Annotated in this window: 53 protein-coding genes (1 of these 53 only partly in view); 27 read left to right on the forward strand and 26 right to left on the reverse strand. The window is 62.7% G+C overall.

The genetic code is table 11. The features are described 5' to 3' along the window. The first annotated feature begins 128 nt into the window (after positions 1–128). On the forward strand, positions 129–749 hold the full coding sequence (locus tag NKI70_RS20150) for a DUF1287 domain-containing protein (RefSeq protein WP_352594479.1): 621 nt from the start codon (positions 129–131) through the stop codon (positions 747–749). Between the two features lie 12 nt (positions 750–761). Here the strand turns inward: NKI70_RS20150 and NKI70_RS20155 are convergent, their stop codons facing one another. The 3 genes from NKI70_RS20155 to NKI70_RS20165 form a co-directional block, all read right to left on the reverse strand. Continuing rightward, positions 762–3,086, reverse strand: a complete 2,325-nt coding sequence (locus NKI70_RS20155) for an NADP-dependent malic enzyme (RefSeq protein ID WP_352697732.1) — start codon at positions 3,084–3,086, stop codon at positions 762–764. A gap of 226 nt (positions 3,087–3,312) precedes the next feature. Beyond that, positions 3,313–3,750 (reverse strand): hypothetical protein, encoded by a 438-nt coding sequence (locus NKI70_RS20160; protein WP_352636785.1) that lies wholly within the window; start codon positions 3,748–3,750, stop codon positions 3,313–3,315. A 164-nt stretch (positions 3,751–3,914) separates the two neighbouring features. Beyond that, positions 3,915–4,694: an SDR family oxidoreductase gene (locus tag NKI70_RS20165; RefSeq protein ID WP_352448726.1), complete on the reverse strand. Its 780-nt coding sequence runs from the start codon at positions 4,692–4,694 to the stop codon at positions 3,915–3,917. Between the two features lie 120 nt (positions 4,695–4,814). On the opposite strand from NKI70_RS20165, the gene NKI70_RS20170 reads away from it, so the two are divergent. Together NKI70_RS20170 and NKI70_RS20175 are read left to right on the forward strand one after the other, a co-directional pair. Next, positions 4,815–5,636 carry a UDP-2,3-diacylglucosamine diphosphatase gene (locus NKI70_RS20170; protein ID WP_352636784.1) on the forward strand — a complete coding sequence of 274 codons (822 nt, stop codon included), beginning with the start codon at positions 4,815–4,817 and terminating at the stop codon, positions 5,634–5,636. A gap of 127 nt (positions 5,637–5,763) precedes the next feature. Then, positions 5,764–6,981, forward strand: a complete 1,218-nt coding sequence (locus tag NKI70_RS20175) for an MFS transporter (RefSeq protein ID WP_352540619.1) — start codon at positions 5,764–5,766, stop codon at positions 6,979–6,981. Here NKI70_RS20175 and dgcA read toward each other — a convergent pair. After that, complete coding sequence (gene dgcA / locus NKI70_RS20180; protein ID WP_352636783.1) at positions 6,952–7,935, reverse strand: N-acetyl-D-Glu racemase DgcA; 984 nt, start codon at positions 7,933–7,935, stop codon at positions 6,952–6,954. The genes NKI70_RS20175 and dgcA overlap by 30 nt on opposite strands. A 78-nt stretch (positions 7,936–8,013) precedes the next feature. Between dgcA and NKI70_RS20185 the strand changes: the two genes are divergently transcribed. Genes NKI70_RS20185 through NKI70_RS20200 form a run of 4 tightly spaced genes read left to right on the forward strand, consistent with a single transcriptional unit; the run spans position 8,014 to position 12,096 of the window. Further along, entirely contained in the window at positions 8,014–9,198 is a 1,185-nt protein-coding gene (locus tag NKI70_RS20185; protein WP_352619836.1) for an ABC transporter permease, read from the forward strand. A gap of 1 nt (position 9,199) precedes the next feature. Further along, a complete protein-coding gene (locus NKI70_RS20190) occupies positions 9,200–10,018 on the forward strand; it encodes an ABC transporter ATP-binding protein (RefSeq protein WP_352574968.1) in 819 nt (272 codons plus the stop codon). A 13-nt stretch (positions 10,019–10,031) separates the two neighbouring features. Then, entirely contained in the window at positions 10,032–11,405 is a 1,374-nt protein-coding gene (locus NKI70_RS20195) for an MlaD family protein (RefSeq protein WP_352636782.1), read from the forward strand. 37 nt (positions 11,406–11,442) lie between these two features. Further along, positions 11,443–12,096, forward strand: a complete 654-nt coding sequence (locus tag NKI70_RS20200) for an ABC-type transport auxiliary lipoprotein family protein (protein ID WP_352502487.1) — start codon at positions 11,443–11,445, stop codon at positions 12,094–12,096. 104 nt (positions 12,097–12,200) lie between these two features. Here the strand turns inward: NKI70_RS20200 and NKI70_RS20205 are convergent, their stop codons facing one another. Then, entirely contained in the window at positions 12,201–18,587 is a 6,387-nt protein-coding gene (locus NKI70_RS20205) for an apolipoprotein A-IV repeat region-like domain-containing protein (RefSeq protein WP_352697730.1), read from the reverse strand. A gap of 285 nt (positions 18,588–18,872) precedes the next feature. On the opposite strand from NKI70_RS20205, the gene NKI70_RS20210 reads away from it, so the two are divergent. The 3 genes from NKI70_RS20210 (at position 18,873) to NKI70_RS20220 (ending at position 20,770) form a co-directional block, all read left to right on the forward strand. After that, positions 18,873–19,241 carry an Hpt domain-containing protein gene (locus NKI70_RS20210; protein ID WP_352593565.1) on the forward strand — a complete coding sequence of 123 codons (369 nt, stop codon included), beginning with the start codon at positions 18,873–18,875 and terminating at the stop codon, positions 19,239–19,241. Positions 19,242–19,338: 97 nt separating this feature from the next. Then, positions 19,339–19,659 (forward strand): 2Fe-2S iron-sulfur cluster-binding protein, encoded by a 321-nt coding sequence (locus NKI70_RS20215; protein ID WP_023674833.1) that lies wholly within the window; start codon positions 19,339–19,341, stop codon positions 19,657–19,659. 82 nt (positions 19,660–19,741) lie between these two features. Continuing rightward, entirely contained in the window at positions 19,742–20,770 is a 1,029-nt protein-coding gene (locus NKI70_RS20220; protein ID WP_352593543.1) for an NAD(P)/FAD-dependent oxidoreductase, read from the forward strand. A gap of 27 nt (positions 20,771–20,797) precedes the next feature. On the opposite strand, the gene NKI70_RS20225 is transcribed toward NKI70_RS20220, so the two are convergent. Beyond that, positions 20,798–22,279, reverse strand: coding sequence for an MDR family MFS transporter (locus NKI70_RS20225; RefSeq protein WP_352568757.1), 1,482 nt, complete (start codon positions 22,277–22,279; stop codon positions 20,798–20,800). A 202-nt stretch (positions 22,280–22,481) separates the two neighbouring features. Beyond that, positions 22,482–23,099 (reverse strand): DUF922 domain-containing Zn-dependent protease, encoded by a 618-nt coding sequence (locus NKI70_RS20230; protein WP_023674836.1) that lies wholly within the window; start codon positions 23,097–23,099, stop codon positions 22,482–22,484. Positions 23,100–23,195: 96 nt separating this feature from the next. On the opposite strand from NKI70_RS20230, the gene folP reads away from it, so the two are divergent. From folP to folK, 3 genes are read left to right on the forward strand one after another with little or no spacing between them, the layout of a single operon-like run. Continuing rightward, complete coding sequence (folP, locus tag NKI70_RS20235) at positions 23,196–24,041, forward strand: dihydropteroate synthase (RefSeq protein WP_352568756.1); 846 nt, start codon at positions 23,196–23,198, stop codon at positions 24,039–24,041. Between the two features lie 3 nt (positions 24,042–24,044). Continuing rightward, positions 24,045–24,404 (forward strand): dihydroneopterin aldolase, encoded by a 360-nt coding sequence (gene folB / locus NKI70_RS20240; RefSeq protein ID WP_352568755.1) that lies wholly within the window; start codon positions 24,045–24,047, stop codon positions 24,402–24,404. Then, a complete protein-coding gene (gene folK / locus NKI70_RS20245) occupies positions 24,388–24,912 on the forward strand; it encodes a 2-amino-4-hydroxy-6-hydroxymethyldihydropteridine diphosphokinase (protein WP_352568754.1) in 525 nt (174 codons plus the stop codon). The genes folB and folK overlap by 17 nt, the downstream gene beginning before the upstream one ends. A 24-nt stretch (positions 24,913–24,936) precedes the next feature. Here the strand turns inward: folK and NKI70_RS20250 are convergent, their stop codons facing one another. Beyond that, the gene (locus tag NKI70_RS20250; protein WP_502894566.1) at positions 24,937–25,488 is read right to left on the reverse strand and encodes a DUF924 family protein; all 552 of its coding nucleotides are present in this window, start codon (positions 25,486–25,488) and stop codon (positions 24,937–24,939) included. A 17-nt stretch (positions 25,489–25,505) separates the two neighbouring features. Beyond that, complete coding sequence (locus tag NKI70_RS20255) at positions 25,506–27,341, reverse strand: monovalent cation:proton antiporter-2 (CPA2) family protein (protein ID WP_352697728.1); 1,836 nt, start codon at positions 27,339–27,341, stop codon at positions 25,506–25,508. A gap of 229 nt (positions 27,342–27,570) precedes the next feature. Here NKI70_RS20255 and NKI70_RS20260 point away from each other — a divergent pair, with 229 nt between their 5' ends. Then, positions 27,571–27,837, forward strand: a complete 267-nt coding sequence (locus tag NKI70_RS20260) for a hypothetical protein (RefSeq protein WP_352697726.1) — start codon at positions 27,571–27,573, stop codon at positions 27,835–27,837. Positions 27,838–27,900: 63 nt separating this feature from the next. Here NKI70_RS20260 and NKI70_RS20265 read toward each other — a convergent pair whose 3' ends face one another. The 4 genes from NKI70_RS20265 to NKI70_RS20280 all read right to left on the reverse strand — a co-directional run bounded on the left by NKI70_RS20265 (position 27,901) and on the right by NKI70_RS20280 (position 31,678). Beyond that, complete coding sequence (locus tag NKI70_RS20265; protein ID WP_352697724.1) at positions 27,901–28,455, reverse strand: hypothetical protein; 555 nt, start codon at positions 28,453–28,455, stop codon at positions 27,901–27,903. A gap of 87 nt (positions 28,456–28,542) precedes the next feature. Continuing rightward, the gene (locus NKI70_RS20270; protein ID WP_352448741.1) at positions 28,543–29,637 is read right to left on the reverse strand and encodes a YcjF family protein; all 1,095 of its coding nucleotides are present in this window, start codon (positions 29,635–29,637) and stop codon (positions 28,543–28,545) included. Next, on the reverse strand, positions 29,634–31,112 hold the full coding sequence (locus NKI70_RS20275; protein WP_352697722.1) for a YcjX family GTP-binding protein: 1,479 nt from the start codon (positions 31,110–31,112) through the stop codon (positions 29,634–29,636). The genes NKI70_RS20270 and NKI70_RS20275 overlap by 4 nt, the downstream gene beginning before the upstream one ends. Before the next feature lie 62 nt (positions 31,113–31,174). Further along, positions 31,175–31,678 carry a SixA phosphatase family protein gene (locus NKI70_RS20280; RefSeq protein WP_352697720.1) on the reverse strand — a complete coding sequence of 168 codons (504 nt, stop codon included), beginning with the start codon at positions 31,676–31,678 and terminating at the stop codon, positions 31,175–31,177. A 260-nt stretch (positions 31,679–31,938) separates the two neighbouring features. On the opposite strand from NKI70_RS20280, the gene dksA reads away from it, so the two are divergent. Continuing rightward, entirely contained in the window at positions 31,939–32,355 is a 417-nt protein-coding gene (gene dksA, locus NKI70_RS20285) for an RNA polymerase-binding protein DksA (protein WP_023674847.1), read from the forward strand. Positions 32,356–32,436: 81 nt separating this feature from the next. On the opposite strand, the gene NKI70_RS20290 is transcribed toward dksA, so the two are convergent. Then, positions 32,437–33,189 carry a hypothetical protein gene (locus tag NKI70_RS20290; RefSeq protein ID WP_352697718.1) on the reverse strand — a complete coding sequence of 251 codons (753 nt, stop codon included), beginning with the start codon at positions 33,187–33,189 and terminating at the stop codon, positions 32,437–32,439. Between the two features lie 203 nt (positions 33,190–33,392). Between NKI70_RS20290 and cckA the strand changes: the two genes are divergently transcribed. Both cckA and NKI70_RS20300 read left to right on the forward strand, forming a co-directional pair. Further along, positions 33,393–35,966 carry a cell cycle histidine kinase CckA gene (cckA, locus tag NKI70_RS20295; RefSeq protein WP_023674849.1) on the forward strand — a complete coding sequence of 858 codons (2,574 nt, stop codon included), beginning with the start codon at positions 33,393–33,395 and terminating at the stop codon, positions 35,964–35,966. Between the two features lie 82 nt (positions 35,967–36,048). Continuing rightward, positions 36,049–36,759, forward strand: a complete 711-nt coding sequence (locus NKI70_RS20300) for a purine-nucleoside phosphorylase (protein ID WP_023674850.1) — start codon at positions 36,049–36,051, stop codon at positions 36,757–36,759. 46 nt (positions 36,760–36,805) lie between these two features. Here NKI70_RS20300 and NKI70_RS20305 read toward each other — a convergent pair whose 3' ends face one another. Continuing rightward, positions 36,806–37,201 carry a hypothetical protein gene (locus NKI70_RS20305; protein ID WP_023674851.1) on the reverse strand — a complete coding sequence of 132 codons (396 nt, stop codon included), beginning with the start codon at positions 37,199–37,201 and terminating at the stop codon, positions 36,806–36,808. Positions 37,202–37,502: 301 nt separating this feature from the next. Between NKI70_RS20305 and urtA the strand changes: the two genes are divergently transcribed. From urtA to NKI70_RS20335, 6 genes are all read left to right on the forward strand, one after another. Beyond that, on the forward strand, positions 37,503–38,813 hold the full coding sequence (gene urtA, locus NKI70_RS20310; protein WP_023674852.1) for an urea ABC transporter substrate-binding protein: 1,311 nt from the start codon (positions 37,503–37,505) through the stop codon (positions 38,811–38,813). A gap of 100 nt (positions 38,814–38,913) precedes the next feature. Continuing rightward, the gene (gene urtB / locus NKI70_RS20315; protein ID WP_352697716.1) at positions 38,914–40,530 is read left to right on the forward strand and encodes an urea ABC transporter permease subunit UrtB; all 1,617 of its coding nucleotides are present in this window, start codon (positions 38,914–38,916) and stop codon (positions 40,528–40,530) included. After that, positions 40,527–41,759 (forward strand): urea ABC transporter permease subunit UrtC, encoded by a 1,233-nt coding sequence (gene urtC / locus NKI70_RS20320; RefSeq protein ID WP_023674854.1) that lies wholly within the window; start codon positions 40,527–40,529, stop codon positions 41,757–41,759. Before urtB ends, urtC begins: the two co-directional genes overlap by 4 nt. A 7-nt stretch (positions 41,760–41,766) precedes the next feature. Then, the gene (urtD, locus tag NKI70_RS20325; protein ID WP_023674855.1) at positions 41,767–42,513 is read left to right on the forward strand and encodes an urea ABC transporter ATP-binding protein UrtD; all 747 of its coding nucleotides are present in this window, start codon (positions 41,767–41,769) and stop codon (positions 42,511–42,513) included. Between the two features lie 70 nt (positions 42,514–42,583). Further along, positions 42,584–43,279 (forward strand): urea ABC transporter ATP-binding subunit UrtE, encoded by a 696-nt coding sequence (gene urtE / locus NKI70_RS20330; RefSeq protein WP_023674856.1) that lies wholly within the window; start codon positions 42,584–42,586, stop codon positions 43,277–43,279. Positions 43,280–43,496: 217 nt separating this feature from the next. Continuing rightward, positions 43,497–43,697: a hypothetical protein gene (locus tag NKI70_RS20335; protein ID WP_023674857.1), complete on the forward strand. Its 201-nt coding sequence runs from the start codon at positions 43,497–43,499 to the stop codon at positions 43,695–43,697. Between the two features lie 46 nt (positions 43,698–43,743). On the opposite strand, the gene NKI70_RS20340 is transcribed toward NKI70_RS20335, so the two are convergent. The 9 genes from NKI70_RS20340 to NKI70_RS20380 all read right to left on the reverse strand — a co-directional run bounded on the left by NKI70_RS20340 (position 43,744) and on the right by NKI70_RS20380 (position 51,408). After that, positions 43,744–44,550 (reverse strand): DUF72 domain-containing protein, encoded by an 807-nt coding sequence (locus tag NKI70_RS20340; protein ID WP_023674858.1) that lies wholly within the window; start codon positions 44,548–44,550, stop codon positions 43,744–43,746. A 28-nt stretch (positions 44,551–44,578) separates the two neighbouring features. Next, on the reverse strand, positions 44,579–45,049 hold the full coding sequence (locus NKI70_RS20345; protein ID WP_023674859.1) for a GNAT family N-acetyltransferase: 471 nt from the start codon (positions 45,047–45,049) through the stop codon (positions 44,579–44,581). Continuing rightward, complete coding sequence (locus tag NKI70_RS20350; RefSeq protein ID WP_023674860.1) at positions 45,046–45,456, reverse strand: DUF302 domain-containing protein; 411 nt, start codon at positions 45,454–45,456, stop codon at positions 45,046–45,048. The genes NKI70_RS20345 and NKI70_RS20350 overlap by 4 nt, the downstream gene beginning before the upstream one ends. Next, positions 45,456–48,377, reverse strand: coding sequence for an excinuclease ABC subunit UvrA (uvrA, locus tag NKI70_RS20355; protein ID WP_352697713.1), 2,922 nt, complete (start codon positions 48,375–48,377; stop codon positions 45,456–45,458). The genes NKI70_RS20350 and uvrA overlap by 1 nt, the downstream gene beginning before the upstream one ends. A 696-nt stretch (positions 48,378–49,073) precedes the next feature. Continuing rightward, entirely contained in the window at positions 49,074–49,472 is a 399-nt protein-coding gene (locus tag NKI70_RS20360) for a hypothetical protein (RefSeq protein WP_352697711.1), read from the reverse strand. Next, positions 49,469–50,074 carry an ATP-dependent Clp protease proteolytic subunit gene (locus tag NKI70_RS20365; protein ID WP_352502501.1) on the reverse strand — a complete coding sequence of 202 codons (606 nt, stop codon included), beginning with the start codon at positions 50,072–50,074 and terminating at the stop codon, positions 49,469–49,471. The genes NKI70_RS20360 and NKI70_RS20365 overlap by 4 nt, the downstream gene beginning before the upstream one ends. Positions 50,075–50,100: 26 nt before the next feature. Next, positions 50,101–50,595: an SRPBCC family protein gene (locus NKI70_RS20370; RefSeq protein WP_352646467.1), complete on the reverse strand. Its 495-nt coding sequence runs from the start codon at positions 50,593–50,595 to the stop codon at positions 50,101–50,103. Positions 50,596–50,621: 26 nt separating this feature from the next. Further along, entirely contained in the window at positions 50,622–50,936 is a 315-nt protein-coding gene (locus NKI70_RS20375) for an ArsR/SmtB family transcription factor (protein ID WP_352448759.1), read from the reverse strand. An 82-nt stretch (positions 50,937–51,018) separates the two neighbouring features. Continuing rightward, positions 51,019–51,408 (reverse strand): cupin domain-containing protein, encoded by a 390-nt coding sequence (locus tag NKI70_RS20380; RefSeq protein ID WP_352646470.1) that lies wholly within the window; start codon positions 51,406–51,408, stop codon positions 51,019–51,021. A gap of 208 nt (positions 51,409–51,616) precedes the next feature. Here NKI70_RS20380 and NKI70_RS20385 point away from each other — a divergent pair, with 208 nt between their 5' ends. Continuing rightward, positions 51,617–52,129: a single-stranded DNA-binding protein gene (locus NKI70_RS20385; protein ID WP_023674867.1), complete on the forward strand. Its 513-nt coding sequence runs from the start codon at positions 51,617–51,619 to the stop codon at positions 52,127–52,129. A gap of 123 nt (positions 52,130–52,252) precedes the next feature. Then, on the forward strand, positions 52,253–52,678 hold the full coding sequence (locus tag NKI70_RS20390) for an OsmC family protein (protein WP_352646472.1): 426 nt from the start codon (positions 52,253–52,255) through the stop codon (positions 52,676–52,678). Between the two features lie 8 nt (positions 52,679–52,686). Here NKI70_RS20390 and NKI70_RS20395 read toward each other — a convergent pair whose 3' ends face one another. Both NKI70_RS20395 and NKI70_RS20400 read right to left on the reverse strand, forming a co-directional pair. Next, on the reverse strand, positions 52,687–53,316 hold the full coding sequence (locus NKI70_RS20395) for a MarC family protein (protein WP_352697707.1): 630 nt from the start codon (positions 53,314–53,316) through the stop codon (positions 52,687–52,689). A gap of 74 nt (positions 53,317–53,390) precedes the next feature. Next, positions 53,391–53,921 (reverse strand): hypothetical protein, encoded by a 531-nt coding sequence (locus NKI70_RS20400; RefSeq protein WP_352646474.1) that lies wholly within the window; start codon positions 53,919–53,921, stop codon positions 53,391–53,393. 86 nt (positions 53,922–54,007) lie between these two features. On the opposite strand from NKI70_RS20400, the gene NKI70_RS20405 reads away from it, so the two are divergent. After that, entirely contained in the window at positions 54,008–54,835 is an 828-nt protein-coding gene (locus NKI70_RS20405; RefSeq protein ID WP_352593499.1) for a helix-turn-helix transcriptional regulator, read from the forward strand. Between the two features lie 148 nt (positions 54,836–54,983). Next, positions 54,984–56,792 carry the 5' portion of a DNA gyrase subunit A gene (gene gyrA / locus NKI70_RS20410; RefSeq protein ID WP_023674872.1) on the forward strand. It continues 1,002 nt past the right edge of the window, so 1,809 of the gene's 2,811 nt are visible here — the first part of the coding sequence; the start codon lies at positions 54,984–54,986; the stop codon falls past the right edge of the window.

Below are 56,792 nucleotides of genomic sequence, written 5' to 3' on the forward strand. Positions count from 1 at the left end.
TGCTGGCATGTCGACCACGCCACACGACGTATTCGGACAGAGCCAGAACCGCGACATCCTGGCGCTGCACGAAAAAGGCGTATTCGCCCAGAAGAATGCCCGGATCCAGCAATGCCCGGAGGCTTGGCATGACCGCGATTACCCGTCGAGCCGCACTGCAATTTGGTCTTTTGTGCCTGGCGATGCCGGTTGCCATGGCGCAGGAAAAGCCCATCACGCCGGATTGGGGTACCAAATTGGTCGAAGCTGCCCGTGAGCAGATCGGCGTCACCACACTCTACGATCCGACCTATACACGCCTGGCCTATCCGGGCGGGGACGTTGAGCCCGAGCGGGGTGTGTGCACGGATGTCGTGATCCGTGCCTATCGCCGCGCCTTCGATCTCGATCTGCAAGAATTGGTGCATGAGGATATGCGGGCCAATTTTGCCGCCTATCCGAAGGCTTGGGGCCTGAAAGCGCCGGACCGCAACATCGACCACCGCCGTGTGCCCAATCTTGCGGTCTATTTCGAGCGGCGCGGTGCCGCCTTGCCCGTCAGCCAAGACCCGGCCGACTATCGGCCTGGGGATCTTGTCGCCCAGATGCTGCCGGGCAATCTGCCGCATATTGCCATCGTGTCGTCCAATCGCTCCACTGTGGTGCCGACAAGAAGGCTGGTTATTCACAATATCGGCGGCGGCGCCAAAGAAGAGGACACTTTGTTTGCCTTCAGGCAGACAGGACATTTCCGGTTCAGGCCAATCTGAGAAAGCCCGCGGCTACCCCAGATCGACGATGGCTTGCGCCTTGTGCGCGGCTTCCACCACGGCCAGTGCCGTCATGTTGACGACGCCGCGCGACGTGACGGACGGGGTCAATATGTGCGCCGGGCTATCGGTGCCGAGCAGGATCGGGCCGACATGCAGCGCGTCCATCATCGTGCGCAGTGCCGTCAGCGTGATGTTCGCCGAATCGAGATTGGGAAACACCAGCAGATTGGCTTCGCCCTTCAGCCGCGAATGCGGATAGACGCGTTGGCGCAGCTGCTCCGACAGTGCCGAGTCGGCATGCATCTCGCCGTCGCATTGCAGGTCGGGCGCGATGCGCGCCAGGATTGCCGCTGCCTGCCGCATCTTCATGGCGCTTGGCGAATCGCGGGAGCCGAAATCAGAATGCGACAGTAGCGCTGCCTTGGGCTCGATGCCGAAACGCTGAATTTCCTCGGCCGCCAAAACGGTCATTTCCGCAATCTCCTCGGCGGTCGGGTCGACCGAGACATGGGTATCGGTGAGAAAGATGATGCCGCGCTGCGAGATCAGCATGGAAAGCGTCGACAGGTCGCGATCCCTAATGCCGGCGCGTGGCCCGATGATCAGCGTGACGTTTCGCAAATGGCGCTCGAAACGGCCTTCGAGGCCGCAGACCATGGCGTCGGCGTCGCCGCGCTTCAGGGCAAGGGCGGCGATCACCGTATTGTCGGTGCGCACCATGGTGCGCGCCGCTTCCGTAGTCACCCCACGCCGGCCGGCAAGCTCGATCAAAAGGTCGACATAGTGGCGGTAACGCGGATCGTCTTCCGGGTTGATCAAGCCGAAATCGACGCCCGGCTTGATGCGCAGCCCGTAGCGCTTCAGCCGCACCTCGATGACATGCGGGCGGCCGATCAGGATCGGTTCGGCAATGCCTTCCTCGAGCACGACCTGGGCGGCGCGAAGCACGCGCTCGTCCTCGCCGTCGGCATAAATGACGCGTTTGGCGCTCGACATCTTGGCCATCGAGAACACCGGCTTCATGACCAGGCCGGAGCGGAAGACGAAGCGGTTCAGCTTGTCGATATAGGCGGCGAAATCGGTGATCGGCCGGGTCGCGACGCCGGTCTCGCAGGCTGCCTTAGCGACGGCAGGGGCAATGCGCAGGATCAGCCGCGGATCGAAAGGCGACGGGATCAGGAACTCCGGACCAAAGATCGGCGTCTCGCCGGAATAGGCACGTGCGGCAACGTCGGACGGCTCTTCGCGGGCAAGCGCTGCAATCGCTCGCACGGCAGCCATTTTCATCTCTTCGTTGATGGCGCTTGCGCCGCAATCCAGCGCGCCACGGAAGATGTAAGGAAAACAGAGTACGTTGTTGACTTGGTTGGGGAAATCGGAGCGGCCCGTGCAGATCATCGCGTCGGGCCGCGCTGCCCGCGCCGCTTCCGGCATGATCTCGGGATTGGGATTGGCCAGCGCCAGGATCAGCGGCTTGGGCGCCATGTGGTGGAGCAATTCCGGCTTCAGCACGCCGGCGGCAGACAGGCCGAGAAACACGTCGGCGCCGGGCAGAACGTCGGCCAGCGTACGCGCCTCGGTATCCTTCACATACGGGTCTTTCCAGCGGTCCATCTCCTCGACACGGCCTTTATGGGCGACGCCGAACCGGTCGGTGACCCAGATGTTTTCGACCCGCGCGCCGAGCGAGACCAGAAGGTTGAGGCACGCAAGCGCCGCAGCGCCGGCGCCTGACGTGACTATCTTGATGTCCGAGATGGACTTGCCGGCGAATTCCAGCCCGTTGAGCACGGCGGCAGCGACGATGATGGCGGTGCCGTGCTGGTCGTCATGGAAGACCGGTATGCCCATGCGGGCTTTCAACTGCTCCTCGACCTCGAAGCATTCGGGCGCCTTGATGTCTTCCAGGTTGATGCCGCCGAAGGTTGGTTCCAGCGCCGAGATCGTCTCGACCATGCGCTCGATGCCCGGTGCGTCGATCTCGATGTCGAAGACATCGATGCCGGCGAACTTCTTGAACAGCACCGCTTTGCCCTCCATCACCGGCTTGGAGGCGAGCGGACCGATATTGCCGAGGCCGAGCACCGCCGAACCGTTAGTGACAACGCCGACCAGATTGGCGCGGGCTGTATAGTCGGCAGCGGTTGCCGGATCGTCGCGGATTTCAAGGCAGGGGGCGGCGACACCCGGCGAATAGGCAAGCGCCAGGTCCCGCTGGTTGCCGAGCGGCTTCGTCGCCTGGATTTCAAGCTTTCCGGGACGGGGGTGCTTATGGAAATAGAGCGCTGCTTCGTCGAGGTCGGATCGGGCCGCCTTCTTGCTTTCGCCTGTCATGACGGCCGCCTCCTCAGTTCAGTCCGTTTGGTGTTTTGAGTCTCTTAGCATGCAGCCGAGCCTTTTCGAGGGGTGATATGTCGCAAGCGCGAGCTTATGGCTTCGCATCGCCCGCCGGCCTGTACGGTCTGCCATTGAAATGTTGGGGCGATAGGCGCGTTGCTGGAGCGAGCTGCGAGCCGAATGTCTGCTTCAGGTGGTTTGCGGACGATTAGGTATTCTTTCGCTAGTTCGCTGTGGGGCTGTTGCTCCTATAAAGTGCACGAAAGAAACTCTTGGAATAGCGATCGTACCAAGCGGCAGCCCACTCGCCGACAAGTCGCTCTGTCGACGACACCCTACGCCGGTAGTCGACTGTTCGGCGGATACCTCCTTCTTCCTCAAGCTCGATGTCCAGGTGAGTAAACTTTGGGGCCGCATCCGAAAACCTGAGATACATGTATGCAAACACCGCGATATGACGTTTACCCATTGATAAGCAACGATTTTCTATCGCCACCACCGCAGACTGGACTGTAGCGAAATCCTCTAGCCTAACCGCTCGTTCTAGACGAACGAAGTCAAGGAACAATCTCCTGTCGGCAATTGCAAGGTTGCCGTCGGCCGTGTCTCGAACCCCGTGCGACAGCAGTTTTTGCGCAACAAAGCGATAAATAGACGCCATTCGCCGGTCTCATTTTCATGTGCGAGGCAGGACATAACATGCGGACTAACCCTAGTCCTTGTGAACTGGGCGCCGTTTTGAGCATAATGTTGCCCTGTTTCGGCTTGCCTGAGGGCGCCTGTTGCCCGCCGTTTCCAGCGGGTATCAAGCCTTGGATTCTGCCACTAAAACGCGCTGACATAGAGGCCGCCGTCCACCGGTATGTTCTGTCCGGTCAGGTAGCCGGCATGGACCGAGCACAGAAAGGCGCAGATCTGGCCGAATTCCTCCGGCGTGCCGAGTCGCTTGGCCGGAACATTGGCCGCTGCTTGCGCTTTGCGCGCGGCGGCGGCGGCCGGATCTTCGGGCGTGCCGGCCTCGTGCGGGCCGCGCAGCCGGTCGGTATCGAGTTTTCCCGGCAGCATGTTGTTGATCGTCACATTGCGGTCGATCACCGTGCGCGCGACGCCGGCGAGGAACGAAGTGAGGCCGGCGCGGGCGCCGGACGACAGGTCGAGGCCGGGGATAGGAACATAGACCGACAGCGATGTGATGTTGACGATGCGGCCGAAGCCGCGCGCCGCCATACCGTCGATCACCGCCTGAACCAGTTCGACTGGGGTCACCATGTTCTGGGTGACGCCTTCGAGGATCTTTTCGCGGTCGAGCGCGCGGAAATCGCGAAATGGCGGACCGCCATTGTTGTTGACGAGGATGTCGGGATCGGGGCAGGCGGCAAGCAGCGCCTTCTGGACATCGGGCTTGGATACGTCGCCGACGATTTCGGTCACCTTGACGCCGAATTTCTCGCGCAGTTCAGCGGCGGTTTTGGCCAGCACGTCGGCGTTGCGGCCATTGACCACCAGATCGCAACCTGCCTCTGCCAGTGCCATGGCGCAGCCGCGTCCCAAGCCTTTGCTCGAAGCGCAGACGATGGCCTTCTTGCCGCGAATGCCGAGATCCATAGTGGTTTTCTCCTCTGATTGCCGCGGCAACCTACCCGTATGGCTGGACCAATCGCAACCGTCATACGCTTGTTGCATGAATCGGGGCATAGCCTCACGCGAAAGCAACGGTGACAAATGATGTCCGGCGCAGAGCCCCGCACTTTCCGCAGCATGTTCATCTCCGACGTCCATCTCGGATCGAAGGCGGCGAAGGCCGAGTTCCTGATCGATTTCCTGCGCCATCACGATGCCGATATCATCTATCTCGTCGGCGACATCGTCGACGGCTGGCGCTTGAGACGAAGCTGGCATTGGCCGCAGAGCCACAATGACGTCGTCCAGAAATTGCTGCGCAAGGCGCGCAAGGGCGCCAGCATCACCTACATCGCCGGCAATCACGACGAGTTCGCGCGCCAGTTCCAGGGCGTGCATTTCGGCGGCATTGTCGTCGCCGACCGCGCCATCCACGAGACCGCCGATGGCAAACGCCTTCTTGTCATTCATGGCGACCAGTTCGACACCGTCGTCCACAATGCGCGCTGGCTGGCCTATCTCGGCGACTACGCCTACGACGCGGCGATGCTGGTCAATCGCGTCATCACACGTCTGCGCCAGGTGCTCGGCCTGCCTTACTGGTCGTTCTCGTCCTGGGCCAAGGTCAAGGTCAAGAAGGCGGTGAATTTCATCGGCTCGTTCCAGACCGTGCTGACCGAGGAGGCGCGCCGCTCGCATGTCGACGGCGTGATCTGCGGGCACATCCACCATGCCGCGATCGAACGCTATGAGGACGTGCAATACATCAACACCGGCGATTGGGTGGAGAGCTGCACGGCGGTGGTCGAGCATTTTGACGGCCGGATTGAGATCCTGCACTGGGCGCATGTCCTGCCGGAGACTCCGGTCGGCAGCGAGGTGCTCGTGCCGATCGGCATCAAGGGCAGGGCAGTCCGGGCGGCTTGACCAAATCCGGCCGCATCTCGCTTCAATCGGTTAGTCCAGCGGTTTCATCGACTTTTTCGCCGTGTTAAGCAGCGGCAGGTGTGGCGGGCCGACCCGGCTGAATGCCGTGCCGACGGATCGCCTGTCAATGTCCTCGCTGCCGCCGCTTTCGCCCGAACAGCTCGTCAAGCCACGCCATTTCGAACTGCGCATGAGCTTGATCTTCTTTACGCTCTTCGTTCCGCTCGGGACGCATGTGCCGTATTTCCCGCTGTGGCTGCAGGCGAAGGGGTTCCATGCCGAACAGATAGCCGTGATCCTCGCCGCGCCGATGTTCCTGCGCGTGGCGACGACGCCTTTTCTTACTGCGCTGGCAGACAAAGCGAGCGACCGCGCCAATGTCTATGTTGCGCTCGTCGCCGCATCGCTGATCCTGTCCGCCGGCTACCTCCTGCCGCCGACCTACGCAACGGTACTTGCCGTGTCGTTGGCCCTGACGGTCGTCTGGACGCCGCATTCGCCGATTGCCGATTCGCTCGCCCTTTCAGGTGTTCGCCGCTTCGGCTCGAATTACGCAAGCATGCGCAAATGGGGCTCGATCTCCTATCTCTGCGCCAATCTCGCCGGCGGTTTCATCCTGTCGGCGAGCGGTGCCCAGGCTGTCCCGGTGATCATCTTCGCGGCGCTGTGTGCCGCGCTAGCCGCCGGACTGATTGCGCCGCGCCTCGGCCGTCCACGCCGCGCCTCGCCGCTGTCGGCCGCCGATATCCAGCAATCGGCACCGAAACTCCTCAACCGGTACTTCCTCTATTTTTCGACAGGCGTCGGCGTCATCACCGCCAGCCACGCATTTCTCTACGGTTTCGTGTCGATCTACTGGAAGTCGATCGGCATCAGCGATTCGGTTGTCGGGCTTCTGTGGGGGTGGGGAGTCGTCGCCGAGATATGCATGTTCGTCGTTTTCACCCGCGCTTTCGCCTCCTTCTCGGTCGTCTCGATCATGCTGATTGCCGGGATTGGCGCGATCGTGCGCTGGTTCGCCTTTCCGCTGATCTGGCCGCTTGGGCTTGGCGTTGGCGGGTTTTTCGCGATCCAGACGCTGCACGCGGTTTCGGTGGCGCTGGTGCTGATCGGCCTGCAAAAGATGATCGGTGAGACGGTCGCGGAAGAACGCACCGGGGCGGCGCAAGGCATCGCCTACTTCTCCAATGGCTTCTTCATGGCGGCGGCGACGCTGATTTCCGGTCCTCTTTACGACCGCTTCGGCGCGAATGGCTTCTTTGCGATGATCCCGATCGCCCTGACGGGCCTGGCTCTGATCGGGCTTGCCGCGCGTTCAGCCCCACAGCGCCCGCTCGGGCGGTGACACCAGCGAACCTTGGTAGACGAGACCGGGAACGCGGTCGCGGGCCAGCAGCAGCGGACCGTCGAGATCGACGAAATCGGCATCCTGCGCCAACAGCACGGCCGGCGCCATCGCAAGCGATGTGCCGACCATACAGCCGACCATGACACCAAGACCCAGTTCGCGGGCGCGGTCGCGAAGCACGAGTGCAGCGGTCAGGCCACCCGATTTGTCGAGCTTGATGTTGACGGCGTCGTAAAGGCCGACAAGCGCTTCAAGGTCCTTCGCCTCGTGCACGCTTTCGTCGGCACAGATCGGTACCGGATGCGCGATGTGGCGAAGAATACCGTCATGTCCCGCCGGCAGCGGCTGTTCGATCAAGGCGATACCGTGCTCGGCGGCAAAGGCGAGGTTTGCGACGATATTGTCGTCATTCCAGCCCTCATTGGCGTCGAGAATGATTCGGCTGTCGGGTGCTGCCGCCGTCACTGCGCGGATGCGCGCGATGTCGTTGTCGCCGCCGATCTTGACCTTGAGTAGCGGGCGCTGGGCGTTAGCGCGGGCCTGCGCCGCCATAGCCTCCGGCTCGGCGAGCGACAATGTATACGCCGTCTCGAGCAGCCGTAACGGAACGGTTCGTATCGTATGCGCCACCGGTGTTCCGCTGATCTTCGCTTCCAGGTCCCAGAGCGCGCAATCGATGGCGTTGCGTGCCGCGCCGGCAGGCATGGCATCGAGCAGGGCGATGCGGCTGATGCCGCGCGCGATCTCGCTGCGCATCGCCTCGATCGCGTCGCGCACACCCTCCATGGTCTCGCCATAGCGCTTGTAAGGGACGCATTCGCCGCGTCCTGTACGGCCGTTTTCGGTGATGGCGCAGGAAATCACCTCCGCTTCGGTCTTCGAGCCGCGCGAAATGGTAAAGGTCCCGGCTATCGGAAAGCGCTCGGCCTCGACCGAAATGACACGCGCCATATTTTTCTGCTCCAGCTGTGCGACAAGGAGGATATCGGCAAATCGACAGGTCGGCCCCGTCAGGCTAAACAGGATGCCATGTTGACCATCCGCAAACGCGACGCAAGCGGCCCTGCCAAGGAGCCCGACCACCAGCCGCGCATCGCGATCGGCGAGGAGGGCGACGTTCTCGGCTGCGCTTTCTCGGGAACCTGGACGACACGTACCGTTGCCCTGGTCGATGCCGAGATGCGCAAGATCGAGAAGCGCGGCGGCTTCAAGACGCTGGCGCTCGACCTTTCACAAATCGAGAAGATGGACACTGCCGGGGCGTGGCTGATCGACCGCCTGGTCAGCAGCTTCGAAAAGAAGGGCGTCGAGATCACGATGCAGGGGCAAAGCGAGATTGCCTCCATCCTGCTCGGCGCCGTCGGTGATGCGGTCCGACGCGAGGCCGAATCAGGTCCGGCAAAGCCGCCCAACTTCATCATTCGCGGGCTCGAGGCGGTTGGCCGGCGCGTTTATGAGATGCGCGACGATTTCCTGGCCGCAATGAATATCCTCGGCGCCACGATACGCGGCTCTCAGATGAAGCTTGGCCGTGGCCATGGCGTCAACATGGCGGCGATCTTCAATCAAATCGATCGCATGGGTGTCGGCGCCATACCGGTAGTCGTGCTGATGTCGGCCATCGTCGGTGCGATCGTTGCCCAGCAAGGCGCTTATCAGCTCAGCTATTTCGGCGCCGACATCTTCGTCGTCGACCTGGTCGGGGTGCTGATCCTGCGCGAGCTCGGCGTGCTGATGACGGCGATCATGATCGCCGGCCGCTCCGGCAGCGCGATCACCGCCGAGATCGGCTCGATGAAGATGCGCGAGGAGGTCGATGCGCTGAAGGTGATCGGTCTTAATCCAATCGGCGTGCTGGTGTTTCCGCGGCTGGTCGCGCTGGTCGTCGCGCTGCCTTGCCTGACGATCATCGCCAACTTTGCCGCGCTGGGCGGCGGCATTTTGGCTGCATGGCTCTACTCCGATATTGCACCGGCAGCGTTCATCGACCGGCTGCGTGTCGCAATCGACCTCAGCACCATTTTTGCCGGCCTGATCAAGGCGCCCTTCATGGCCATGATCATCGGCATAATTGCCTCGGTCGAGGGCATGAAGGTTGGCGGCAGCGCCGAATCGCTTGGCCAGCATGTGACCGCCTCAGTGGTGAAGTCGATCTTCGTGGTTATTATCCTCGACGGGCTTTTCGCCATGTTCTATGCAGCGATCGAGTTCTGACATGGCGCTGCCGGGCACAAACACGACCAAGGTGGCGGCGAAAGCCAAAGAAGACGAGATCGTGCTGTCGGCGCACGATATCACGGTGTCGTTCGCCGACCAGGTTGTTCTCGACAAATTGTCGCTCGATATCTGGCGCGGGGAGATTCTCGGCTTCGTCGGTGCCTCCGGTGCCGGCAAATCTGTTCTCTTGCGCACCATCCTTGGCTTGACGCGCAAGCAATCGGGAACAATCAAACTGTTCGGCGTTGACGTCGAGAAGGCAACCGAAAGGGAGCGCCTTCGCATCGACATGCGGCTTGGCGTGCTGTTCCAGCATGGTGCGCTTTTTTCGGCGCTGACGGTCCTCGAAAACGTCCAGGTGCCGATGCGCGAATATCTCGATTTGCCGAAGAAGCTGATGGACGAACTTGCCATGCTCAAGGTCGAGCTGGTCGGATTGCCGCCGGATGCGGCGCAGAAATTCCCCTCCGAGCTCTCCGGCGGCATGATCAAGCGTGCTGCGCTGGCGCGCGCTCTGGCGCTCGACCCGGATATCGTCTTCCTCGACGAACCGACGTCCGGGCTCGATCCGATCAGCGCGGCTGAGTTCGACGAATTGGTCGTCAAGCTGCGCGATACGATGGATTTGACCGTGTATATGGTCACGCACGATCTCGACACGCTGTTTACGGCGTGCGACCGCGTGGCGGTGCTCGGCAACAAGAAAGTGCTGGTCGAGGGCACGATCGACGACATGCTCAGGAGCGAGGAACCCTGGGTAAAATCCTATTTCCGCGGAAAACGCGCCCGGCAACTTGATCTTGCGGCGCGCGCATAGCCATAAGTGAGCAATGGAAACCAGGGCCAACTACGTCATTGTCGGCATTTTCACGCTGGCCGCGATCCTCGCGGCTTTCGCTTTCGTCTATTGGACGGCGGCAATCGGCGAAAAGGGTGAGACGACGGTGCTGCGCGTGCGCATTCCAGGCTCCGCTTCGGGGCTCGGCCGTGGCAGCTTCGTGCTGTTCAATGGCGTCAAAGTCGGCGACGTGCGCCGTGTCTATATCGACGTCGACAATCCGACCGCTGCTATCGCCGACACCGAAATAGACCGGAATACGCCTATCACCAAGTCGACGCAGGCCGATATCGGGCTTGCCGGCCTCACCGGCCAGGCCAACATCGAGCTCAAGGGCGCCGACCCCAAAGAGCCAAAACTTCTCGACGAGGCGGAAAAGGAAGGCCGTGTCGCCGAGATCGTTGCCAACCCGTCGGCGGTCACCAACCTGCTGCAGACGGCGCAGAACATCTTCACCCGCGCCGACAAGGTCCTTTCGGAGCTCGAAGGCTTCACCAAGGATGTTCGCGGGCCGCTGACGCAGACCGTCAACAATGTCCAGACCTTCTCCGATGCACTGGCCAGGAATGCGGACGGCGTCGACAAGTTCCTGGCCAGCGTCAGCTCGCTGGCGGACGAACTGAAGGGTGTTTCGGGCAAGCTCGACGGCACCCTGAAGGCGGCGGAAGGGCTACTCAACGCCGTCGACAAGGACCAGATCAAGAGCATCGTCGCCAATGTCGACACGGTCACTTCCAACCTCAAGGAAACCAGCAAGCAGTTCGACGCGGTCATCAAGAACGTGGACACCGCGGTAGGCTCGATCAACGAGTTCGCCCAGAAGACGCAAGGCACGCTGGCCAAGGTCGACGGCGTTCTCGACGGCATCGATCCGGCTGAAGTTCGCACCGCGCTGGCCAATATCCAGAAGGCCAGCGAAAACGCCAATGAAGCTGCCGCCGACATCGCCAAGGTGACCAACAAGTTCGCCAACCGGGCCGACGACATCGACGAAACCATCAAAGACGCGCACCAGCTCGCAGGACGCCTCAACGATGCCTCGGTGCGAGTCGACGGTATCCTTGCCAAGGTCGACAAACTGCTCGGCTCCGGTCAGGCCGACGGCGTCATGGCCGATGCCAGGGCGACGCTCAAATCGTTCAAGCAGGTCGCCGACACGCTGAACGCCCGCCTCGGCACCATCACCGACAATCTGGCGCGGTTCTCGGGACAGGGGCTGCAAAACGTCGAATCGCTGGTCCAGGACAGCCGTCGTTCGATCAACCGCATCGAAGAGGCGGTGACCGACCTCAGCCGCAATCCACAGCGGATCCTGTCCGGCGGCGAGGGTGAGGTCCGGCAGTTCGACGGCAGGGTGCGCCGTTGACTTCGGCCTGCGCCCACCGCAAGAACATAGCTTGCGGATGCGCGTTGTTTCCACGATCCGGGGGGGATCGCGTTTGAAGTCGATCAGTTCAGGCAGCGTCAGATCGAGTGGGTTCAAGACCGGAGCGGCACTGCTGGCGCTTTCGCTCGCCGGCTGCGCGGCGCTGGGCGGCAAGCCGGCGCCGCTGGATACGTTTGAGCTTTCGGCGCCGTCGCTGGAAGCGCGTGCCCACAGCCGTCGCCAGATACTCATCGCTCAGCCATCGGCGCTCAAGGCGCTGGACAGCCAGAACATCGTCATTAAGCCATCGCCGCGATCGATCCAGTATCTCAAGGGCGCGCAATGGGCCGACCGGCTGCCGATGATCGTACAGGCGCGGCTGGCAGAGACGTTCCAGCGCTCGGGCAGCTTCACCGGCGTCGGCAAGCCAGGCGAGGGGCTGGCGATCGACTATCAGGTGATCGTCGAGATCCGCTCGTTCGAGGTGCGTGTCGACGGTGGCGAACATGCCGAGGTCGAGCTGTTTGTGCGCCTGTTGAACGATCGCAACGGTGAAGTGCGCGCTTCGAAGACGTTTAGCGCAATCGCGCCCGTTTCGGGCAATGGCAACCAGGCCTATGTCGGCGCGCTCGATGCCGCGTTCGGCGATGCGGCAGGGCAAATCGTCCGCTGGACGGACACCGTGATCTGACACAGCCGGAACTGCCGGCACGGCACTCTACAGCGCCAATGGAATTCAGTACGGCATGAAAAAGGCGGGAAATCCCGCCTTTTCGTTTGTTCTCTGTCGCCCGCTTAGTGCAGGCGGCCGCTGGCGTGGGCCAGCATGGTGTAGACCTTGCCGGTGTCCGACGTCAGGTAGGTCTGCGCCATGATGTTGTCGCGGTCGTTGCGCGACACGTCCTTGAGCAGCTTTTCGAAATCGTCGCAGTAACGATCGACAGCAGCGCGGAACTCCGCCTCTGACTGATATTTGCGGCGGATCTCGTCGAACGTCTGCTGGCCCTTCAGCGTGTAAAGTCGGCGTGTGAAGACGTCACGCTCGCCACGCCGGTAGCGGTTCCACAACTCGATCGACGCATCGTGATCGATGGCGCGTGCGATATCGACCGAGAGCGAGTTCAGCGATTCCACGACATGAAGCGGCGAACGCGCAGCGGGAGCCGGGCGCGGCGCTTCGGCAGGCGCTGCCGGCTTGGCGTCGTCTTCGCGTGATGCACCGGTCAGGAGGTCACGCACCCAACCGCCCTGCGGCGTGCGGCCGTTGGGGTCGCGCTGGCGCGGCGCTTGGTCTGCGGGACGTTCGAGGTCGAGCGTGCCGCGCAGCGCCGTCTCGCCCGAAGGCGCCTGCGGTGCACGGCGCTGTTCGGGAGCCGGAGCCGGGCGACGTGGCGGTTCGGCGGGGCGTGCGGCAGGCGCTTGCGGCGCCGGACGCAGGTTGCGCTGTTCCGAACTGTCGGCGCTGCGGCCAGATTTCGCAACGATTTCAGAAAGTTCCTTCAGCGCGTTGATCTGCTCTGAAACGGCACGGCGGATAGCCGTGGTTGATTCCTTTGCCTCTTCCGGCATCTCGATGACGCCTTTCTTAAGCTCGGCCCGGGTGAGGTCGAGCTCGCTCTTGATCGAGCCGGCGGTACGCCGCATCTCCTCGGTCGCATCGGCAAAGCGCTTGGTTGCCGAATCGACCACTTCGGAAATCGCGGTACGGATCTTGTCGGCGGATTCCAGCGTCTTGCCTTCGGCGTTCTGCAGCGTCTGGCCGACCAGATTCTCGAACGAGCGCATGACCCTTTCGAGATCTTCCGACTTCTTGACAAGGCCGACGGCAAGGTCCTCCAGCGACGATTGCCTTTCGAGTGTGTGCTCAAGATTGCTCTGGGCCGAGCTCAACAGGTCCGAGGCACTGGAAAGCAACCGGCTGTGCTCGTCGAACTTGGTGGCGATTGAAGCAACCTCGCGCAAGGTCGACGACGACAGCTCGGTGAGCCGCGTCGTGTTCGAATCGACCAGGCGCGCCGAGCTGGCGAAGGTCTGCGCGGTCTTTTCGGTAGTCGCTGCGAAGCTTTGCGTGCTGCCGGTCAGGCGTTCGTCGACCTGGCCGAGATTGGCCGCCGCCTGCTCGATCAACTGACCGAGCTGCGAGCTGGAGGTGGTCATGCGGCCGATGAGGTCGGCAACGCTGTCGGCAAGCGTCGAGCGCGCGCCTTCGACGGCCGACAGCGTTTCGGCCGTGCGGCTGGCGAGGGCGTCGACGAGGGCGGCGTTTTGAGTGCGCAGCTTCTCGGTCGCACGTTCGGTGACCTCTTCCATGCTCTTTTGCAGCTCGGAGCCGCCCTGGGCGAAGCGCTCGACCAGAGGCCGTGCCGTCTCGTCCAGGATTTTCGATATTTCGGCCGAACGTGCCGCAAGCATCGTATTGAGCTCGCGAGTATTGGCACCGATGGACTTTGCAGCGTCATTGGTGCTCTGGCCGATATGCTGGCCGACCGCGGTGAAGGTTTCGGCGATCGAGTTGGCGCGCGAGACCAACTGCGCCTCGGCATTCGAGACCTGTTCATTGAGCTTTTGGCCCATTGTCTCGGCGGAGTAGGCGAGGCGGTTCTCGACGCTGGCGACCTGCTCCTCGACGCGGGCCGCAGTGGCAGCAGCACTCGATGCCAGGCGTTCGTCGGCACCGGCAAGCAGTTGCTCGATTTCACGGGCATGGACGGCGAGTTCCTGGCCAGTCTGCCTGGCGCGTTCGGCAACCCGCTGCTCGGTGCTGGTGAAGGCACCGACAATGGTGTCGGCATGTTCGCCGATTGCGGTGCTGCTGTCGGCAATGCGGGACACCAGACGATGATCCGCCTCCTCGAAGATGCGGCCGATCTCGGACGCACGGGCCGAAAGTGCTTCGGAGCCTTCGGCAATGCGCGAAATAAGTTGCTGGTCGGCGGCATCGAAAATGCGGCCGAGATCCGACGCACGTGCCGCGAGAGCTTCGGCGGATTCGCCGATGCGCACGCCCAGCCGCTCGTCGGCTGTTTCGAAATTGCGCAGGATGTCGCCGGCACGTGCAGCCAGCGACTGGGCCGTTTCGATGGCGCGAGAGACCAGCCTGTGGTCCGCCACGTCGAAGGTGCCGGCAATCTCACTTGCTCTGGCTGCCAGCTGATCGGCCGTCTCCTGGGCACGCGCGAACAAGGTGTTCGACGTGTCGTCGGCGCGGGCAATCAGTGCGCTCGACGTATCCTCGGCGCGGGCGGCGAGGCGACGATCCGCCTCTTCAAAGGTGCGGGCGATGTCCTCCGCCCTGGCGAGCAGGGCGGCCGAGGTCTGCTCGGCGCGCTCGGCGATCTTGCGGTCGGCATCGCTGAATGCCGCGCCCGCCTGCTCATGCAGCGCGCTGGTAACTTCCATGACCTTCTCGCGCAGCGCGCCGGCGACGAAGACCGCGCTTCTTTCGAGCACACTGCGCACGTTGTCGACACCCGTCGACAGCGCCCGCTCCATTGTGCTGGCGCGCTCTTCAATGATGCCTGTCTGCCGGCTGAACGCCTGCTCGATCTTTTCTACGTCCGCAGCGATCGCATCGGAGATGTCGGTGCTCCTGGCGGCGATCTGGTCGATATGGCCGGACAGCGAACGGTCGACATCCTTGCGCGTTTCGGCGAGCCTGGAGAGATCGTCCTGCAATGCGCGGGTCAGCATGTCGCGGCCCTCGCTCAGCTTGCCGACATGACCGGCGACGATCTCGTCGACTTCGCTGCGGCTCATTGCAAGCCTCTCCAGATCGGCTTCCAACGCGCGCCTGAGGATGTCGCGGCCTTCCGCCAGTTTCTCAACCTGGCCGGCAACCAGCCCATCGATGCTCGAGCGGCTTTCCGCCAGCTTGGCGAGATCGTCCTCGAGCGCCTTCGACAGGGTCGAGCGGTCCTGGACGAGCTTCTCTGCGTGGGTTGCGACAAGGCTGTTCACGTTGCCGAGATCGGCTTCCAGCGCACGCGAAAACTGCGCGCGATTATCGGTCAATAGCTGCGACTGATCGGCGATGGCGCCCCTGATCGTGCTGAGATCGGCCTCCAAGGCGCGCTTGAGGATGTCGCGACCTTCGGCCAGCTTCTCGACCTGGCCGGAAACCAGTCCGTCGATGCTCGAGCGGCTTTCGGCCAGCTTGGTAAGATCGTCTTCCAGCGCGCGCTTGAGGATGTCGCGACCCTCGGCCAGCTTCTCGACCTGGCCTGCGACCAGCCCGTCGATGCTCGACCGGCTCTCTGCCAGCCTGGCAAGATCGTCCTCGAGCGCCTTTGACAGGGCCGAACGGTCCTCGGCGAGCTTGTTCATATGTTCGGAGACGACGCCCCGCACGGTCTCGAGATCGGTCTCTAGTGCCCGCGACAGCTGACCACGATCCTCGGCCAGCTTCTCGGATTGGCCGGCGATGACATCCTTGACAGTGCTCAGATCGGCTTCGAGCGCACGCTTGAGGATGTCGCGGCCCTCTGCAAGCTTTTCGACCTGGCCGGCAACCATCACATCGATGCTCGAGCGGCTTTCGGCCAACTTGACGAGATCGTCTTCGAGCGCCTTCGAAAGGGTCGAACGGTCTTCGGCGAGCTTGTCCATGTGATCGGAGACAACGCCCCGCACAGCCTCCAGGTCGCTCTCCAGTGCCCGCGACAACTGGCCACGGTCTTCCGCCAGCTTTTCAGACTGGCTGGCGATGACGCCCTTGATCGCGTTCAGGTCCGATTCAAGCGCGCGCTTGAGGATGTCGCGGCCTTCGGCCAGCTTCTCGACCTGGCCGGCAACCAGCCCATCGATGCTCGACCGGCTTTCGGCCAGCTTGGCAAGATCGTCTTCAAGCGTCTTCGAAAGCAGGCTGCGGTCATCGGCGAGCCTGCCAGAATGATCGGCGATCAGGCTCCTGATGTCGGACAGGTCGTTATCGAGTGACTGGGAAAGCCCGCTGCGGTCTTGCGCCAATTTCGCCGAATGAGCCTCGATGAGGCCATTGATGCCGGCGATGTCGGCTTCCAACGCACTGGCGAGTATGGCGCGACCCTCGGCGATCTTTTCGACTTGACCGGCGACGAGGCCGTCTATGCCGGCGCGACTCTCTGCCAGCTTGCCGAGGTCGGCCTCGAGCGCGCGCGAAAGGATGCTGCGGCCTTCGGCGAGCTTGCCGACGTGCCCGGCAACCATTTCATCAATTATCGTGCGGGCTTGCACGAGTTTTCCAGAGTCTTCGTTCAAGGCCTGGGCAAGCCTGTTGCGACCCTCTTCAAGGCTTTCGAGATGGCTGCCCAGCGAAGCGTCGATCGCTGCGCGCGATTCGTTGACCTTGCGCAGATCCTCTTCAAGGGCGCGCGAGATCAGGCCGCGGCCTTCGGCTAGCTTCTGCACCTGGTTAGCCACCGCTGCGTCGATTTCGGCGCGACCTTCGGCGAACTTCGCCAGATCGGCCTGCATTGCCGCCGCCATCCGGTCGCGGCTTTCGGAAAGCTTGCGGCTGTGGTTCTCGACGGCTTCCTCGATGCCGGCGCGAGCATCGGCAAGCCGCTCGATGTCCGTATCGAACGAACGCGATACGACATGGCGCGCCGCTTCCATGCGCCCGGCGAAATCGCCGGCGCGGGCTTCAAGCATGGTCGAGGTCGATGAAATGATGTCGGCCATGTCGGCGCCGATCTGGGTCTTGCCCTGATCGATCATCGCCGACAGCGTATCCTTGCTATCCTGGAATGTGTGGGCGATTTCGCGGGCGCGCTCGACCAGCGTCTCGTTGATTTGGCGTGCGCGAGCCTCCAGCGCGGCGTTGAGCTTCTGCGTGCCGGTGTCGAGCGCCTCGGCGCGGGTCTGGAACTCGCTGATCAGCGCCTGGCCACGTTCAGCAAGCGTCCGCTCGATGCCGTTGAGGCTGGCTTCGAATTCCGAATTGAGTGTGCGGGCGGCACCGCCGAGCAGCGACACCATGCCGCTCGTGCGGTCGTCGAGCAGGTCGGTCAGTGACCGCGTCAGGCCATCGGTGGTGTCCGTCAGCTTGGCGATCCGGGTGTCGAGCAGGCTGGCGAAGGCCTCGCCCGACGTCGACAGCCGATCGGTGATCGATTCGAGCCGGCCTTCCACCGAATCGAAGATCGACAACGAGCTTCCGTTGATCCTGTCGATCAGCGTATCGCCGGATTCGTTGATCGTCATCGACAGCTTGGTCGAGGCGTTGAGAATGCTGTCGCGAATGATATCGCTGGCGGCGTTGATCTCGTCTTTCAGTGTCTCGTGGGCGCCGGTGATCGAGGCGCGCACGCGCTCGGCATGGGTGACGACCGCTTCGCGCTCGCTGCCCAGCCCGTCGACCAGCGAGCGGATGCGGGACTCGTTCTCTGAATAGGAGCGCTCGATCTGGTTCACCTCGCTGTGGACCAGCGTTTCGAGCTCGACGGCACGCGCAAGCGTGCGTTCGATGCCTTCGCCCATGGCTGCCACCTCCCGGCGAACCGCTTGGCCGATCATCATGACGCGATCCTGGGCAAGATTTTCCGGCTCGGCCAGACGGAAGGCCACCTCGGTCATCGACTGCGCGGCAAGGCGCATCTCCTGAGCGCGGCGAATCATCACTGCGAATGCCCAGAACAGGATGACGGGCACGATTGCCGCGACCGCCAGGCCGATCAGCTCCGGACGGGCGAAAAACTGATCGAAGGTGCGGATGTTCCAGATGCCAGGTCCGAACAACAGGTTCGCAAGGCCGCCAGCGCCGGCGATCCAGGCCAGCGAAACGAAAGCCACGACCCAGTAGATCGTGTTCGAGGCGCGCCGATTGAGGGTGTGCAGGAGCGTCTTATAGTCTTTTTGACGATCGTCGTTGGCCGGCGAGAAAGCTGCCGGCTGCGAGCCATTGCGCGTTACGACAGGACGCAACTCAGCCGGCTTGGCCTTTGGCGCGGGTTTTGCGATCTGGCTTTGATTGGCGGCAGGTGCCGCGTTCTGGGTCTGGTCCGGGGCAGGCGCTTCGTTCTGGCTGCGACCTTCGCGCGCCAACTCGTCGGCGGCTTGCGATATTTGCGCTTCGAGATCTTCCATGGATGCAGCCATGTCGAAGTCGCCGCCGGCATCGCCGCTCAGATCGATATCAAGTGCCTTTTCAAGTTCCCTGGCTACGTCGCTGTCGAGCGTTCTTGTCGTCGTTGGTTTCTTCGCCATGCCTTCGCTACCCTGTACAAGCTGCCGCGGGACTTATGGTTCTGCTTATTGATTCTGCCTAGCGTGTCCCGCGCAGGAGGCTGAAAATGGACCTGTCGTATCGTAATGACACAGCCGGGTAAAGAAAACATGCATTCCGCCCGATACGTAAAACTTTAAATATAAGGTTAACACAGCCGTGATTCCGGCGCCGTTATCGCGACATTTTTCCGGGCCAATCATTAACCCGTTGTCCACCGGATACGCCTAGTTTTTGCGGCGGTCGAAGAACGGAGTCTCAAAGTGATACGTGGCGAAAACGGCATTGCCTTCTCGATGCCCGGCGGCGACGTGTCGGGGACAGCCGGGGCGCGGCCGATCGACCTGGCGCATCTTGCGCGCCAGACGATGGGCGATCGGAGCCTCGAGCAGGAGGTGCTGGCTCTGTTCGTGCAGCAGGCGCTGTCGGTGCGCGACAAGATCGTCGAAGCGGATGTCAGGCAGCGGCTGCTATTGGCACACGGGCTCAAAGGCTCGGCGCGCGGGGTCGGCGCCTTCGCCATTGCCGATTGCGCCAGCGCGATCGAATGCCGGCCCGAAGACGCCAGCACGCTGAAGCGGCTTGGCTCGCTGATCGAAGAAGTGCGCGACTTCGTCGCCGCCATCAGCCGATAGGACTTATCCCAAAGACGCCACGCACGGGCGCTTTCGCGCCGCAGTTGACTTGTCCGGCAGAGTGATTATGTCGGCTCAGACTCCCTTCAGGTGACAAATGACCAAGCTGACCTTCATCGCCCATGACGGCACGCATTTTGACGTGGATGCCGAAAACGGCTCGACCGTCATGGAAAATGCGATCCGCAATGCGGTGCCGGGAATAGAAGCGGAATGCGGCGGCGCCTGCGCCTGCGCGACCTGCCATGTTTATGTCGACGAAGCCTGGACGGCGGAGGTCGGCGAGCCGGAAGCCATGGAAGAGGACATGCTGGATTTCGCCTACGAGGTCCAGCCGAACTCGCGGCTGTCATGCCAGATCAAGGTGCGCGACGCCCTCGACGGGCTGGTCGTGCGCGTGCCGGCCCGCCAGGGCTGAAGCCGATTTTTGCGGCTGCCGCTTGGCAGCGGACCAATGGTCATGCAGTGTCGCGCCGTTTTCCCATAAAGGCGCATGCTTCATGACCGCTATCACCAAGACGGACGTACTCATTGTCGGGGCAGGGCCTGTCGGCCTGTTTGCCGTATTCGAGCTCGGCCTCTTCGACATGAAGTGCCATCTGATCGACATCCTCGACCGGCCCGGCGGGCAATGCGCCGAACTCTACCCGGAAAAGCCGATCTACGACATTCCGGCTTGGCCCTCGATCTCGGCGCAAGGCCTGGTCGACAAGCTGCTTGAGCAGATCGCGCCGTTCAAGCCCGAATTCACCTATAGCCGCATGGTTTCGAGCCTGGAAAGATTGGAGGACGGCAGCTTCCGCGTCATTACCGACGAAAACGAGGTGTTCGAAGCCAAAATTGTGGTGATTGCCGCCGGCGGCGGTTCGTTCCAGCCGAAGCGCCCGCCGATTCCAGGCATCGAACCCTATGAAGGCAAGAGCGTGTTCTACTCGGTGCGCCGGATGGAGGACTTTCGCGGCCACGACCTCGTCATCGTCGGCGGCGGCGATTCGGCGCTCGACTGGACGCTGAACCTGCAGCCGGTTGCCAAGAGCGTGACGCTGGTGCACCGGCGGCCCGAATTCCGTGCAGCGCCCGACAGCGTCAACAAGATGTATGCCATGCAGGAGATGAAGCAGCTGGAATTCCAGGTCGGACAGGTGACTGGCCTGACCGGCGCCGACGGCCAGCTCGCCTCCGCCACCATCAAGGGGCCGGAGGGCGATATCGAAGTGCCGTGTACGCGGATGCTGCCGTTCTTCGGCCTGACGATGAAGCTCGGCCCAATCGCCGAATGGGGCCTCAACCTCCACGAGAACCTGATCCCGGTCGACACCGAAAAATTCCAGACGTCGGTGCCCGGCATCTTCGCCGTCGGCGACATCAACTGGTACCCCGGCAAGCTGAAGCTGATCCTGTCGGGCTTCCACGAGGTCGCCTTGATGGCGCAAGCGGCCAAGCGCATCGTCAGCCCCGGCGAGCGCATCGTTTTTCAGTATACGACCTCGTCAACCAGTCTGCAGAAGAAGCTCGGCGTGATCGACTGAGCCTCGCCATATTTTCGTCGGGCCGGTCTACTCCGCCAGGGCTGGAGCCACAGCCTCGGCATGGCCGCGAAGCGTTTTCTCCGGCATCAGCCAGAGCGTGATGAGCGACAACAGCAAGATCGCGGCCGCGGCAAGAAAGATCATCACGAACGGCATGGCCGAGGCGATATGGCCGGCCGGCTGCGTGCCTTCGCTGGCCAGCGGCAGCCCGTAACCAAGGGCGACGGCACCGAGCATAGCGACGCCAAGCGCGCTGCCCAGCGAGCGCAGGAAGGTGAGAACGCCGGTCGCTACGCCAAGGTGCATGCGATCGACGGCGTTCTGGACCGAGACGGTGGCAACCGGAAAGGTCGTGCCTGTACCCAGGCCTACGCAGGTCGTCAACACCTCGACGAGCAAAAGTGAGGCATGCCCGGCGACCAGGCTGAGCACGCCGAGGCACAGGATCGAGAAAACAGTTCCGATCATGGCAATGCGCTTATAGTGGAAAAAGCGCGGGATCATTCGCGCGCTGAATGTCGCACCGGCCACCGTGCCGAGCATCAGCCCAAGCAACGCGGTGCCCGATTGACTGACCGACAGGCCGACGACCGATTGCAGGTAGACCGGCAGATAGACCGACAGGCCGACATTGGCGGCCTGCAGTAGGAACATCGACAATGTGCCGGCGAGAACGATCGGATTGCCGAGCACTTCGAGCGAGATCAGCGGTTCGGCCGCGCGCATGAGCCGCAGCGCGAACGCGCTCCAGAACACCGCCGAGCAGGCGAGCAGTCCAAGGATTTCAGGCGACAGCCACGGATACTCGCTGCCGCCCCAGTTCAAGGCAAGCAGCAGCAGCGAGGTGGCCGCGACCAGAAGCAGCGCGCCGAGGCCGTCGATGCGGTGATGTTTTGCGGCGATCGGCAGCTTCTTGAGCGGGTTGTTGATGATCGCCATGGCCAGCAGGCCGAGCGGAATGTTGATCCAGAAGATCAGCGACCAATGCAGATGTTCGGCGAAGGTGCCGCCGAGGAGCGGCCCCGCGATGCTGGCGACGGCCCATGTGCCCGAGATCCAGGCGGCGTATCGGGCCCGCTCGCGCGGCGGCACGAGGTCGCCGATCACGGTCTGCGTCAGGGCGAACAGGCCGCCGCCACCGGCGCCCTGGATCGCCCGGCCGACAACCAGGACCAGCATGTTAGGGGCCGTGGCGCTGACCAGCGAGCCGGCGAGAAAGATCAGGATTGCAGCATAGACGGTCGGCCGGCGACCATAAATATCGGAGATCTTGCCGTAGAGCGGCGCCACGGCGGTCGCGGTCAGAAGATAGCCGGTCACGATCCATGGCAGATATTCGGCATGCCCGAGCAGACGGGCCATCGTCGGCATCGCCGGCGCGACGATGGTCTGGTCGAGCGCCGCCAGCAGCATCGACAAAAGCACGCCGCCGATGATGGCGTTTTTCTCGGTTTCGGTCAGCGGCGCGCTGGTTTCCACCATCGTTTGCTTGTCGACAGCCTGGTCCATATCCGTTCATCCATTATGCCTGCGTGCACGTCCGCGACGGGCTGGGAAGCATCTAGGTACGCCGATTGGCGTTTGCCGGAGGCTGATCCCTGCGAACCTGGCATATGTCGTTCGCTATAGGCCGATTTCGACAGCGGCTCGAAAGTTTTCCGAAGCTGGCACTATGTTTCGGCAAAATTGGCTTTGTCCGACGACGCGGAGTTCAGCCGGGAGCGAGCCGGCCGTTCTCAATGCGCTCGATGCGATAGTGCAAAAGCCGCAGGATGCGGCTTTGGAAATTGGCGCTTTCGACGCGATCGAAGCGCATCTGGTCCTGGTCGTGTTTGGCAAGCATGGCCGCAGTGATTTTTGCGGCCTTGGCCTTTGCCAGTTCGCAGGTCTTTTCCGGGTAGCTCGCCTTCAAGGCGTCTTCTAGTTCGCGGCCGTGGTTCTTGGCAATCTCGACGTGGCGTTCCTCATGGCGCTTGATGTCGGCGGACAACGTATCCCAGAACAGCCTGACGCCGGCATCGGCTTTGCGCGGGCGGCGCCACTCAGGAAGGATGACCTTGACCTTGACGGTGACGACAGCGTCGGCAATCCAGCACGAGCCCGGCTTTTGCGCATAGCTGACGCGGGTGGTGAACGCCATCTGGGTAGCTCCCGGATGCCGCGACCCGGTGCTTTTCACCTGAGGCCCGAGTTTCGACAGCTGGGTCTCGATGTCGTCGAGCGTCCTGCCGCCGATCGGGAAATAACTATATGTCTTGACGAGAGTTGCAGCGCCGGCCGGGAATGCGGTCAGAGCGAGCATCAGGGCGCAGAGGAGGGATCGTTTCATCGTGTTGCCTCTTTCCCCACCTTGCTTTACCGCCGTCCTCGGCGCAACGGAATTGATCCCCCGCCACGCCGCGAGATCGAACATGGTTGATGGGCAATGATGACAGGGCGATGGCAATTGGCGCACGGACGCCATCTCGACCTTGGCGGCAAGGCCGTGGTCGTCGGCATCCTCAACATCACGCCGGACAGTTTTTCCGACGGCGGCCTGTTCGATGCGCCGGAAAAAGCAGTGGCTCAGGCGCGCCGCATGGTCGAGGAGGGGGCCTCCGTCATCGACATCGGCGGAGAATCGACACGTCCCGGGGCGTCTGCGGTCTCCGCAAAGGAAGAGCAGGCTCGCATATTGCCGGTCATCGAGGCGCTCGCGACGTCTGGCGGAACGCTGATCTCGGTCGATACCTATCGCGAGGATACGGCCCGGCTTGCCGTCCAAGCCGGCGCGCATATCGTCAATGACGTCTGGGGCCTGCAGCGCGAACCGGGCATTGCCCGGGTCGCGGCCGAAACCGGCGCTGGCCTTGTCGTCATGCACACTGGACGGGACCGGCAGAAACTGCCCGACGTGATTGCCGATCAGCTCTTCTTCCTCAGGAAGTCGCTGGAAATCGCGCGGCGGAGCGGTGTTGCCGACGACCATATCGTGCTCGATCCGGGCTTCGGCTTTGCCAAGGAGACGGCAGCGGAAAATCTTGACCTGATGGCACGGTTTTCCGAGCTTCATGCGCTGGGTTTTCCACTGATGGCCGGCACATCGCGAAAGCGCTTTATCGGCACCGTCACCGGCCGCGACGCAGCCGCAAGAGGCGCCGGGACCGCGGCCACCAGCGTTATCCTGAGGCTCAAAGGCGCGCATCTCTTTCGCGTCCACGATGTCGCAATCAACGTGGATGCGCTGGCCATCGCCGATGCTATGCTGGCACGTGAGATCGGGGAAAGCTGAGCCATGTATGTCATCCGCATGAAGAACTGCGCCTTCTTTGCCCGGCACGGTGTGCTGGACGAAGAAGAGACGCTCGGCCAGCGCTTTTATGTCGATGCGGCACTCACGGTGGATCCCGGGCAGGCGCTGGTCGAGGATTCCATCGAGGACACCGTCAATTACGGCATCGCCTTTGCGGTCATCGAGAAGATCATTACCGGCGAACGGCGCTTTCTGATCGAAGCGCTGGCGCTCGAAGTGGCGAGGGCGCTGACGGCGCGGTTTCCGCAGATCAAAAAGGCCGAAATCACCGTGCGCAAGCCGAACGCCCCGGTGCCGGGTGTGCTCGATCATGTCGAGGTGACCGTTGTCTGGCCAGAATAGTAACAACAACAACACCGTCTATCTCAGCCTTGGCGGCAATCTCGGCGATCCGGCGAAGTCGATGGCTGCGGCACTGGGCATTCTGGATGCCAACGAGAGAACGCGCGTCGTTGCCGTTTCGTCGCTCTACCGCACGCCCCCCTGGGGCAAGCTCGATCAGCCGGATTTCCTCAACGCGACGGCCGAAATCTCGACCGCGCTCGCGCCACGGGCTTTGCTCGACCTTTGCCTCGACGCCGAGCGAAAACTGAAGCGGGTGCGCGAGGAGCGCTGGGGTCCACGCCTGATCGATATCGACATTCTGGTGTTCGGCGACCGCATCATCCACGAGACCGGACTGGAGGTGCCGCATCCGCGCATGCTGGAGCGCGCCTTCGTGCTGGCGCCGCTGGCAGAAATTGCGCCGGAGCTTGTGGTCGACGGCAAGAGCGTATCGGAGCGGCTGGCCGCCGTCGACACATCGGGCATTGAACGGCTGCCGTCAGGCCGGGATTGGTGGAAAACCTGATGCTGCCGCCATCGGTGCCTGAAATCAGCCGGAGAACCCACCTCCGTCGAGGAACATTTGTTCGTCCGGTGTCGTCTCGCGGCCAAGCATCCTGTTTCGATGCGGAAAGCGGCCGAAGCGCTGGATGATGTCGCGATGCTCGATCGCATATTTCAGATAGATCGGGGCTTTGGCGGCGGTAAGCTCTGCCGATTTGAGCTGATCGGCGAGGTCCTCCGAATGCTCATAGGGCAGATAGAGAAAAACGCGGAGCTCTTCGTCGAGTGCCAGGTCATGGCCGGCAGCGATCGCTTTCCCGGCGAAATGCCGCGCCAGCGGGTCCGTGGCGTACATGTGGCCGGTGGCGCGAAAGCAGTTTCGCGGAAACTGGTCGAGCAGGATCATCAGTGCCAGCGACCCTTCGGCGTGTTCGGACCAGCCGTCGCATTCGCGGCGGGCGGCGGCAAAGTGCAGATCGAGAAACCGGGTGCGGAAGTCGGCATCAAAGGCGTCGTTCTTCTCGAACCACGCGTCCTCCCCGGCGTCGCGCCAGAATCTGGTGATGGAGACAGCGCGCTCGTCCAGTTCGTTCATCATTCGCGTCTTTCCAACGTTTAATCGGCCGGTTCGGATTTCTGCAGCACGCCGGCGGTCTCCTCGTTGAGCGCCTGGCCCACGCGCCGTGGCGTGCTGAGCGGCGTCGGGATGGGGGTGCCGATATTGCCTTTGAGGAAACGCCGCCCGGCGCGTATGCCTTCGGCCTGTTGAAGCTCGAAACGGGCAGCATCGCGGCGGCGGACGTCCTCGACTACCTCGGCGACCTCTTCCGGATCGACGCCGAGAGCTTCCAGTGTCGAGCCGCCGAAGACAAGCGCCGATTCGAACGTCTCGCGGAGCTGATAGTCGACGCCGGCACGAATGAGCTGCAACGCCGTGCCGCGGTCGAAAGCCCGCGCCAGCACCGTCAGCAACGGAAACTCCGCCTTGATGAGCTCGGCGATGCGCACGGCGGCATCGGGCTTGTCAACGCAGATCAGCACGGCGCGTGCGCGCCCGGCTCCCGCGGCACGCAGGATGTCCAGCCGCGTGCCGTCGCCGTAATAGACCTTGAAGCCGAAATCGGCCGCCGCCTGGATCATTTCGACCTCATTGTCGATGATCGATACGTCGATCCCGCGCAACAAAAGCGGCTGGCTGGCGATCTGGCCGAACCGGCCAAAGCCGATGATCAGCACGCTGCCGGTCAGGCCGTTGGCGACATCGACGCCTTCAAGCGACTGCTCGTCGCGCGGCGTCAGATACCGCAGGGCTATGATTGCCAACGGCGTCAGCACCATGGAAATGATGACGATGGCGGTTAGCATCGCATTGGCCTGGCTATCGATGATCCCGACTGCCGCTGCTGCGGAATAGAGGACGAAGGCGAATTCGCCGCCTTGCGCCATGAAGACCGCGCGCTCGAGCCCTTCCCGGTGGCCGGTTTTGAGAATGCGGGCGACGATATAGATGCCGATCGCCTTCATCATCATGTAGGCGACGACATAGATGGCAATGAGCTGCCAGTTGACGACGACCACATGCAGGTCGAGCGACATGCCGACGGCGAGGAAGAACAGTCCGAGCAGAATGCCGCGGAACGGTTCGATGTCGGCCTCCAGCTGGTGGCGGAAGGTCGATTCCGACAAAAGCACGCCGGCCAGGAAGGCGCCCATCGCCATCGACAGGCCGGAAAGCTGCATGGCGAGCGCCGATCCGAGAACGACCAGAAGGGCGGCTGCGGTCATCACCTCGCGGGCGCGCGCATCCGCCAGGATACGGAAGAACGGATTGAGCAGATAGCGTCCTGCAAGCACCAGCCCGACGATCGCGGCAAGGCCGATGCCGACCTCCGTCAACCGATCCGACAGGCTCATATCGGCGCCGCCCGGCGCGAGGAAGGCGATCAGCGCCAGCAGCGGCACGATGGCCAGGTCTTCCAAAAGCAGGACCGAAACGATGCGCTGGCCCTTGGGCGTGGCCAGTTCGCCGCGTTCTTCCAGCAATTGCATGACGATGGCCGTCGAGGTGAGCACGAAACCGGCGCCGGCGACGAAGGATTGCGCGATAGGAAAAGCTCCCGCCAGCCCGACGCCGGTCAGCAGGACCGCGCAGACGCCGACCTGCAGCGCGCCAAGCCCGAAAATCTCGCGGCGCATGCCCCATAGCCGTGACGGCTGCATCTCCAGCCCGATGATGAACAGAAACATGACGACGCCGAGTTCGGCGACATGAAGAATGGCTTCCGATTCGGAAAAGATGCGCAGCCCGAACGGACCGATCACGACGCCGGCCGTCAAATAGCCGAGGATGGAGCCAAGTCCGATGCGCCTGAAGATCGGCACCGCAACGACGCCGGCGGCGAGCAGCGCCACCACCTGGATCAGATCGCCGTTCGATGCCTCTGCCGCCATGCCTGCCGTTCCGCTCTCTTGCAACAAGCGGCCAAGATAGGGGCTTCGGGGCGGATCGAACAGTGCGAATCCGGCGTGTTGTGAAGGCGATATTGCAGGCGCACTGAACAGGATAATGGGCTCCCGCGCGTTGCTTGTTCCAGCAATCCGGCGCTAAGGACGCCCGGCTTCGGCCAGTGAAGGGCGAGCGACGATCAAGTCGCGGCCCTTTTTTGAGGAGATGACTGACATGAAGAAGTTCTTGCTGCTTGCCGTTGGCATCGCGGCACTTGCCGGTTCTGCCTGTTCGAAGGCGCCGGAGTGCACGACCGAGATGCTGACCAAGAAGGCCCAGGACATGACTGCGGCACTTCAGGCTGCGATTACCAAGAATCCGGCCAAGGCAGCCGACCTCGGGGCCAAGGTCCAGGCGGTCACAACCAAATATCAGAGCGGCACGACAGCGGCTGAGGCCTGCAAGGCCTATGACGAAGTGATTGCCGCGATCAAGGACTGAGCGCCCATTTGCAAATCAAAAGAGGGCGGCGCCGTTTGGCCGCCGCCCTTCTCACGCTGAAAGTCAGTTCGGAGTTATGGAGCCGACCTCGACTGCATCGATCCGCTTCAGCTTCATGCCGATGACCGGGACCAGCTGCTGGTCGACGCGCACGGCAACGGTCACCGTCATTGAATTGTCGTCGGGGACAAGCGCCTGCATAACGCCGCGCAACTGATTGCGATTGATGGTGAAAACCACCTTGTGCGCATCGACGACATTGCCGCCGATAATGTCGAGGCCGGAGCCGGCGGCCCCGCCCATAAAGCTGCCCTTGTAGCCCTGCCGGCCCTTGTGTTCGATCGTTGCCGACATCTGCTGAGTGAACATACCGACCCGGCAGCCGCCGTCGAGCGACATGCCGACCTTGCCGTCAGGCGTCGAGCCGATGAAGCTGCAGGTGAATTTCGTGCCTTTGTATTTGCCGGCAACGATTTCTCCGGGGCCGACCCATTTGCCTTCGACCGATCGAAAGAACTGCTTGTCCGGTTCCGCCGCCGAAGCGTTTCCGGCAATGCCGACGGTTGCGACAAGCGCGAGCGCCACGGGCAGCCCGCTGGACAGAATAACGCTTTTCATCGACGACACCCGGCAACAAAGAGACTGGTTTGGACGCTTCCGACCATGGACAAGATTGGTTAATGCTTTGTCACCCCAAGGCAATAGTCACGTTCCGGAAGCGGATGTTTCTTTTTCTTTCTTTGCTGCAAAGGAGGTCAGCGCGGAGAGGAAATCGCCCAATCCGGGCCGCCTGACCGCGTAAAAGGGCAGGGGCCTTGCGGTTTCCATCGCTGCAATGCCGATGCGCGCAGTCATCATGCCGTTGACGACGCCTTCGCCGAGCTTGGCCGAGAGCCGGGCGGCAAGGCCGTGGCCGACGATCTGCTGGACGAAACTGTCGCCGACGGCGATCGACCCGGTGACCGCGAGATGGGCCAGAACGCTGCGCGCCAGGCGAAAAAAGCCAAGCGTGCCGGGGCGGCCGCCATAAAGCTCCGACAGCCGGCGAATCAACCGGCCGGCTTCGAACACGACATAAGCGACGTCGACCAGCGCGCGGGGGCTGACCGCGGTCACCAGCGAGACGCGCTTCGCCGCTTCGAGGATCATCACCCTGGCGCGGGCATCGAGCGGGCCGAGTATCTCGGTCTCGGCCAGCCGCACCAGATTGCCGCCGTCAATGATCTCGCCGCGCAATTCGGCCAGCGAGCGCCTGCCGGCCGCGGTTTCAGGCTTGGCCGAGACAAAGACCGACAACTCGTCGACCACGGCGCGGGCGGCCTTCGGATCGTCACGGGCAATCGCATCGAGCGCCCGCTTCTGCAACTTTTCGACCTCGGCAAGGCGGGCAATCGCCATGAATTCGCGCACCAGGATGATCAGAAGCGCCAGGATGGCGATCGCGGCCATAGCGGCAGCCAGCCAGCCCAGCCACTCGGCGCGCTCGAACAGGTCGCGAATCAGCTGGTCGGTCCAGAGGCCGACGGCGAGCGAAACCAGAACGCCCAGCGCGCCGAAGAACAGGCTGCCAAGCGGCGAACGTTTTCGCGGCGCAATCGCCGGCGGCGGTTCGGCAGCGACGATATCAGGCTCGTCGAAGACGTCGATCTCCGCCGGTGTGACCACGGCAAGATCCGCCGTCACGGTACGCGGCTTTCGCGCCGGCGCGGCCTCGGACGCAGCATGGTGAGCCGTCGAATCTTCCTTCTGCTGGGGCTCCGGCTCTATGCGAAAGGCCGCCGGTCTGCGGGGCGCACTCATGCGAGATGATCTCCGATCAGGAACTGCAGCGCGCGGTCGAGCCTGATATGCGGCAGCGACAGCGTCACACCCTCGGCGGTGCGCTCGAGTTTCGGCGGGCGAAAGCGCACGAAGCGGATCGCGGGGTCGTCATTGTTCTGCCGGCGGGTCGATTCGGAAACGTCGAACACCGCATCAACTTTCTCCGGCAAGTCACCGGGAAATATGGCTGTTTCGGTCTTTCCGTCAAAGGTTTCGCCATCGATTTTTTCGCCGCGCAATGGCGTGCCGATAATGACCGGCAAAGTCTCGCGGCCCTGCTTGACCGTGCCTTCCCGGGTCGCGCGCATGGCAGCCATAGCGACGACGTCGACGTCGGCGCCGGTGAAATTCGCCCGCGCCACGGCTCGGTCGGCTAGCCGCCGCACGATCGCCTGCAGCCGGTCGTGGCTTTCGTGGTGCAGATGGTCGGCCTTGGTCGCGGCCACCAATATGCGGTCGATACGCCTCGAAAACAGGTCGGTCAGGAAGTTGCCCCGGCCGGGCCGGAAACAGGACAGGATTTCGGTGACCGCGCGCTCCAGATCGGCCATCGCACCGGGGCCGGCATTCAATGCCTGCAATGCGTCGATGAGCACGATCTGGCGGTCGAGACGCGTGATGTGTTCGCGAAAGAACGGTTTGACGACATGCGTCTTGTAAGCCTCGTAGCGCCGCTCCATCATAGCCTGCAGCGATCCCGAGCGGGCGCGCCGGCCGCCCAGATTCGGCAGCGGCGCGAAGGTGAGAGCGGGCGAGCCTTCAAGATCGCCGGGCATCAGGAAGCGGCCGGGCGGCAAGGTCGAAAGCGCCCGCTCGTCGAGTTTGCAGGCCTTGAGATAGGCCGCGAAGCTCTCAGCGAGACGGCGCGCCGTCATCTCGTCGGCCTCGGCGTTGGGGTCGACCGGATTGGAGAGCGCCCGCCATTCCCGCGAAAGGTCGACACGCACCGGCAACACGGCCATCTCGAAGGCCTCACGCGAAAAATCGGCGTAGGACTTGCCGAGCAGCGGCAGGTCGAGCAGCCATTCGCCGGGATAATCGACGATGTCGACCGACAATTTGCCGGCGGAAAACATGCGGCTCCAGCCAGAGGCCGATTCGTATTCGATGGTGAGCCTCAGTTCGGAAATCGCACGCGTCGAATCCGGCCAGACGCGATCGTCGACAAGAGCCGCGATGTGATCCTCGTACTGGAAGCGTGGTACCGCGTCGTCCGGCTGCTCTTCGAGAAAAGCCCGGGCGATGCGCCCCGATTTTTGTGCCTCAAACAGCGGCAAGCGTCCGCCATGGACCAGATTGTGCACAAGGGCCGAGATGAACACCGTCTTGCCGGCGCGGGACAGCCCGGTCACGCCAAGACGCAGTGACGGAGCGAAAAGCCCGGCAGCGCGGCCTGACAACGTATCCAAGGCAATCTTCGCCTCGTCGGTAAAAGTCGTCAGCGATGATGCCAAATCTGTTCTCGCGGGCCGGTCAGGATCCGATATAGGCTTTGATGCGCGGCTTTGAAATGGCCTCAGATATCGGCAGGCGTCAGGAAGGCTTCGAGATAGCCGGTGCCTGGCGCAGCCTCGGCAAGTCTGCCGTTGAACCGGACCACCGCAAGTGCGGAGGTCGGGAAGCCGTGGTTCAGCATGGCCCGCGCGGTCTCGTCGCCGTCGCCTGAGAGCGCCATGGCGAGATCCTCAATCATCGGATTGTGGCCGATGACGAGCAAGGCATCCAGCCCGCCATTCTGCCGGATGGCAGTGAGGTACGCGGCGGCATCGTCGCTGTAGAGGGTGTCACAGAACAGCACCCGGCCCGTGTCCGTCTGGCCAGCCAAGCTTTCCAGCGTCTGGCGGGCGCGCTTGGCGCTTGAGCAAAGGGTGAGGGCCGGTGCGCATTTGCGGGAACGCATCAGCACGCCCATCGCTTCGGCATCGGCGAAGCCGGATGGATCGAGCGGGCGATCGAAGTCAGCCACGCCAGGCAGCGCCCAGCCGGCCTTCGCATGCCTCAGCAGGTAAAGTCTGGTCACCGGATCCCCGTTGTGCCGGGCACCGAACCCGTCAGCACGCCGCAGGATTTGCCATCAGAAGAGCTCCGTGCGCAATGGCAAGCACCCCTCAAGCATAGCGAATCATGTACGGATTCGGTCGTATTCTTCGCAAAAAGGGCATCGCAGATGCTGGTTTGTCCGAGACTAACAATTGCGTGAAACTGTTGTCGATTGACCTTGTGCAGCTTTCGGTCCGCGAATATATAGGCGCCAAATTTGGGGTTTGTTGGGTGAGTCGAATGAACGACATCGTTACCGCCGATTACGTGCCCTCCGAAGACGAGCCGTTCATGAACGAGCGGCAGAAATCCTACTTTCGCATGAAGCTCGTCACCTGGAAGAACGACATCTTGCGCGAAGCGCGCGAAACTCTCGAAATCCTGCAGCAGGAAAACGCCAACCACCCCGACCTCGCCGATCGCGCCTCCTCCGAAACCGACCGCGCCATCGAACTTCGCGCCCGCGATCGCCAGCGAAAACTCATCTCCAAGATCGATTCGGCCCTCCAGCGCCTTGACGAAGGCACTTACGGTTATTGCGAGGAGACGGGCGAGCCGATCGCGCTGAAGCGGCTCGACGCGCGCCCGATCGCCACCTTGTCGATCGAGGCACAGGAGCGCCATGAGCGGCGCGAGAAGGTCTACCGCGACGACTGAGTCGGTGGGTAAACAGCAGCAGCGATAAGTGTTCACAATGGCCGGTTTTCCGGCCATTTTCATTGGCCGTTCGCTATCGGCCTATCTTTTCTGATTGGACAACTCGCCGAGGAGCTTCGTCATCTCGTCGTCGAGAGAGGGCGATGCCTTCGCCACCGGCTTGCTCGGCGTTTGGCTGAAGCGTGGCTCGTCGAGGGAAACCTCCAGCTCCTTCATCAGCGCATCGTCAATCGACTCGTGCTGTGCCGGCGGCTCGTATCTTGCCGGGGAGTCCTGTCTTGCCGGCGGCGGTGCATGTCGCGAGGCATTGGCGTTGACGGATCCATAACTTGGCAACGGTGTGACGTTCGATGCCGGTTTCGGCGCCGGCGCCGGCATTATTGCCGGGATTGTCGCCGTCTGGCGGGCTCGGACGGGCGTTGCGGCTGCACTTGCCGGCTGCGGCGGCGCTTGCCTCGCCGGCGCGGCTGTGGTCTGAGCCGACCTTGCTGCCGGCTGGTGGCTGTTGTCTCCGGTCAATGCCGGGCGGCGCAGCGCCGAGAGCCTGATGTCGCGCTCGACGACGACGTCGGTCGGGCCACCGATCAAAAGCAGGTGCTCGATATCGTCGCGGCGCACCAGCACCAGCCGACGGTGACTGTCGACCGCTGTGGCGTCCATGACGGCCAGCCGCGTCTTGCGGTTCCTGCCGCCGGCGACGAATGTTCCGAACGTCAGGCTGCGGACCAGCTTGATGATGAGAAGAATGATGAGCAGAAGGACAAGTACTGCAAACGTCCATAGGATTGCTGCGGCATAACCAGGACCCGCCACGCCATCCAGCCATTGCAGCATTGGTTCCCCCAAAATCGGCTTTCGAAGAGAGGCGACACTAGACTGTTGCGGCAGGCCACCGCAAGTTGCCTTTCACGCTTCGTGAACAGCTTGAAGCACCGGGAGCCGAACGGCGTCATTTTTAGCGGACATTTGCCGCCGGGCCTTTTCCCGACCCTGAGAATATGATTCAACCGACACCGGAATTCACGAGCAGGGGGCACATGGCCAAGGAAGCGCGCGGCGATTTCTATCCGGTACCTATCGTCGACCAGAACACGCGACCGGGCGCGGTCACCCGGCTCATCGTCTTCATCGTCGTCCTGACAGGGGCAGCGATCGTCTTCGGCCTTTTCCGCGAGCGACTTGGCGATCCATTCCTGCTCGGCATGCTTGGCGTGCTGGCGATGATCGGCGTCGGCTTTCTGTTCGCCACTGCGATCGGCTTCGTGCACATCACGCCGCGCTCGACAAGCGACGAACTGTCGAAAGCCTTCGTCGATTCGATGTCGCAAGGTCTCCTGGTCACCGACACCAAAGGCCGTATCATCTACGCCAACCGGACCTATGCCGATATGACGGGTGCCGAGTCGGCCGCCGACCTCAAGACCGTCGAAGGTTTGCTTTCAGACGTTCCCGAGGCCTCGGTGACCATATACCGGCTGGCGTCCGGCCTGCGTGATGGCCAGCCTGGCGACGGCGAGTTTCGGCTCGCGCAGTCCATTCGGCCAGGCGCCGAACCGGGCGCTCGCTGGTACCGCGTTCGGGCCCGCGCCTTCAGCGTTCCCGGCCAGCGGCTGCCCATGCTTGCCTGGCAGCTTGCCGACATCTCGCAGGAACGGGCCGAGCAGGAGCGGTTCTTTCTCGACCTGCAAAAGGCGATCGATCACCTCGACCATGCGCCGGCCGGTTTCTTTTCGGCCGACCAGGAAGGCCGCGTCACCTATATCAACGCGACCCTTGCGGAGTGGCTGGGCATCGACCTGGCCAGCTTCACTCCCGGCGCCATCACGCTGCCGGAGATCGTCGCCGGCGACGGCATGGCGCTGGTCCGTTCGGTCAAGGCCGACGCTGGTACCACGCGCAATGCCGTTATCGACCTCGATCTGACGACGATGACCGGCGAGGCGCTGCCGGTGCGCTTCATGCATCGTGTCTCGGCCAGCCGAGAGGGGCTCAACGGCCCGACTCGCACCATCGTGCTCAACCGGACGCAAGGCGAGGACGCTTCGGCCGACCTCCGCGCATCGGAAATACGCTTCACGCGGTTCTTCAACTCGACGCCGATGGCGATAGCCGGCGTCGACCATGCCGGCCGCATCCTGCGCACCAATGCGCCGTTCCTGTCGCTGTTTTCCTCGGTCGTCGACCGCGATGCGGTCGATCGGCGTGTGCGGCTGGATACGGTGATCCACGAGCGCGACCGGCCGGCTTTCGCCGCGGCCTTTGAAAAGGCACGCCAGCAACAGGCTGACATCGAGCCGATCGATACGGTGCTGCCCGGCAATGAGGAGCGCCACATACGCTTCTACGTCAACGCGGTCGCAGACGGTACCGGTGGCGAGGGCGCCGAGGAATCGGCCATCGTCTATGCCGTGGAGACCACTGAGCAAAAAGCCCTCGAGGGCCAGATGGCGCAGAGCCAGAAGATGCAGGCGGTCGGCCAACTCGCCGGCGGCATCGCGCATGATTTCAACAATGTGCTGACCGCCATCATCATGGCCTCGGACCTGCTTTTGACCAACCACCGGCCGTCCGATCCGTCGTTCCCGGACATCATGAACATCAAGCAGAATGCCAACCGGGCGGCCTCGCTGGTGCGGCAGTTGCTGGCCTTCTCGCGCAAGCAGACGCTGCGGCCGGAGGTGCTCAACCTGACCGACGTGCTCGCAGATCTAAGGATGCTGCTTGCCCGGCTGGTCGGCAACGACATCAAGCTCAAAATCGACCATGGCCGCGACCTGTGGCCGGTCAGGGTCGATATCGGGCAATTCGAGCAAGTGGTGGTCAATCTGGCGGTCAATGCACGCGATGCGATGCCGGCCGGCGGCGAGCTCACCGTACGCACCCGCAACGTCAGCGCCGGAGAGTGCAAGACCTTTTCCTACCGCGAACTTACTCCGGCCGACTATGTGCTGGTCGAGGTCGAGGACAGCGGCAGCGGCATCGCGCCTGATGTGCTGAAAAAGATCTTCGAGCCCTTCTTCACGACAAAGGAGGTTGGCAAGGGAACCGGCCTCGGCCTGTCCATGGTCTATGGCATCATCAAGCAAACAGGCGGCTTCATCTTCTGCGATTCCGAAGTCGGCAAGGGATCCGTGTTCCGCATCTTCCTGCCGCGGCACATTGCGGAGGCAAGGAAGGCGGGCGAGGCTGGAGAAGTGCCGGCCGCCCCTGCCAAGATCGCCGACTCAGCCAAGGATCTGTCGGGCTCGGCCACGGTGCTGCTGGTCGAGGACGAGGACGCCGTGCGCATGGGCGGCATGCGGGCGCTGAAATCGCGCGGCTACACCGTCCACGAGGCGTCGTCGGGCGTCGAGGCGCTTGAAGTCTACGAAGCGCTCGGCGGCAAGGTCGACGTCGTGGTGTCGGACGTGGTGATGCCGGAAATGGATGGCCCGACGCTGCTTGGCGAATTGCGCAAACGGCAGCCCGACATCAAGTTTATCTTCGTGTCCGGCTATGCCGAAGACGCGTTCGCCAAGAACTTGCCGGCCGACGCGCATTTCGGCTTCTTGCCGAAGCCGTTTTCGCTCAAGCAATTGGCCACGATCGTAAAGGACATGCTGGAATCCTGACCCTTCCAACGCTCCGCTTGCGCAATGTCGTGAGACTGCCATGATTGCAGGCGAAACGGGCGACGGGTTTTGGAAGCATGCCGTGACGCCACACAACGAGGCTAGCAAAGGCGACTACGCAAGCACGGTGCTGCTGCCGGGCGACCCGCAGCGCGCTGAATGGATGGCGGAGACCTTTCTGGAAGCGTCGCGCTGCGTCAACCGCCGCCGCGGCGCGCTCGGCTTTACCGGGTTGTTTCGCGGCAAGCCTGTCAGCGTCCAGTCCACCGGCATCGGCGTCCCGTCATTCCTGGTCTACGTGCACGAGCTGCTGGATTTCTACGGTGCGAAAACGTTGATCCGCACCGGCACCTGCGGCGGCCTGACCGCCGAGATGGCGCTGCGCAGCCTGGTGATCGCACAATCGGTGCGCGGCGAAAATGCGGAGAGCGGCCAGGTTTTTGGTCTCTATCGTGCCGATGCCGGCCCCGATCCTGCATTGTTGGCCCAGGCGTTGGCCCGGGCTTCGGAACTCGGGATCGACCATCGGGCCGGGCTGACGATCTGCAGCGACATTTTTTATCATCCGCTGGGGCGCGAACGCTTTGCCGAAGCACAGGCACAGGGGGCGCTCGCCGTGGATATGGAAACCAGCGCACTCTACCGCATTGCGGCCGATTTCGGCGCCCGGGCGCTGTCGATCCTGACCGTCGTCGACAATGTGGCAACCGGCGAGCAGACCGACTATTCCGAACGCCAGGGCCTTTTCACCGATATGACCCGGCTGGCGCTCGACATGGCGGCGGAGAGCTAGGCGGCTTCTACTTCGGAGTACGGAACCTCGCCAGGTTCCGTACTTTTCAACGCTTCGTGCAGGTCGAGGCGGTAAAGGCGCCGTCTGGCTGCTTCATGATGATATCGAAGGACGGGGTGGTTCCGCTTTCCAGCGTCGCCTGCGTAAGCGAGATCGAGTTGCCGCCACTGGTGTAGCCGCCCAGCGGACCCAGCCAGGTGATCACGCCGTCTGCATCCATCTGGTAATTGTAGCTTTGCGGCGCGATGCCGAAGCTCACCGGACCGCTATAGACGTTTCCCTTGATGGTGATGTCGCCGAGGCTGAGGAACATGCCAAGCAGATAGACTTCGCAATGATAGGAGCCGTCCGGCAGCTTGCCGTCGCTGAAGCCGGCGCGCGCTACGGTCGTCGCCGCCAGCAGAAGCATGGCGGTGAAAATGCAAGAAGCTCTGAAGGCCATGGAGTCCCCCGTTAAGGGTTCGAACTTGCCTCATTTCGCTGCGGCGCTGCAATCCTCGCCAGCGCTCATATGATGCTGCTCAAAATTCGGGCATTGGCCTATATGTGAGTAAAACTTAGGCTGATACGAGTGATCTTTTCTCATTTCAAACCTGGCAGGGGAGGTTCATCTCCTGCGGCTAATACATTAACCGACTGACAGGGCTGGGAAATCTCAAACACTCCGATCTTTCGCCGGTGATTGGCACAGCCGTTGCATGGTCCTGTTCCGATGCAGTTAACCAGCTTGGGAGTTTAAAAGTATGAGGGGCAGTTTCTCGACAATAACAAAAATGTTTTCGGCCGGCGTGGTCACCGCCGGCCTGCTGATGAGCATTCCCGCCAGGGCGGCCGACGACACCATCAAGGTCGGCATCCTCCATTCGCTGTCGGGAACCATGGCGATCTCGGAGACGACGCTGAAGGACGCCATGCTGATGCTCATCGAAGAGCAGAATGCCAAGGGCGGCCTGCTCGGCAAGAAGCTCGAGGCGGTGGTCGTCGATCCGGCTTCCAACTGGCCGCTGTTCGCAGAAAAAGCGCGCGAGCTGATCTCGAAGGACAAGGTCGCCGCGGTGTTCGGCTGCTGGACCTCGGTGTCGCGCAAATCGGTGCTGCCGGTGTTCAGCGAGCTCGACAACATCCTGTTCTACCCCGTCCAGTACGAAGGCGAGGAAAGCGAGCGCAACGTGTTCTACACCGGTGCGGCGCCGAACCAGCAGGCCATTCCGGCCGTCGATTATCTGATGAGCGAGGATGGCGGTTCGGTGAAGCGCTGGGTGCTCGAAGGCACCGACTACGTCTACCCGCGCACCACCAACAAGATCCTCGAAGCCTACCTGAAGGCGAAAGGCGTTGCCGCCGAAGACATCATGGTCAACTACACGCCGTTCGGCTTCTCCGACTGGCAGACCGAAGTCTCGGCGATCAAGAAATTCGGTTCGGCCGGCAAGAAGACCGCCGTCGTCTCGACCGTCAACGGTGACGCCAATGTGCCGTTCTACAAGGAACTCGGCAACCAGGGCATCAAGGCCGAGGACATTCCGGTCATGGCCTTCTCGGTTGGTGAGGAAGAGCTTGCCGGTCTCGACACCGCGCCGCTGGTCGGCCATCTCGCCGCCTGGAATTATTTTGAGAGCGTCGACACGCCCGAGAACGCGAAGTTCATCGCCGACTGGCACAAATTCATCAAGAACGACAAGCGCACCACCAACGACCCGATGGAAGCCCATTATATCGGCTTCAACATGTGGGTGAAGGCGGTCGAGAAGGCCGGCACCACCGATCCGGACAAGGTCATCGACGCCATGGTCGGCGTCTCGGTGCCGAACCTGACCGGCGGTTATTCGACGATGATGCCGAACCATCACATCACCAAGCCGGTGCTGATCGGCGAAATCCAGGCCGACGGCCAGTTCGAAACCGTCTCGCAGACGCCGGGCCTGGTGATGGGCGACGAGTGGTCCGACTATCTGCCTGACTCCAAGGACCTGATCTCCGATTGGCGCGCGCCTCTGTCCTGCGGCAACTTCAACGTTGCCACCGGCAAATGCGGCGGCAAGGGAACCAACTGATCCTCCCGGTCTGTCCTCCCAGACCCGCAAGCCTCCGGGCAGGCTCCTCCTCCAGCCTGCCCGGAGGCGACATTCAATCTTCAAGAGCCACCAGAAACCAATGATCCTGATCCGCGCGATTGGCCTGATGCTGCTCCTTCTCCAGGGGACGCTGCTGCCGTCGAACGCCAGCGAAGCAGATCTGCGCGTGGTCATCGCCAAATTCGCCACCGCCGCCAATTTTCCGGCGATAGAAGCCGTGGTGCGGGAGCTTGCGGCTTCCGGCGATCCGGCCGTAGAACGGCCGCTTGCCGCGCTTGCGGAGGGCAGCCTTTACGTGCGCAAGGCCGATTCACTGGTCTTTGTCGGCAAGGAGAGCGGCGACGGCATCGAGCTGCTCGATGCGCTTACCGGCGAAAGATCGGGCGAAGCTGCCAAGGCCGACATCAGCAAGATCAAGGTCAACAACACGCTGCGCCGCGTCATTCGCGATGCATTGGGCACGCTGACGCTTGGCTCAAAGGATCCGGCCGTGCGCATTGCCGCCGCCGACACCATGTTCAAAACGCCCGACGCGGCAAACATCGAGCCGCTCGACACCGCCATCGCCAATGAGAGCGTGGCAAGCGTCAAGGCGCTGCTAGAACAGGCCCGCGCCGCGTCGGTTCTCGTTTCCGACAGGCCGGAGGCCGACAAACTGGCGGCAATCGCGCTCATCGGTGCGCGCAGCGACCGCGATGCGGTGTCGCTGCTCACGTCGGTCGAGGCCAGTTCCGAAGGTGCGGTGAAAGACGCGGCGACGGCTGCGATCGCCAACATCAATTCGACGCTGGCGCTGTGGGATGCCGGCCAGAACGTCTGGTACGGCATATCGCTCGGATCGGTGCTGCTGCTGGCGGCGATTGGCCTTGCCATCACCTTCGGCGTCATGGGCGTCATCAACATGGCGCATGGCGAGATGGTCATGCTCGGCGCCTACACGACCTTCGTCGTGCAGGAGGTTATCCGCAATTGCTTTCCCGGCCTGTTCGACTGGTCGCTGGTCATCGCCCTGCCGCTGGCCTTCCTGGTGGCGGCGCTCGTCGGCCTTGTCATCGAGCGCGGGCTGATCCGCTTCCTCTACGGCCGGCCGCTGGAGACACTGCTGGCGACATGGGGTGTGTCGCTGATCCTGCAGCAAGCCGTACGCACCATCTTCGGGCCGACCAACCAGGAGGTCGGCAACCCGTCCTGGATGTCCGGCTCGTTCAATATCGGCCAGCTTGCCGTGACCTGGAACCGGCTCTGGATCCTGGTATTCGCGCTCGGCGTGTTCGCTGTGCTGCTCTACGTGATGAAACGCACGCCCTGGGGGCTGCAGATGCGTGCCGTCACCGCCAATCGCCGCATGGCCGCCTCGATGGGCATCAGGACGCCTTGGGTCGATGCGCTAACGTTTGCACTCGGCTCCGGCATTGCCGGCATCGCCGGTGTCGCGCTCAGCCAGATCGACAACGTCTCGCCCAATCTCGGCCGCGGCTACATCATCGACAGCTTCATGGTCGTCGTTTTCGGCGGTGTCGGCAATCTTTGGGGCACGCTGGTCGGCGCTTTCTCGCTCGGCATCGTCAACAAGTTCCTCGAACCTTATGCCGGAGCAGTGCTCGGCAAGATCGTCGTCCTGGTGCTGATCATCCTGTTCATCCAGAAACGCCCGCGCGGTCTGTTCGCGCTAAAGGGCAGGTCGGTGGAAGCATGATCACGGGACGCTTCTTTGCCGCCGGCGCCGACCGCCGCGTCGCCATCACCATCTTCATCCTGCTGGCGGTTGCAATCGTCGTGCCGCTGCTCAATCTTGCGGTCTCGCCGACAAGTGCGTTTTACGTGCCGTCCTATATCGTCGCGCTCACCGGCAAATACCTCTGCTATGCACTGCTCGCCTTGGCGCTCGATCTCGTCTGGGGCTATTGCGGCATCCTCTCGCTCGGCCACGGCGCCTTCTTCGCACTCGGCGGCTATGCGATGGGCATGTATCTGATGCGCCAGATCGGCTCGCGCGGCGTCTACGGCAATCCGCTGCTGCCGGATTTCATGGTGTTCCTTAACTACAAGGAATTGCCATGGTTCTGGTATGGTTTCGACCATTTCTGGTTTGCCGCGGTCATGGTGCTTGCGGTGCCCGGCCTGCTCGCCTTCGTCTTCGGCTGGTTTGCCTTCCGCAGCCGCGTCACCGGCGTCTACCTGTCGATCATCACCCAGGCGATGACCTATGCGCTGCTGCTTGCCTTTTTCCGCAACGACATGGGTTTCGGCGGCAATAACGGCCTGACTGATTTCAAGGACATTTTGGGCTTCAACGTGCAGGCCGACATGACGCGCTCGGCGCTGTTCGCGGCCAGCGCCGTCATGCTGGCGTTTGCCGTCTTCGTCACCTGGGCAATCGTCGGTTCCAAGTACGGCAAGCTTCTGATGGCGGTGCGCGACGCCGAAAGCCGCACGCGCTTTCTCGGCTGGCGGGCGGAGAACGTCAAACTGTTCGCCTTCACCGTGTCGGCGGTGATGGCCGGCATCGCCGGTGCGCTTTACGTGCCGCAGGTCGGCATCATCAACCCTGGCGAATTCGAGCCGTCCAATTCGATCGAGGTGGTGGTGTGGGCGGCCGTCGGCGGGCGCGGCACCATCGTCGGGCCGATCATCGGCGCGCTTCTGGTCAATGCCGGTAAATCCTGGTTCACCGGCGTGCTGCCTGAATTCTGGCTGTTTGCGCTGGGCGGACTGTTTGTCGCCGTCACGCTGTTCCTGCCCAAGGGCATCATCGGCATGTGGGATTCCTGGCGCGGCAACGCCAAGGCGCTGCGGGCGGCCTCGGTTGCCGAAGAAGCCGGCATCGATCCCGATGCGCCGGTGCCGCCGAAAACCGACCGCTCGGCGGCGAGAAGGCCGGGCGACTGGTCGGCCTCCGGCGCCGAACCGCAGCCGGCGGAGTGATGGCCTGATGTCGAAGAGCAACACCATCCTCTATCTCGACGGCGTGTCGGTTTCCTTCGACGGGTTTCGCGCCATCAACAACCTTTCGCTGGTGCTCGACAAGGGCGAGATGCGGGCGATCATCGGCCCCAACGGCGCCGGAAAGACGACGATGATGGACATCGTCACCGGCAAGACGCGGCCCGACGCGGGTGAAGTTTTCTTCAACGGTGAGGTCGACCTAACCAAACACGACGAGGCCGAAATCGCCATGATGGGCATCGGCCGTAAATTCCAGAAGCCGACCGTCTTCGAAAGCCACACGATCGAGGACAATCTGATGCTGGCGCTGAAAGGCCCGCGCTCGATCTTCCCGGCACTGTTCCATCGTCGGTCGGCCGCGGACGTGCGGCAGATCGACGACATCCTCGGCATCATCCGGCTTGGCGACAAGCGTGACGAACTCGCCGCCAATCTGAGCCACGGCCAAAAGCAATGGCTCGAGATCGGCATGCTTCTGGCGCAGGATCCGAAGCTGCTGCTGGTCGACGAACCGGTTGCCGGCATGACCGATGCCGAGACCGAGGAAACCGCGCGGCTGCTCAGGGACATCGCGCGCGACCATTCTGTCATTGTCGTCGAGCACGACATGCATTTCGTGCGCGAGCTCGGCGTCAAGGTCACCTGCCTGCACGAAGGCTCGGTGCTTTCCGAGGGCAGTCTCGACTTCGTTTCGGCCGACGAGCGCGTCGTCGAAGTCTATCTGGGGAGATGAACATGGTCTGGCGCGTTCCGTTCCATCATTTCGACCTTTCGTTCTTCACGCGTTGGAGAAAGCGCTGACCATGCTCGAAGTCTCCAATGCCACGCTGCACTACGGCGCTGCCCAGGCGCTGCGCGGCGTCTCGCTGAAGGCCGGCGCCGGCAAGATCACCTGCGTGCTCGGCCGCAACGGCGTCGGCAAGACCAGTTTGATGAGATCGATCGTCGGCCATCACCGGCTGACGAGCGGAAGCGTTGCCTTCGAGGGGAAGGCGCTCGACCGGAGCGCGGCGTATGATCGCGCCCGGTCGGGCATCGCATTCGTGCCGCAGGGCAGGGAGATATTTCCGCTGCTTACGGTGCGGGAAAATCTCGAATCCGGTTTTGCGCCGTTGAAGCGCGCCGATCGCAACATTCCCGCTCACGTCTTCGAATTGTTTCCGGTGCTGAAGCAGATGCTCGCGCGCCGCGGCGGCGATCTTTCCGGCGGCCAGCAGCAGCAGCTTGCCATCGGCAGGGCGCTGGTGATGCGGCCGAAGCTGCTGGTGCTCGACGAGCCGACCGAAGGCATCCAGCCGTCGATCATCAAGGACATCGGCCGCGCCGTCCGCTATCTGCGCGACCAGGCCGGCATTGCGGTGCTTTTGGTCGAACAATATCTCGATTTCTGCCGGGAATTGGCCGACGAGGTCAATATCATGGACCGCGGCCAGATCGTCCATACCGGCCCCGCCGAGGATCTCGACCGGGCGGACGTCCGCAAATTCCTGACTGTCTGAATTCTTATTGATTCCATTGGTTTGCAACTCTGGCGCGCCGAAGATTGCGTGCTAGATTTTGCTTGGCCTTGGTGAGTCGGCCGCTTTCCGTACCAGTTCCAATTTGGCAGATCAGGGGAAGGCGCGGGCCGCGCCGGCACGCTTGCGCGCAAGCCGTTCCCTTCCAGCGATCTGTTGTCGTCCAACATTTCGGGTGCTTGGGAGCCAGGGCTAGACGATGGAGCGCTATGTCGAGGACTACCAGAAACGACGGCTCACGGAGCGCGTCGATATCCTAACAGCCATCAACATTCTGAAATCGCAGGGGTATGACCACGACGAACTCATCGCGGAGATCACCAAGGTCTTCTATGTCGACCTCGATGCTTTCAACGAGATCGTCAGGGTTGATCGGCGTCCGGACGAACGCGCCGCATAGCCGGTAGTTTAGGACCAAGCCAGGCGGACCACCGACAGCGGGGGCGTCAGCCTGCGACCCGCTTCATCAGCGCGATGGCGCCGAATGGAGCGCGGACCTTGCCCTCGGTGATGAAGTAGACGAACACATCGCGTGGCTTGACCGGCGCGTCGGTTGAAGGATCGGCGCGCGACAGGTCGGCCGGCACCTTGCCTTCCGCCCAGGTTTTTGCGCGCGCCGCCCATTCGTCGAGCGCTTTTGGCGTATAGCAATCGGGATTGTCGTCGCTGCCGGTCTGCAGCCGCGCATAGATGAAATCGCCGGTAACGTCGGCAATCCCCGGATATTTGGCGTGGTCGGCATAGACGATGGCGGCCTTGTGCTTTCGCGCCAAGGCGGCGAACTCCGGCACGATGAAGCTGTCGTTGCGCACCTCGACCGCGTGGCGCAGCGCAACGCCGTCCTGCTTTTCCGGCAACAGCTTGAGGAAGGCCTCGAAATCGTCCGGGTCGAATTTCTTGGTCGGCGCGAACTGCCACAGGATCGGCCCGAGCTTGTCGCCAAGTGCCGCGACGCCCGACCCGAGGAAGCGCATGATCGATTCCCCGGCCTCGCCGAGCACGCGGCGGTTGGTGACGAAGCGGTTGCCCTTCAGCGAATAGACGAAACCATCCGGCGCCTCGTTGGCCCATTTGACGAAGGTCGGCTCCTTGAAGCTCGAATAATAGGTGCCGTTGACCTCGATAGTGAGCACCTGCCGGCTGGCATAATGCAGTTGCTTGGCCTTCGACAATTTGTCCGGGTAGAAGGACGTGTCCCACGGCTCGAAGGTCCAGCCGCCCATGCCGGCGCGGATTGTTCCTGATTGAGTCATGGTCGTCCTCCCGGTTTGCAGAAAAGGATCACGCGATGGCGGTCGTCTCGACGGCTTTCGCCATGTCGACGACCGTCCATCCTGGCCGATATGGATTGGGCCGGCGACCCGTTTCGCGAAAGCCGTAGGCCTTATACAACGAAACGTTCCGTTCCATTCTGGCATTGGTGTAGAGTCGGATTTCCGGCAAGCTCCACAAGCGCGTCTGTCGCTCGGCCCAGTTGAGCAGCCCGATGCCGAAACCCTTGCCCTGAAAGGCGGGCGCAACGGCGACGCTGAAGATCATTGTATGGTCCGCATGTCGTTCGAGAACGATCAAGCCGGCCGGCTGTCCGTCCTGCTCCGAAAGCCAGACCTCGCCGCGTTCTATGCGCGGCGCATAGTCCTCGGTGACCGGGATCGGCGGTGCGCCGAGCAGGGCAGTGTAGGGCGCGTAGGCGTCGGTGGTGAGCGAGATCACCATGGGGAGATCATCGGCCCGAGCGGCTCTCATGATCAAAACTGGCCCGCGCCGGCAGCGGCCGCAATCACCTTGTCCATGCCGGCCGCTATCGCGGCGACGGCATTGCGACTGGCGTCGCCCAAGCCGTGGCGCTCGGCGAGCCAGTGCGCGTCATTGTAAGAGAGCCAGACCTTGCCTTGCTCGTCCTCCCAGGCCAGTGCCTTGACCGGCAGATCGATGCCGGCAAGCTGCCGGTCCTGCATCAGCGGCGTGCCGCCTTTCGGGTTGCCAAAAATCAGAAGCTGGGTCGGACGCAGGGAAGCTTCGACACTGCGCGCACCGGCGGCGTGGTCAATGCGGGCGAAGACCAGCAATCCTGCACGTTCCACAGTCCCGACCAGGCGATCGATCGTTTCGGCCACGCCGAAGCGGCTTTGGAGCGTGATGAGACCGTTCTTTACCATCACTCCGCCGCTTCGCGCTTGCCTCCGGGGCGCCGCTCCAGCAATTCCCTCAGGAACTGCCCGGTATAGCTGCGTTTTTCGCGAACGATCTCCTCAGGCGTGCCGGACGCTACCAGCTCGCCGCCGCCGTCACCACCTTCGGGGCCGAGATCGAGCACCCAGTCAGCGGTCTTGATCACCTCTAGATTGTGCTCGATGACGATGACCGTGTTGCCCTGGTCGACCAACTCGTGCAGCACTTCAAGCAGCTTGGCGACGTCGTGGAAATGCAGGCCGGTGGTTGGCTCATCGAGAATGTAGAGCGTCTTGCCGGTCGCCTTGCGCGACAGTTCCTTGGCAAGCTTGATGCGCTGCGCCTCGCCGCCCGATAAAGTCGTTGCCTGCTGGCCAACATGGATGTAGCCGAGGCCGACCCGTTTCAGCGTCTCCAGCTTGTCGCGCACACCGGGCACGGCGGCGAAGAAATCGACGCCTTCCTCGACCGTCATGTCGAGAACGTCGGCGATTGATTTGCCCTTGAACAGGACGTCGAGCGTCTCGCGGTTGTAGCGCTTGCCGTGGCAGACGTCGCAGGTGACGTAGACGTCGGGCAGGAAGTGCATCTCGATTTTGATGACGCCGTCGCCCTGGCAGGCCTCGCAGCGGCCGCCCTTGACGTTGAACGAGAAGCGGCCCGGCTGGTAGCCGCGCGCCTTGGCCTCCGGCAGGCCGGCGAACCAGTCGCGGATCGGCGTGAAGGCGCCGGTATAGGTGGCAGGGTTGGAGCGCGGGGTGCGCCCGATCGGCGACTGGTCGATATCGATGACCTTGTCGAGGAATTCCAGCCCCTCGATTCGGTCATGCTCGGCCGGATGCTCGCGCGAGCCCATGATGCGGCGCGACGCCGCCTTGAACAGGGTCTCGATCAGGAAGGTCGACTTGCCGCCGCCGGATACGCCGGTGACGGCGGTAAAGGTGCCGAGCGGGATTTCGGCGGTGACGTTCTTCAGGTTGTTGCCGCGCGCGCCGACGACCTTCAGCCGGCGGTTCTTCTTGGCCTCGCGCCGAACCGCCGGCGTCGCCACTTCGAGCTCGCCCGACAGATACTTGCCGGTGATCGAGGCGGGGGTCGCCATGATCTGCTGCGGCGTGCCCTGCGCGATGATGTGGCCGCCATGGATGCCGGCCGCCGGGCCGATATCGACGACGTAGTCGGCATGCAGGATGGCGTCCTCGTCATGCTCGACGACGATGACCGTGTTGCCGATGTCGCGCAGATGCTTCAGCGTGTCGAGCAGGCGGGCATTGTCGCGCTGGTGCAGGCCGATCGACGGCTCGTCGAGCACATAGAGCACGCCGGTCAGGCCGGAGCCGATCTGCGAAGCCAGCCGGATGCGCTGGCTCTCGCCGCCCGACAACGTGCCGGAGTTGCGCGACAGCGTCAGATAGTCGAGACCGACATCGTTGAGGAAGCGCAGCCGCTCGCGGATTTCCTTGAGCACGCGCACCGCGATCTCATTCTGCTTGTCGTTGAGCGATGCAGGCAGGTCGGTGAACCACTGGTCGGCCTTGCGGATCGACAGCTCGGTGACCTCGCCAATGTGCTTGCCGGCGATTTTGACCGCGAGCGCCTCGGGCTTCAGCCGATAGCCGCGGCAGGCCGGGCAGGGCGTGGCCGACATGAAGCGCTCGATCTCCTCGCGCATCCAGGCGGATTCCGTTTCCTTCCAGCGGCGCTCGAGGTTGGGGATGACGCCCTCGAAGGTTTTCGTCGTCTTGTAGGAGCGCAGGCCGTCATCGTAATGGAAGGTGATTTCGCGCTCGCCGGTGCCGTGCAGGACGGCTTGCTTTGCCTCCTCGCTCAAATCCTTGAACTTGTCGCCGAGCTTGAAGCCATAGGCAACGCCCAGCGCTTCCAGCGTCTGCGCATAGTAGGGCGAACTCGACTTCGCCCAAGGGCTGACGGCGCCGGCCCGCAGCGAGACATTCTCGTCGGGCACGACCAGGCTGGCATCAATGGCGCGTTGGCTGCCGAGCCCGTCGCAGGTCGGGCAGGCGCCGAACGGATTGTTGAAGGAGAATAGCCTGGGCTCGATCTCGGGAATGGTGAAGCCGGATACCGGGCAGGCGAACTTTTCCGAGAACAGCATGCGTTCATGCGTCTCGTTCTTCGATTTGTTGACCGAATCCTCGCCGGTCTGGCTGGCGTCGAGCGGCTTGTCGGCAAATTCCGCCACCGCCAGCCCGTCGGCCAGCTTCAGCGCGGTCTCGATGGAATCGGCGAGCCGCGTCGCCAGATCGCCGCGCACGACGATGCGGTCGACGACGACGTCGATGTCGTGCTTGTACTTCTTGTCCAGCGCCGGCACGTCGGCGATCTCATAGAAGACGCCATCGACCTTGACGCGCTGAAAACCCTTCTTCTGCAGCTCCAGCAGCTCCTTGCGGTACTCGCCTTTGCGGCCGCGCACCATCGGCGCCAGGATGAACAGCCGGGTGCCTTCCACGACTGCAAGCACCCGGTCGACCATCTGCGAGACCGTCTGGCTCTCGATCGGCAGGCCGGTGGCCGGCGAATAGGGTACACCGACGCGGGCGAACAAAAGCCGCATATAATCGTAGATCTCGGTGACGGTGCCGACCGTCGAACGTGGGTTCTTCGAGGTGGTCTTCTGCTCGATGGAGATGGCTGGCGACAGGCCGTCGATCTGGTCGACGTCCGGCTTCTGCATCATTTCGAGGAATTGCCGTGCATAGGCCGAAAGGCTCTCGACATAGCGGCGCTGGCCCTCGGCGTAGATGGTGTCGAAGGCAAGCGACGACTTGCCCGACCCCGACAGGCCGGTCATGACGATCAGGCTGTCACGCGGCAGGTCGAGATCGACATTCTTCAGATTGTGTTCGCGTGCCCCGCGAATGGAGAGATATTTATGGTCGGCCATCGCCGGTCGCCGCCTCAGAATCTGGAATTCGTGGGATGGGCGGGTTTTCCCGACCACCCCCTATGTAGGCAATTTCGCCGCCTTTTCGAGAGACGCCACAACTCTCGACCAAAGCGTTTAACCGCCTTTCGCGCGAACGGGCAAGCGGAAAGAACAAAGGCCGAACACGCTCCTGACAAAAGCTGCCCGTGGGGCCGGCTTCCCAAAACGTCTCGCGATCACATTTTTCGGTAATCGGCTATTCAAGGTTGACGTCCCTGCACCGTGGGGGCAGACTCCAGACGTCAACGAAGCCGGCCGTCTTTCGATGGCCTCGCGGCCTGGGGCTAGCCTGCGAGACGCCGCGGGTTATGCGATGAGCGCTTCGACGACGACAGTCGCAACCAACAGAAGGAGAGCAGAGGCATGACTCCACCGGATTGTTCGTTGAGGCTCCACGTGTCGCTGGAGCCGCGGCAGGTATAAGTGGCCAGGGTCAGGCGTTTTCGCTGCCCGCCAAACGGACCTGCTGATCCCCATAAAATCAGAGACTGCTAGTCGGATCGTCGGCTGAATGCCGCGAAGCATCCGAAATAAAATGCCGGCAGTACACTCCCGGCAATTTGGATTTCAGATCCAAGAAGCCCCGTCAGTTGCAAACGCAATGGCGGGGCTGTTCGTTTGAAGCGCAATATTTGTGGTTCACACCAGGCGAGCTTAGCGGCTGGAGGGCCTGATCCCGCCGGTAGCGACATCGATGGTGATGCTACCGGAAATCCGAACGTCGGTATCGCCAATCTTGAAGGTGCCGTTGCCGCTGCCTGGAGCCATATCGTCAGGCTCAGGCCGCGGCGCTGGCTCGGCGATGCGATAATCGCTGGTCACACCGGGCAGGGCGCCCTTTTGCGAAGACATCGAATTATCTTGGGCAAGTGCCATACCCACCAGCATGTTCGTGCCGGCTACGGTAGCGATAGCAAGGCATAACAGGCTGGACGAGCGGCTGGCGGTCATCGCCGGACTATAGTGCCGCGATAGCGGCAAGACCAGACCGATGTCGCTGAAATTGCGGGCGCTCAATCGCGTCAGTTCCGTCCGCCGGCCCAGCTCGTTCATGCGGCCTGCTTGCGAGTGTCGAAAACATGGTCGACGAGGCCCCAATCCTTGGCCTCCTGCGCGGTCATGAAAAAGTCGCGGTCGAGCGTGCGTTCCACTTCTTCGTAGGTGCGGCCGCAATGGCGGGCGTAAAGATCGGTCATGCGCCGCTTGGTGCGAAGGATGCCCTCGGCATGGCGCTGGATATCGGAGGCTTGGCCCTGGAAACCGCCGAGAGGCTGATGCAGCACGATGCTGGTGTTGGGTAGCGCGATCCGCCGCCCCGGTGTGCCGGCCATCAAAAGGAACGAGGCCATCGAGGCGGCGAAGCCCATACAAACCGTGGAGACCGGGCAGCTGATATACTGCATCGTATCGTAGATCGCGAAACCGCTGGTCACCACGCCACCCGGCGAGTTGATGTAGAGCGAGACCTCCTTGTCGGGATTGTCGGATTCCAACGACAGAAGCTGGGCGCAGACCAGCGCCGAGGTGCCGTCGTCGATCGCCCCGTTGATGAAGACGATGCGCTCGCGCAGCAGCCGCGAAAAAATGTCGAAGGCGCGTTCGCCGCGGCTCGACTGCTCGATCACCATTGGCACCAGATTGGCAAGGCCGCTCATCGGTTCTCTCCGTTGACTGTTGTCGTTCAGGCCGCGCGCAGGAAGAGGCGCGGCGTGTTTGCGGCGATCTGCTTGTGTCTGGGAGTGCGCGCTTCAAACGAAAGCCGGCAACCGGCGCCTGCCATCGCGATCTCCGGCACTGCTGCCCGAGCAAAACCATCATGGACGATGCGCAGATGCGTGCCGCCGGAAACGGTGCGGTCGAGCGTAAAGGTGACGATGCTGTCCACTGGGCTGTCGTTCATTGCGCTGTCCAGGGGGCTGCCGGGCGGCACCTGCGTATCGCCGGGCGCCGGCCGCTCCCGCCAGGAATAGCGCAGCAGCCGTCCGGGATCCGCGTCGAGGATTTCGCACTCGATCGGCGCATTCGGCGCTTTAAAGGCAAAGCGGTTGCCGATTTCGGGCTTGATGTCGTTCGGCATCATCCAGGCCGCGAGCAGGTCCGGCACCGTCAGCGCCCGCCACACCTTTTCCGGCGGTTCGGGCAGCTCGCACTCGAACTCGATCTTGTCTGCGGCCATTTCGGCGCGTTCTGTGCCTCGGCTGGTCATTGGTCCATGTCCTTCAAAACCGTCTTGAGTCTTTCGATGCGCTCTGGCCAGAACGCACGGTAGCGTTCGATCCAGCCGAGCAGTGGCGCAAGCCCCTTCGGATCGACGCGGTAATAGGCATTGCGACCGGCCCGGCGCTCGACCACGAGGCCGGCGCCGCGCAGCACTGCGAGATGTTGCGATACCGCCGGCTGCGATACCGGTATGCCAGTGCGCAGTTCCGACACCGTCATCTCGCCGTCGGCGAGCCGCTCATAGACGGCGCGACGCGTTGGATCCGCTAGTGCCCGAAAAATGTCTGCTTCGATCATGCCGAAGGCATAAGTCAATACTTATCGGTTTGGCAAGCCGTGTTTTTTAAGACAGGCGGTGTTTTTTAAGACAGGCGAGGTTTTACAAACTCGCTGGAGGCCAGCGTCTCACCATGTCGGGGGATCCGTTGAACGTCGCCTCGAAAACTGGTGACGCGAGCACAGCATGAATATGAAGCAATTCGGAGCCGACGTTTCGGAAGCCATGTTGCCTGTGCGCGGCAACAACAAGCGACTGTCCGGCAGTCAAGACGAGATGCTCTTCGTCGATCCACATCTCGGCCCTGCCAGCGATGACGGTAAGCACTTCCTCGACCGGGTGCCAATGTGTCGGGGCGCCAACCGCGGGTTCGACCCATTGTTCGAATATGCAAAGTTGAGTTGCGCCGTTGCAGGCCGAGACATGCATGCGGGTCTTTACTCCCGTCCGCCATTCTTCTTGCGGCTGATCGTCGTGCGCAACCATCTTCATGCGTTCGCCTCGATCCCATGGTCTGTGGAAATTCGACGCCAAGACACTACTTCTTACTGACAACTATTGACAGTGCAGGGCCTCTCCTATAGAACGAAAAGAGAACAAAAACCTTGTGGGAAAAGGCAGCGACGACAGGCAGGGATTGTCCATAGCCTGTAAGGTGCGGCGACAAAAATTCGGTTTCGGATGAGCGCGGAGAAGTATCATGGCGGGTAGCGTCAACAAGGTCATTCTGGTGGGCAACCTCGGGGCGGACCCTGAAATCCGCCGCTTGAATTCGGGTGACCCGGTCGTCAACATCCGCATCGCGACGTCGGAAAGCTGGCGCGACAAGACATCCGGAGAGCGCAAGGAAAAGACCGAGTGGCACAATGTCGTGATCTTCAACGACCAGATCGCCAAGGTGGCCGAGCAGTATCTGAAGAAGGGCATGAAGGTCTATGTCGAGGGCCAGCTGCAGACGCGCAAATGGCAGGACCAGACCGGCAATGACCGCTATACGACCGAAGTCGTGTTGCAGAAATTCCGCGGCGAGCTGCAGATGCTCGATGCGCGGGGCGAGGGCGGCGGCCAGGTCGGCAACTATGCCGGTGGTGGTGCGAGCCGCGGTTCCGATTTCGGCCAGTCCGGCCCGGGCGAAAGTTTCAATCGCGGTGGCGCCAACAAGGGCGGCGGCGGTGGTTCGTCGCGCGAGCTGGACGACGAAATCCCGTTCTGATTTCTCGGGGCGGACTGCCCTTGCGACGAAAAGCGCCGGCACCTTGGCCACGAAATGGCGTCCCGAAAATCTGTCTTGGATTTTCGGGACGTTGTGCGTTTGAGCGGTGAAAGGACGTATCAGGTGAAGGCAAGGGTCAAATGGGTCGAGGAGCGCACTTTCGTTGGCGAGTCCGCCAGTGGGCACAAGCTGGTGCTAGGCACTGCGTTCGGGCCGGAGGGCAAGACGCCGGGGCCGAGCCCAATGGAACTGGTGCTGATCGGCACTGGCGGCTGCTCGGCCTATGACGTGGTCCATATCCTCGAAAAGGGGCGCGAGGCGGTCGAAGATTGCGTGGTCGAACTCGATGCCGACCGTGCAGAAGCCGATCCCAGGGTGTTCACCCGCATTCACATGCATTTTGTCGTCAAGGGCCGGGCGCTATCACACGACAAGGTGAAGCGGGCGATCGGGCTTTCGATCGACAAATACTGCTCGGCCTCGGCAATGATGGCCAAGACTGCCGAGATTACCCACGACTTCGAAGTCATTGAAACGACAGCGAAGTAGGGTTGTCCCTACGTCGCCATCAGCGCCTTGATGCCGTCGGCGACGAACTGTACGGCGAGCGCCGCCAGGATGACGCCGAGCAGCCTTGTCAGGATCGAACGGCCGGTTTGGCCGAGGATACGGTCGATGCGCTCTGACAGCACGAACACCAGGTAGGTGATGACGAAGCAGATGGCGATGATGCCGACAAGGGCTGTCTGCGCCCCCAAACCCTGAAACGAGCTTGAGAGCAGGACGGTCGCCGAAATCGCGCCGGGACCGGCAATAAGCGGGATCGCCAGCGGAAAGGCGGCGATGTTGTGGATCATGTCCCTGGTGATGGCGACGTCGCCGATCTTCTCCTTGCGGTCCTGCCGGCGCTCGAACACCATTTCGAAGGCGATGAAGAACAGCAGAAAGCCGCCGGCGACGCGGAAGGCCGGCAGAGTGATGCCGAAGACTGACAGGATCGACGCGCCGGCGATTGCGAACAACGCCATTACCAGGAAGGCGATGACCGAGGCGCGCACGGAGACCTGGTTGCGCTCCTCGCGGTTCATGCCGCGGGTCACGGCGAGGAAGAGCGGCGCCAGGCCGGGCGGATCGATCGTCACCAGTATGGTGACGAAGGCGTTGAACAGGCTGTCGAAGCTCGGCATGCTGACCCTCCCCGCCGGCAAAGCCGGATAACGGGATTGGTAGAGCAAAGCGGAGCCAGTGGAAACCGTGCGGATCAGGGGCTGACGGCCCGGCGCGCCAGAAACTCGACTTCGAGACGCCAGGTGGCGCCGTCGTCCTGTGAGCGTTCGCCCAGCCAGCGGAACGAATTTTCGGTGATGCGCGAAAAGCTCCAGCGCACAGCAGATCCGGTGCCGTCTGCGCCTTGCTGGATGATGGTGTCGCCCTCGGCACGGCCGAGCTGGCGGCTGTAGTACTGATTGCGCGGATCGCTCCAGAAGATGTGCCAGGCGTCAACGCCGGGATCGTAGACGCGCAACGTCGTGCCATAGAAGGTCCATTTGCCGAGCGAGGGCGAGGGGCCGGCGTCACGGGCAGGCAGGATCCATACGTCCTGGATCGCGCGGCCTTCGAGCACCCAGCCGAAATGCACTTCGCCGCGCCCGGTCAGCACCTGACCGTCCTCGAGATGGCGCGTGGCGTCGAACGTCCAGGCGCCGATGAAGCGGCCATAAAGATTCAGTTTCTCGGCAAGGGCCGGTACGGGCCCACCGCTGTGCAGGGCCTTGGCAAAGGAATTGGACATGGCTTCGCTCTCATCTTGTCAGGAGACCGGCAAGCATAGAGGCTCACAGGGGTTCTGCGCTTGGGAAAAGTTGCTATGTTTCGGCGATGACGACGAGCGCGCACAGGCTGGCGTCGGGCCGAGGCTGGCAGGTGTCGGATGTCATCTGCACCGCCAGCGCCGCCGACAGGCCATTCGAGGAGGAGCATCGGGATTTCTGCGTTGCCGCCGTAACCAACGGCACCTTCCGCTATCGTGCGCGCGAGGGCACGGCGATGCTGGCGCCGGGCGCGCTCCTGCTCGGCAATCCCGGCACATGCTATGAATGCGGTCACGAGCATGGTGCCGGCGACCGCTGCCTCTCCTTCCATTTCGGACCGGCCTATATGGAGCGGATCGTCGCCGACGTGCCGGGCACGAAGACGCTCGATTTCGGCACGCCGCGCCTGCCGCCCTTGCCGGCGCTGGTGCCGCTGCTTGCCGAAGCGGAGGCGGCGCGCGAGATGGCCGACACCGGCGCGTTCGAGGAACTCGCCCTGCGCATTGCCGGTGCCGCGGTGACAGCGGCTTGCAGCGCCACGGATCGGGGACGGACGCCGAGCCGCCGTGACCAGAAGCGTGTTGCCGAAGCGGTGCGGCGCATCGAAGTCGATGCCGACCGGCCGATCTCGCTTGCCGAACTCGCCGACGAGACCGCCACCAGCCCTTACCATTTCCTGCGCACCTTCCGGCACGTCGCCGGTATGACGCCCTACCAATTCCTGCTGAGAGCGCGGCTGCACAGGGCAGCCGTGCGGCTCCGGACGTCGGATCAGACGATTTCGGCGATTGCCTTTTCGGCGGGATTCAACGATCTATCAACCTTCAATCGTCGTTTCCGGCGGCTGATGGGCGAGGCGCCGGGTACTTATCGCGCCCGCCGGCGACGCCCGTGAAAGGGTGCCACGGCCATATCGTCGCAATTGGTTTATCCTTTTGAATTTGCCGCTAAAAACCACACTGGAAAACTGCCGCGATTGTTGGAGTTTCAGGCTGGCTTCCTATATAAGCACCAAGTGATTCCTGATTAGATTGTGATCCGATTTGACCGACCAAAAGACACCGCGCGGCGCCGACGGCGGCCCCACCGGCATCGAGCCGATATCCATCATCGAGGAGATGCAGCGCTCCTATCTCGATTACGCCATGAGCGTGATCGTCAGCCGCGCGCTGCCGGACGTGCGCGATGGCCTCAAGCCGGTGCATCGCCGCATCCTCTACGCCGCCTATGAGAGCGGCTATCACTGGAACCGCAAATATGTGAAATCGGCACGCCCGGTCGCCGACGTGATGGGTAAATACCATCCGCATGGCGACGCCTCGATCTACGACGCTTTGGTGCGCATGGCGCAGGATTGGTCGCTGCGCGTGCCGCTGATCGACGGGCAGGGCAATTTCGGCTCGATCGACGGCGATCCGCCGGCGGCGATGCGCTACACGGAATCGCGGCTGACCAAGGTCGCGCATGAGTTGCTGGAAGACATCGACAAGGACACAGTCGATTTCCAGGACACTTACGATGCGTCCGGCAGCGAACCGAAAGTCCTGCCGGCGCGCTTCCCGAACCTGTTGGTCAACGGCTCCGGCGGTATCGCCGTCGGCATGGCCACCAACATCCCGCCGCACAATCTGGGCGAGGTCTGCAACGGCGCCATTGCCCTCATCGATAATCCGGCGATCGACCTTCCGGCGCTGATGGAGATCATTCCGGGACCGGATTTCCCGACCGGCGGCATCGTGCTTGGCCGTTCCGGTATCTACAGCGCCTATTCGACCGGCCGCGGCTCCATCGTCATGCGCGGCCGCGTCAACGTCGAGGCGCGCGGCAACGATCGGGAATCGATCGTCATCACCGAGGTTCCCTATCAGGTGAACAAGGCGTCGATGATCGAGAAGATGGCCGAGCTGGTGCGCGACAAGCGCATCGAGGGCATTTCCGACATTCGCGACGAGAGCGACCGGCAGGGCTACCGCGTCGTCATCGAACTGAAGCGCGACGCGGTCGCCGATGTCATTCTCAACCAGCTTTACCGCTTCACCCCGCTGCAGACATCCTTCGGCGCCAACATGGTGGCACTGAACGGCGGCAAGCCGGAATTGCTGACTCTGACCGACATGCTGAAGGCGTTCGTCGCCTTCCGTGAGGAGGTGATCAGCCGGCGCACAAAATTCCTGCTGCGCAAGGCGCGCGACCGCGCCCATGTGCTGGTCGGCCTTGCCATCGCTGTTGCCAACATCGATGAAGTCATCAAGCTGATCCGCAGCGCTCCGGACCCGCAGACGGCGCGCGAGCAGTTGATGGAGCGGCGCTGGCCTTCGGGCGACGTGGAATCGCTGATTCTTCTGATCGACGACCCGCGCCATCGCATCAACGAGGACGGTACCTACAATCTCTCCGAGGAGCAGGCGCGCGCCATCCTCGAACTGCGCCTGCAGCGCCTGACCGCGCTCGGCCGCGACGAGATCGCCGACGAGCTGAACACGATCGGCGACGAGATCAAGGACTACCTGGACATCCTCTCGTCCCGCGCCCGCGTCCAGCAGATCGTCAAGGACGAGCTCATCGCCGTGCGCGACGAGTTCGGCACGCCGCGCCGCACCGAGCTCGCCGAGGGCGGGGCGGACATGGAAGACGAGGACCTGATCCAGCGCGAGGACATGGTCGTCACGGTCAGCCATTCCGGCTACATCAAGCGCGTGCCGCTGTCGCTCTACCGGGCGCAGCGCCGCGGCGGCAAGGGCCGCTCCGGCATGTCGACCAAGGAAGAGGATTTCGTCACCCGGCTGTTCGTCGCCAACACGCACACGCCGGTGCTGTTCTTCTCCTCGCGCGGCATCGTCTACAAGGAAAAG

The sequence above is a fragment of the Mesorhizobium sp. M0500 genome (assembly GCF_040321165.1).
Taxonomy (GTDB): Bacteria; Pseudomonadota; Alphaproteobacteria; order Rhizobiales; family Rhizobiaceae; genus Mesorhizobium.

Coding starts and splice junctions, on each gene's coding strand:
- NKI70_RS20150 (WP_352594479.1), top strand. CDS start 129: ATGACCGCGATTACCCGTCGAGCCGCACTGCAATTTGGTCTTTTGTGC.
- NKI70_RS20155 (WP_352697732.1), bottom strand. CDS start 3,086: ATGACAGGCGAAAGCAAGAAGGCGGCCCGATCCGACCTCGACGAAGCA.
- NKI70_RS20160 (WP_352636785.1), bottom strand. CDS start 3,750: ATGGCGTCTATTTATCGCTTTGTTGCGCAAAAACTGCTGTCGCACGGG.
- NKI70_RS20165 (WP_352448726.1), bottom strand. CDS start 4,694: ATGGATCTCGGCATTCGCGGCAAGAAGGCCATCGTCTGCGCTTCGAGC.
- NKI70_RS20170 (WP_352636784.1), top strand. CDS start 4,815: ATGTCCGGCGCAGAGCCCCGCACTTTCCGCAGCATGTTCATCTCCGAC.
- NKI70_RS20175 (WP_352540619.1), top strand. CDS start 5,764: ATGTCCTCGCTGCCGCCGCTTTCGCCCGAACAGCTCGTCAAGCCACGC.
- dgcA (WP_352636783.1), bottom strand. CDS start 7,935: ATGGCGCGTGTCATTTCGGTCGAGGCCGAGCGCTTTCCGATAGCCGGG.
- NKI70_RS20185 (WP_352619836.1), top strand. CDS start 8,014: ATGTTGACCATCCGCAAACGCGACGCAAGCGGCCCTGCCAAGGAGCCC.
- NKI70_RS20190 (WP_352574968.1), top strand. CDS start 9,200: ATGGCGCTGCCGGGCACAAACACGACCAAGGTGGCGGCGAAAGCCAAA.
- NKI70_RS20195 (WP_352636782.1), top strand. CDS start 10,032: ATGGAAACCAGGGCCAACTACGTCATTGTCGGCATTTTCACGCTGGCC.
- NKI70_RS20200 (WP_352502487.1), top strand. CDS start 11,443: ATGCGCGTTGTTTCCACGATCCGGGGGGGATCGCGTTTGAAGTCGATC.
- NKI70_RS20205 (WP_352697730.1), bottom strand. CDS start 18,587: ATGGCGAAGAAACCAACGACGACAAGAACGCTCGACAGCGACGTAGCC.
- NKI70_RS20215 (WP_023674833.1), top strand. CDS start 19,339: ATGACCAAGCTGACCTTCATCGCCCATGACGGCACGCATTTTGACGTG.
- NKI70_RS20220 (WP_352593543.1), top strand. CDS start 19,742: ATGACCGCTATCACCAAGACGGACGTACTCATTGTCGGGGCAGGGCCT.
- NKI70_RS20225 (WP_352568757.1), bottom strand. CDS start 22,279: ATGGACCAGGCTGTCGACAAGCAAACGATGGTGGAAACCAGCGCGCCG.
- NKI70_RS20230 (WP_023674836.1), bottom strand. CDS start 23,099: ATGAAACGATCCCTCCTCTGCGCCCTGATGCTCGCTCTGACCGCATTC.
- folP (WP_352568756.1), top strand. CDS start 23,196: ATGATGACAGGGCGATGGCAATTGGCGCACGGACGCCATCTCGACCTT.
- folB (WP_352568755.1), top strand. CDS start 24,045: ATGTATGTCATCCGCATGAAGAACTGCGCCTTCTTTGCCCGGCACGGT.
- NKI70_RS20250 (WP_502894566.1), bottom strand. CDS start 25,488: ATGATGAACGAACTGGACGAGCGCGCTGTCTCCATCACCAGATTCTGG.
- NKI70_RS20255 (WP_352697728.1), bottom strand. CDS start 27,341: ATGGCGGCAGAGGCATCGAACGGCGATCTGATCCAGGTGGTGGCGCTG.
- NKI70_RS20260 (WP_352697726.1), top strand. CDS start 27,571: ATGAAGAAGTTCTTGCTGCTTGCCGTTGGCATCGCGGCACTTGCCGGT.
- NKI70_RS20265 (WP_352697724.1), bottom strand. CDS start 28,455: ATGAAAAGCGTTATTCTGTCCAGCGGGCTGCCCGTGGCGCTCGCGCTT.
- NKI70_RS20270 (WP_352448741.1), bottom strand. CDS start 29,637: ATGAGTGCGCCCCGCAGACCGGCGGCCTTTCGCATAGAGCCGGAGCCC.
- dksA (WP_023674847.1), top strand. CDS start 31,939: ATGAACGACATCGTTACCGCCGATTACGTGCCCTCCGAAGACGAGCCG.
- NKI70_RS20290 (WP_352697718.1), bottom strand. CDS start 33,189: ATGCTGCAATGGCTGGATGGCGTGGCGGGTCCTGGTTATGCCGCAGCA.
- cckA (WP_023674849.1), top strand. CDS start 33,393: ATGGCCAAGGAAGCGCGCGGCGATTTCTATCCGGTACCTATCGTCGAC.
- NKI70_RS20305 (WP_023674851.1), bottom strand. CDS start 37,201: ATGGCCTTCAGAGCTTCTTGCATTTTCACCGCCATGCTTCTGCTGGCG.
- urtA (WP_023674852.1), top strand. CDS start 37,503: ATGAGGGGCAGTTTCTCGACAATAACAAAAATGTTTTCGGCCGGCGTG.
- urtB (WP_352697716.1), top strand. CDS start 38,914: ATGATCCTGATCCGCGCGATTGGCCTGATGCTGCTCCTTCTCCAGGGG.
- urtC (WP_023674854.1), top strand. CDS start 40,527: ATGATCACGGGACGCTTCTTTGCCGCCGGCGCCGACCGCCGCGTCGCC.
- urtD (WP_023674855.1), top strand. CDS start 41,767: ATGTCGAAGAGCAACACCATCCTCTATCTCGACGGCGTGTCGGTTTCC.
- urtE (WP_023674856.1), top strand. CDS start 42,584: ATGCTCGAAGTCTCCAATGCCACGCTGCACTACGGCGCTGCCCAGGCG.
- NKI70_RS20335 (WP_023674857.1), top strand. CDS start 43,497: ATGGAGCGCTATGTCGAGGACTACCAGAAACGACGGCTCACGGAGCGC.
- NKI70_RS20340 (WP_023674858.1), bottom strand. CDS start 44,550: ATGACTCAATCAGGAACAATCCGCGCCGGCATGGGCGGCTGGACCTTC.
- NKI70_RS20350 (WP_023674860.1), bottom strand. CDS start 45,456: ATGGTAAAGAACGGTCTCATCACGCTCCAAAGCCGCTTCGGCGTGGCC.
- uvrA (WP_352697713.1), bottom strand. CDS start 48,377: ATGGCCGACCATAAATATCTCTCCATTCGCGGGGCACGCGAACACAAT.
- NKI70_RS20360 (WP_352697711.1), bottom strand. CDS start 49,472: ATGAACGAGCTGGGCCGGCGGACGGAACTGACGCGATTGAGCGCCCGC.
- NKI70_RS20365 (WP_352502501.1), bottom strand. CDS start 50,074: ATGAGCGGCCTTGCCAATCTGGTGCCAATGGTGATCGAGCAGTCGAGC.
- NKI70_RS20370 (WP_352646467.1), bottom strand. CDS start 50,595: ATGGCCGCAGACAAGATCGAGTTCGAGTGCGAGCTGCCCGAACCGCCG.
- NKI70_RS20375 (WP_352448759.1), bottom strand. CDS start 50,936: ATGATCGAAGCAGACATTTTTCGGGCACTAGCGGATCCAACGCGTCGC.
- NKI70_RS20380 (WP_352646470.1), bottom strand. CDS start 51,408: ATGAAGATGGTTGCGCACGACGATCAGCCGCAAGAAGAATGGCGGACG.
- NKI70_RS20385 (WP_023674867.1), top strand. CDS start 51,617: ATGGCGGGTAGCGTCAACAAGGTCATTCTGGTGGGCAACCTCGGGGCG.
- NKI70_RS20395 (WP_352697707.1), bottom strand. CDS start 53,316: ATGCCGAGCTTCGACAGCCTGTTCAACGCCTTCGTCACCATACTGGTG.
- NKI70_RS20400 (WP_352646474.1), bottom strand. CDS start 53,921: ATGTCCAATTCCTTTGCCAAGGCCCTGCACAGCGGTGGGCCCGTACCG.
- NKI70_RS20405 (WP_352593499.1), top strand. CDS start 54,008: ATGACGACGAGCGCGCACAGGCTGGCGTCGGGCCGAGGCTGGCAGGTG.